A 55999-nucleotide genomic window follows, 5' to 3' on the forward strand; every position below is an offset into this window, starting at 1 on the left:
CGTGCTGACCCGTCTGTTTGAAAGCGCTTGACCCTAAATCTGCCCGCCTTGCGGGCGGTGTTCCCTGGCTATTGACCAGGGGCGAAAAAACGTAACCGCATCAGAAAACAGCTGGCCCACGAAGGGCCTGTCTCGAATACAAAAATAACGGAGACGATTATGCGCCGGTTCTCATCTGCAAAAAAAATGTGCTGTGGCTCATTCCTCAGCGCGGTCCTTGGCTTTTCCCTATTCAGCAGCTCGGCCAGCGCAGCCGAGGATTTCCCCAAGCGAAACGTGCAGTACATTATTCCCTTTGTACCGGGTGGCGAGTCCGACATCAGTGCGCGCCTGCAGCAAAAATACTTCGAAGAACTCACCGGCGAGCAACTGGTGATCCAGTACATGGCCGGCGGTGGCGGAGCGGTTGGTTGGTCGCAACTCAACAGTATGAAGCCCGATGGTCACACGATTATGGGAACCAACCTGCCGCAGTTGATTCTCAAGCCGCTCGACAAGGCTGCCGGCTTCAAGACGGCAGACATAAAGGACTTCTATTACTTCCACTATTCACCAGACGCATTAGTGGTAAATAACGACAGCCCATTCAAGACCCTCGACGATTTCGTTGCGGCCGCTAAGAAGATGCCAGGCGGAGTGACGCTTTCCGGCAGCGGAACGCAGGGCGCCAATGATGTCGCCAAGACCACCTTCGACAAGCTGGCCGGCATTGTCACAACCTATATTCCCTTTAAAGGCACCGGTGAGGCGGTTACCGCAGTGCTCGGCAACCAAGTGAGTGCATCTTGGGGCTACACCACCGTGGCAGCCAACCATCGTGAAAAACTGCGCATGCTGGCCGTTGCCTCGGAAGAGCGCCATCCAATGTTCCCGGACGTGCCGACCTTCAAGGAGCTTGGCTATGACATGTTGGGTGGCGCGTACCGGGGGATGGCGGTACCCAAGGATACACCCACCGAGACCACAGAGAAGCTCAGTGGGATCTTCGGCAAGATCAACCAGAACCCTGAATTCCGCAAACAGATGGAGGAGTTGGGGTTCGTTCTGATCGATGTGCCGCTGCCTCAGATCCCCGCTTTCCTGGCCAAGCAGACGACGGCCTATACGAATTCAGCCCGCGCGATGGGCATGCTCAAATAGTCCATCCACGCACGATACCGCGAGGTGTGTCATGGAAATTCTCACGCTCATGGCCGGGGCATTATCTCCGTTCAACCTATTGCTGGCGGTACTAGGGGTTACGGCAGGCATCGCGATCGGCGCCTTGCCGGGCCTCTCTGCAACCATGGCCGTCGCGGTGCTGGTGCCGATCACCTTCGGCATGTCGCCTGAAGCCGCGTTGATTATGCTGGGTGCCATCTACACCGGTGCTATTTACGGAGGCTCCTATTCCGCAATCCTGATCAACACGCCCGGGACACCGGCTGCGATTGCCACTACCTTCGACGGTTACCCGATGGCGCGCAGCGGCAACGGCGACCTGGCGATAACGCTGTCGACGCTGTCGTCAACCATGGGTGGAATGTTCGGCATCCTCGCGCTGGTGACGCTGGGCCCGCTGCTTGCGCAGATTGCCCTGAAGTTCGGGCCGGTGGAGTATTTTTGGCTGGCGATTTTCGGCCTGACTGTTATCTCGGCGCTGTCCGACGGCTCGATGCTGAAGAGCTTCATTGGTGCGGCAATCGGCTTACTGCTCTCCACGGTGGGCCTTGCTGTGGTCGGCGGTGACATTCGCTATACCTTCGGTTCGCAGTTTCTGCTGGGCGGGGTGGAGCAGATTTCCGCGCTGATAGGCTTGTATTGCATTCCGGTGCTGATTGACTTGGTTTCTAAGCCGGGTGCTCATCTCGACCCGCCGGAACAGGGACGCGGTCTGCGTCTTGCTGAAGGTCTGGCATTGGTCTGGCGCGGCAAGTTCAATGCAATGCGCAGCAGCATCATTGGCACCATCGTTGCCATTCTCCCGGGCGCAGGCGGTTCCATAGCCAGCTTGGTTTCGTACTCCGAAGCTCGCCGCGTTTCGAAAAATCCTCAGTCGTTCGGCAAGGGCGCGCCTGAAGGCGTGATCGCTACCGAGTCGTCTAATAACGCGACGGTAGGGGGGGGGTTCATTCCCACGCTTGTGCTCGGTATTCCAGGAACGCCGCCGGATGCAGTGATCCTCGGTGCGCTGCTAGTGCAGGGCTTCCGTACCGGACCGGAAATGTTTGGCGCGCAGGCGGGCGTCACTTACACCTTCATCGGCGGACTGGCGATTGCAACGCTATTAATGCTGCCAATCGGTCTGCTGATCGGTCGCTATGCATTCAAGTCAATCGTTGCGATCCCTAAGGCGCTACTGGTACCGGCGATCGCCTTTATGACAATCATCGGGACCTACGCGATCCGTAACAATCCCTTCGACGTCGTGCTGATGGTACTGCTCGGTGCGTTTGGCTGGTTGCTCTGCCGGTTTGGCATCAAGCCTTCGCCGATCGTGTTGGGCATTATCCTCGGTCCGATCGCGGAACAGGGGTTTGTTCAGGGCTACCTGATGGGTAATGCGACTGGCTCACTGGGAGCTGTGTTCTTTGGTCGCCCGATCTCGATCGGCATCATCGTGCTGATTCTCGCGGCCACGCTCCTCCCGCTGTGGAATGCATGGCGTCGTCAGCAATCGAAGGAGGTTCTGTCATGAGCGCGCCAAACCTTGCGACCAGCCGCGATACCACCGCTTCTGACCGTATTCTCGCGACCATCATGGCCGTTGTGGCGGTTGGCGCGATCGTATTTAGCCGTGATATCTCGGCCATGGCCAGCGTGTTCCCACGGACCATTGCAGCGCTGCTGTTGCTGCTCAGCCTGATACTGCTGGTGAAGGCTTTCACCGTCCGCTCGCACGATGCGAGGCCTGAAGGTGGCAGTGTCGGTCGCCGTCTGGCCTTGGTGGGCATCATCCTAGCTTGGGCGTTCGCGTTGAACTCGCTTGGCTTCCTGGCCTCCAGCCTGCTCGGCACGATCGCTCTGACCGTGGTAGCGCACTTTCATGAATGGAATACCAAGCGCGCCCTCATCTATGGGCTCGCGATTCTGGCCATTATTGGTTTCTTTTACGGCCTATTCGCCCTTTTGCTCGATGTGCCGCTGCCTGATGGCGTGCTCTGGCGAAACCTTTAAAGTGGAGGTTCAAATGTACGATGTGATCATTACCGAGTTCATGGACAAGCCTGCGGCGGACGAACTTGGTCGGCGCTATAACGTGCTATTTGACCCTGCGCTGGTCGATGATCGGCAGCGGTTGCTTTCCCTCGGGGCTGGCGTCAAGGCAATCATTGTTCGCAACCGCACCCAAGTGGACCGGGCGCTGCTCGAATGTTTTCCGACCTTGCAGGCGATCGGCCGCTTAGGCGTCGGGCTCGATAACATCGATGTCGCGGCTTGTCGCGAAGCGGGCATTGCGGTACTACCAGCGCAGGGCGGAAATACCGTTGCGGTTGCCGAATATGTGATTGCTGGCATTCTCATGCTGCGCCGCAAGGCCTACCAGGGCACAGCGTTGGTGCTCGCCGGGCAATGGCCGCGTCAGGCGATGATGGGCCACGAAATGTCAGGTTCTGTCTTGGGGTTGGTTGGTCTCGGCGCGATTGCCCGCGAGGTGGCGCAACGGGCGCGCCAGTTGGGCATGCAAGTGATGGCCTTTGACCCCTTTGTAGAAACTGGCGACGCGATATGGGCAGACGTCAAACGTCTGGAGAGCCTTGAGGCGCTGCTTAGCGCAGCGGACGCAGTGAGCCTGCATGTCCCGCTTAACAACGAGACCCGTAACCTGCTGGATGCCAGCCGCCTCGCAGCGATGCGCGCCGATAGCGTACTGATCAACACTGCGCGCGGCGGTATCGTCGACGAAGCGGCGCTAGCTGCCGCTCTGCGTGATGGCGCGTTGGCGGGCGCTATGCTCGACGTCTTCGCTGAGGAACCACTAGCAGCCGGTTCGCCGTTGGAGGGGGCACCGAATCTGTTATTGACGCCACATATCGCCGGGGTCACTCAGGAATCGAACACGCGTATCAGCTGGATCACCATCGACAATGTCCGTCGGGCACTGGAGGCGAATGCATGAACCAGACTATTGGAGTAGATCAGGCTGTTTCGCTCGCATTTGAGGCGTTACGTTCGGTCGGCATGCCCGAAAAGGAAGCTCGCATTACTGCTGACGCGCTCGTGATGGCCGAGCGCGACGAATTGTCCTCACATGGGTTATCACGGCTGCCGTTCTATCTTGAACAGGCGAAAACCGGCAAGGTAAATGCGCGCGCATGCGCGCAGGTCGATGTTCGCGGGGCGGTGGTACGTGTCGACGCTCGTTTCGGGCTGGCCTTTGCGGCAGTAGCAGCGGGGCTCGAGCAAGCGATTCCGCTGGCCAAGCAGCACGGCATTGTGGCCCTCGGTATCGGTCATTCCCACCATTTCGGGGTGGCCGGCTACCATGTCGAGCAGGCGGCGCGTGAAGGTCTGCTGGCGTTGGCTTTTAGTAACGCACCTTCGGCTATGGCTCCTTGGGGCGGGCACACGCCGCTGTTCGGCACCAATCCTATAGCATTCGCCTCACCACGCACCGATGAAGATCCGATGGTGATTGACCTGTCATTATCGAAAGTCGCGCGTGGAAAGGTAATGATCGCAAAAAAAGCCGGGCAACCAATTCCGGATGGCTGGGCCATCGATACTGAAGGGCGTCCGACCACTGACCCTGACGCAGCCTTGGCGGGCAGCATGATTCCTGCAGGCGATGCAAAGGGTGCGGCGCTAGCGATGATGATCGAACTACTGACTGCCGGACTGACCGGCAGCCATTTCGGTTTCCAGGCCAGTTCGTTCTTCGATGCGCAGGGTGAGGCGCCAAATGTGGCGCACCTAATGATACTTATCGACGCTGAATTTTTCGGTCCCGGCTATGTGAGACATGCGGAGCAGTTGTTTCAGGCAATGCTTGCTCAAGACGGCGTGCGATTGCCTGGCCAGCGTCGCTATGCAGCGCGTGCCAGGCATCGCAGCGAGATTAGCGTTCCAGCCGCATTGGTAAACGAGTTGAAAGACTACATCGCTTAATTGCCGGGTTGCTCCAAGGTGCTTTCACTTATATGGAGAGCCGTATGCCTTACCGAAACATAGTAGTCGCGATAGACCTGAACGAGGAATGCAGCCAGATCCTGGCGCGCGCTCGGGACTTGGCTATCGCCAATGGTGCGAAGATCGTACCGATTCACGTTGTTGAACTGATAGAGATGGCATTCGGTGGTGAGGCAGCGCTGGACCTGCCTAAGTTCAAACTGGAGCTGTTTGAACAGGCGCAGCAATACCTGGAATCCTTCGCGGCGGAATGCCCGGGCCTGCCCACAGAGCCACCACGGCTAGCTTACGGCGACGCGCGGGATGAGATTCATCGTGCTGCACGCGAGCTGCATGCTGACCTGATCATGGTGGGCAGCCATGGTCGGCACGGCATGGCCTTGCTGTTCGGCTCTACCGCCAACGGGATGTTGCATTCTGCTCCATGCGACGTGCTCGCCGTACGCCTAGGAAAGCGGGCCACTAAAGACTAAAAGGTGAGTCAGTCCGCTCCATTGCTCCTCGCCCAAAGTCCCCAAGAGGCCCTGGCAAGGGCAGGCTCTTCTTAGAATGGACGGAGTCTCTTAATCGTTTGTGACAATACCAGCTTTGATAGGCGTGCATGTAATGCGACGACCGCCCATTTCCGAGACCCAACAAACGGTTACCCGAGCGGTATTTCTGCTTTGCGAGAAACCATTATCGAGAACATCATGAAGGCCTGTCAGTAAAGGACGCGTTTCATCGAAGCGCAGTTACTTACCCAATTGACGCGCGCGTGAGCTATGCTTCTTCACCAATCTGAAACTCTTAATATCACCCGTTCCTTGAAACCTGCCTGTTGCAGACGTGCATTGCCGCCTGCGTCGTGGTGGATCAGGTCGGCGTCCTAGAAATACAAGCGCGATTTTAACAAAGGGTAGAGCGCCTGAACGTAAGTGAAGCAATGATCGATCAAAAACTGTTGGGATTAATTGCATCCAACCTCTGCACGCTCGCGAAGCAAGTTGAAGCTGCCTCTATTGACTCCACTTGCAGTCTTTCCGTGCCGCTCAATGAAATACGTGTCGGCTACTCCCACGCGAGCTTGGCTACGATGCAGCAATGGGCCGAGCGTTCTTCGACTGACGCCCAGTACATCTACCGCATCGACGCGTCGGAGCAGGTTTGCGCTCAGCTGCTCCATGCAGCATTTAGCGACGCAAAGGAAAAGCGGCTCGGCAACCGGGCCTATGCTCGGCTCCACCAAGCTTCGCGAGTTCTATATGTTGGCAGCTCGCGCTCTCTGATGACCCGACTGAAGCAGCATCTTGGCTTCGGACCTAGAGGGACATATGCAATGCAGGTCTCCCATTGGTTGCCACCGGTGGAGGGGGAGCTCCATATTCAGGCTTGGCGTTTTGCTAGCAATGTTTCCGGGGAGGTCATTCAGACAGTGGAGGATGGGCTGTGGGCTGCGAGCAGTCCAATGTTCGGACGCCAGGGAGCGCGATAGGGAGCGCCAGGTTCGTTTGAACGATGCATCGCCCACAGTACCCTTAGTTTGTAGGAGTGTGGGTCGGATTATCCAACTGAACGAAATGCTTGGCGGACCAGTTCCGGTAATACATTTCCCGCCAATCCTTACAGGTAAAACTCTCGCCGGTGTTAGATATTGACGGTCTCGGGTTGATATGAATGACCGTTGCGCCATGCTCAAGCGCGACGTGAGGAATGCGTGCCGCAGGCTGTACGACGCCCGAGGTGCCAATCGACAGGAGGCATCCACAATGGCGAGCCGCGTCGAATTCCGCTCGGATAGGCGCGTCGGGTAGCGACTCGCCGAACCAGACGACTCCGGGACGAATCTTGCCATTGCAGTGCCGACACCGGGGCGGTTCGATACGCAGTCCAACTTCATAGTTTTTTGAATGTTCCGCAAGATCATGGCCCCGGCCGCAGGCGAAGCAGCGGGGCATTTGGATATTCCGATGTAACGTCTTTGCCGCGTCTGATCCTGTTTCTGGCAGCAGTATCAGGAACTCTTCTCCACCTATTCGATAAGCTGAATCAGTTCCTCGCAAACTCTCTTTTATCAGACGCGTATCAGGCGCAGCACCTGGTCACCCTCATGATGCCCGTGAAGGTCGTTGATTTTCTTGAAGTGGTCCAGGTCGAGCAGAGCCATGCTCAGTGGGCGCGAGTAGCGCTCGCTCCGTTGCATCTCTAAAACTAGATCCGTGTCGTATCGCCCGCGATTGTAGAGCCCCGTCAGTGAGTCCTGCTCACTGCGCTTGCGATAGCGTGCCCGACTCCGCTGCAATCGGAGCGTTGCCAGTTGACGACGACGCACCTCTCGCGCCGCCGTGCGATTAAGTATCACCATGCCAATCGCCAGTGCTGTAAGCAGGAGCAGGTAAAGTAGCCCGGTTGGAGCAAGCAGTGGCGTCAAGATATGTCGCGCCCAATGGTGTGCCGTGCTCAGCCTAACCAGTTGCCAACCAGGGAAATCGGCAAGCGGCTGACCTATTACGCGATACTCTTCGTCGTACAGCTCCAGCCGTCGATTATCGGCGCCGTGTAGCGCCGCTACTGGCAGCTGGCGATTTTTCCAGCGCGCGCGGTTTGCTGCCAGTATGTTTCCCTCTGGGCTTACCACCATCATGATCGAATTGCGCAATGGATCCGAGGCTTGCGGCGCTGTCGCGAATGCCTCGAGCTGTGGCACTTCGAGGGGTGCTTTTACCACCAACACCCCAAGCGGTATCGGCGGCGTGGTCGCTCTGACAACCAGGACCCCCTGCGGCGAATTCGCGCCAGGTACAGGATGGCTGAAGTATGTGCCGACAACCTTTGACACCTTTCCCATTGCAATCTGCTGTGCAGGTTTACCGGCAATGGCTTGCTGGAAATAAGGCCGAAAGCTGAGATTCTGGCCCATAAAGCTGCGCTGCTCGCCGGCGTTACTTGACGCTACGGTCTCGCCCTCGGCATCGAGCAGATAGATAGTGGTTACGTTAAGTGTTTCACTCAGCGCGCGGAATTCTGAGATCAGTGCCTCTTGGGCCGCCGGTGTTGGCCTCTCAAGGTAAGCCGAGGCATCGGTTGCCACCACCAGGGCGGCAACGGCTCGGCGGCGGGAGGCGGACTGCTGCTCCACGTAATCGCTAAGGCGTAATAACTCCTCACGGGCCAGTGCATAATCGCTATTGACATGGGCGTGATAGCTGGCTCGGTAGTAGAGGAAAGCGCCCGCAATAATCGCCAGCACGGCCAAGCAATTAAGCAACAGGATAATGCGTCGCATGGGTATGCAAATTCCCCAGAATAGGAGCGCGGCGAGAGACCTGGAACCTTTGCCCCATCCCACTGAGCATGACGGCGATGTGGTCGATATATCGGCTACGGTGGCAGGAGCTTTAATGCTGGCCTCTGATAAAACGGGGCTCTATTACAGCTTCATAAGCCCTTCGCGATTGAACAGCTCAATCCAGGCAGTACCCCTTTATCAGCTTGCGCTTCGGTCGATGGGGTGGCTCAATTGTCATGGTGGTGCTTGTCAGCGCCTGTAAAAAGATGTGGGGCCTATCATTCATGGCACGGTACCGCAGGTGCGGCCTGAGCCTGATGTTGCCAACAACAGCATGGACGGGGTGATGTTACCGCTTGCAATTGGGCAAGAGAGCAAGACTTGCTTTCTGTTGCGGGTCGTAAGCATGTAGCCATCACGATTACGCTGGGGGTGCATGTTTCGACTCCTGCCCGCTGCATCCCGGTTAGAAAGAATTGCCCGAGAGGTTTGCCTGTTGTACGAGATTGAACAGCTAAAGCGCCGCATCCAGGCGCTGGAAGCAGAAGTTGCACGCTTGGAAGCGCAGCAACTTGAAAGTGGTCGATCAGCGATCGAGCAACAACGTCACGCTATTTTCGACAGTTCGCCAGACTTTGCAATCATCGTCACGGACCAAGCCGGCAGGTTAACTGATTGGAATATCGGCGCTGATCGTATCTTCGGCTGGTCGGGGGAGCAGATGCGAGGGCTGTCGGTAGAACGCATCTTTACGCCTGAAGATCGAGCAGAGGGCCGGCCTCAGGCTGAGATGCTCCTGTCGTTGGCAAGCGGCCGTGCGATCGACGAGCGCTGGCATCTCCGGGCCAACGGCTCACTATTTTGGGCCTCCGGAGTTCTTACCCCGCTGCGAAAAGACGGTGACGGACAACTCATTGGGTTCATGAAAATTCTCCGCGACCGAACGGAAGAGCATCTGGCCGGCCAGCGACTCGAAGCAAGTGAGGAGCATTATCGCACCCTGTTCGAAGCGATCGACGTAGGTTTTTGCGTCATTGAAGTTAAATTTGAGCAGCAAGACAGGGCGGTAGACTTCCGATACATCGAGACGAACTCTGCCTTCGAACAGCAAACTGGCCTTGTCGGGGCTGAAGGTCGGTGGATGCGGGACCTTATCCCGGAACACGAGCAACGTTGGTTCGAAATCTACGGTGAAGTAGCCTTGACCGGTAAAGCGGTGCGCTTTGAGCAGACTGCCGAAGCACTTGGCCGTTGGTACGATGTACACGCGCTTCGAATAGGCGATCCAGCCACACATCGGGTCGCGATTTTCTTTAACGATATCTCGCGACGGCGCAAAGCAGAGCTTGCGCTTGAGGAGCTCACAGCATCGCTCCGAAATGAGGTGGCCGCTCGTACTCAGGACCGTAATCAGCTGTGGGAACTCTCGGGCGTTGTGATGATTCGTGCCAAGCTTGACGGCACGGTCATAGCTGCTAATCCAGCGTGGAAAGAGTTGTTAGGTTGGGCCGAGGCGGAGCTGATCGGGACCTGTATTTTTGACTTGGTTCATCCAGACGACCTTGAGAGGACCCAGGAAAGAGCTCACTTATCGCCGGAAAAACAACCCGATACGTCCTTCGAGAACCGCTATCGCTGCAAACAGGGTGGTTACCGTTGGATCAGCTGGTCGGCTCGATTAGCCGACGATGTGATCAATGCGGTTGGCCGAGATATTACGGAAGAAAAAAAGCAAGCAGATGCGCTGGCCAAGGCCGAAGCACAGCTCCGACAAAGCCAAAAGATGGAGTCGGTTGGCCAGCTCACAGGTGGTTTGGCTCATGATTTCAACAATCTCCTCACCGGCATAGCGGGCAGCCTAGAGCTGCTACAGTTGCGAATAGTGCAAGGTCGGCTGGCTGATATTAATCGCTATATCGAAACCGCCCAGAACGCCTCCAGGCGCGCGGCAGCTTTGACTCACCGGCTGCTCGCATTCTCTCGACGTCAAACCCTTGATCCGAAACCTACCAACATAAACCGGTTAGTAGCGGACATGGAGGAAATGATCCGCCGTAGCGTAGGACCTGCGGTTGATATCGAGATAGCTGCAGCAAAAGGGCTATGGATAACGTGCGTAGATCAGAGTCAGCTTGACAATGCATTACTTAATCTCTGCATCAATGCACGTGACGCGATGCCCAGCGGTGGCCGGTTGAAGATCGAGACCGCTAACCGCCGACTGGATGACGAGGCAGCGAACGCGCTGGATATTGCGCCTGGGCAGTACGTCTCTCTCTGTGTGGCTGATAACGGAATGGGTATGCCACCGAATGTGGTTGCCAACGCATTCGAGCCGTTCTTTACCACGAAACCGCTAGGATTCGGGACCGGCCTGGGGCTCTCCATGGTCTACGGCTTTGCAAATCAGTCCGGCGGGCAAGCCCATATTTCGTCTGGCGTTGGCGACGGGACGACGGTATGCCTATATCTGCCCCGTTATGATTCGGAAGCAACGGACACGCCGGTCAGCGATGAACAAGCTGAGGCACCTGAAACCATCGCCCGAAACGGCGAGACGGTACTGGTTGTAGATGATGAAGCAACGGTGAGGATGCTGGCGGCGGAGGTGCTTGAAGACCTAGGTTTTACCGTGCTTGAGGCGTCGGATGGGGCGTCGGGCTTGAAAATACTACAGTCCAGCGCACGGATGGATCTGTTAGTGACAGACGTAGGCCTTCCGGGAGGTATGAATGGGCGTCAATTGGCTGATGCAGCCCGCGTCGAACAGCCTGAGCTAAAGGTCCTTTTCATCACGGGCTATGCGGAAAACGCTGTGATGGGTAACGGCAAGCTTGAGGCCGGCATGCACATCATGATCAAACCGTTCCTAATGCAGGATCTTGCTGTCCGCGTAAAAGAGCTTATCGATAACTGTATGGGCGGAGAGCCTTATAGCGGCTTGTCCCAGAGCGGGAGTAAGCGGCAGACCGACGGGGCTGGCCGTTGAAAGGGGCTTTGCTGGGGGACTGATATTCGGGTCATCGGTCACAGTTTAACAATCGGTACGTCGCGATAATAAGCGGTTCGAATCACCCCGCAACTGACAGCGAATACATCGATAGCGGCCTAGCAGGTTAATACTCGCGCTTCGAGCCTATCGAAAACCGAACGTTTTTATAGAGAGCAAAAATGAGTACCGAGATCAGGGAGCAAGTGCCCGAGGGAGAGTTCGACCGCAAGCTACTATTGGCTGTTTTGATCGCGGTAAAAAAAGGTGATTTCTCGGCCCGCATGCCCATGGACTGGACTGGCGTTGATGGCAAAATCGCAGACGTACTCAACGATATTATCGAGCTTAATGAAAATGCCTCCAATGGCCTTGCTAGGCTCAGCGAGGTCGTAGGCCGGGAGGGGAAATTATCGGAACGTTTATCGCTGGGGTCGGTGAATGGCGGCTGGGCGCGTCAGGTTGAGTCAATCAACACGCTGGTTGCCGATCTGGGCCGCCCGAGCACAGAGATGGCGCGCGTCATCGGTGCGGTGGCAAAGGGTGACCTGACCCAGCGAATGGTGCTGGAAGCGGACGGTATGCCAATGCAGGGCGAGTTCATGCGCACTGCTAAGGTCGTCAACACTATGGTCGAGCAGCTTGCCTCGTTCGCTTCCGAGGTGACGCGGGTGGCGCGCGAGGTGGGTACCGACGGCAAGCTCGGTGGTCAAGCCCAGGTGGCGGGCGTGGCGGGCACTTGGAAGGACCTGACCGACAATGTGAACGCAATGGCCGGCAATCTCACCGTGCAGCTACGAGACGTTTCCAAGGTCGCCACCGCGATCGGCCGGGGCGATCTCAGCCAGAAGGTCACGGTGGAAGTGAAGGGCGAGATTCTGCAGATCAAGGACGTCGTCAACACCATGGTTGAGCAGCTCAGCTCGTTCGCCTCCGAGGTAACGCGCGTAGCGCGCGAAGTAGGTACCGACGGCAAACTCGGCGGCCAGGCACAGGTCGCGGGCGTATCCGGTACCTGGAAGGACCTCACCGACAACGTTAATTCCATGGCCAGCAACCTGACCGGTCAGGTTCGCAATATTGCGCTGGTCACCACGGCGGTGGCCCATGGCGACCTTTCCAAGCAGATCACCGTCGAGGCCAAGGGCGAAATCTCCGAACTCAAGAACACCATCAACGGCATGGTGCAGCAGCTCGGCTCGTTCGCTTCCGAGGTGACGCGGGTGGCGCGCGAAGTAGGCACTGAGGGCAAGCTGGGCGGCCAGGCGCAGGTGGCGGGCGTATCCGGCACCTGGAAGGATCTCACCGACAACGTTAATTCCATGGCAAGCAACCTGACCGGTCAGGTGCGTAACATCGCCGAAGTCACCACCGCGGTCGCCAATGGCGATCTGTCGAAGAAGATCACGGTGGACGTAAAAGGTGAAATCCTGGAGTTGAAGAACACGATCAACACCATGGTAGACCAGCTCGGCTCGTTCGCTTCAGAGGTGACGCGGGTGGCGCGTGAGGTAGGCACCGAGGGCAAGTTGGGCGGCCAGGCGCAAGTAGTGGGCGTTGCCGGCACCTGGAAGGATCTCACGGAAAACGTTAACCAGATGGCCGGCAACCTGACCGGTCAGGTCCGGAATATCGCGTTGGTTACGACCGCGGTAGCCAATGGCGATCTCTCCAAGCAGATCACCGTCGAGGCCAAGGGCGAAATCTCTGAACTCAAGAACACCATCAACGGCATGGTGGAACAGCTGCGCACCTTCGCCGCCGAGGTTACCCGCGTGGCACGCGATGTGGGCACGGAAGGCAAGTTGGGCGGTCAGGCGCAGGTCGCGGGCGTGGCAGGTACGTGGAAGGATCTGACAGACAACGTGAATTTGATGGCGACCAACCTGACCGATCAGGTACGCGGTATCGCTAGGGTCGTGACAGCGGTCGCCAATGGCGACCTGAAGAAAAAGCTTTCGGTGGAGGCTAAGGGCGAAATCGCCGCCCTGGCGGATACTATCAACAGCTTGATCGATACGCTTGCCACCTTTACCGACCAGGTGACGAGCGTGGCGCGCGAGGTGGGCGTAGAGGGCAAGCTCGGCGGCCAGGCCAAGGTTCCGGGCGCCGCCGGCACCTGGAAGGACCTCACGGAAAACGTGAACCAGCTGGCCGCCAACCTCACTACCCAGGTACGCGCCATCGCCGAGGTGGCAACGGCCGTTACCAAAGGGGATCTGACCCGCTCGATCCGGGTGGCGGCAGAGGGCGAAGTGGCGATGCTCAAAGATAATATCAACGAGATGATCTTCAATCTCAAGGAAACCACCGACAAGAGCACCGAGCAGGACTGGCTGAAAACCAACCTGGCCCGCTTCACCCGCCTGCTGCAGGGTCAGCGCGACATGCTGGCGGTGTGCAAGCTGATCCTCTCGGAGCTATCGCCGTTGGTCAATTCTCATCACGGTGCCTTCTACGGTATGAAGGGCGAGGGCGAAGAGGCCCTGCTTACCCTCCAGGCAAGCTATGCCTACAGGGAGCGCAAGCACCTGTCCAGGCACTTTCGCCTGGGTGAAGGGCTGGTCGGCGAGTGCGCCCTGGAGAACGAGCGCATCCTTCTCACCAACGTTCCCAGCGATTACGTACAGATCAGCTCCGGCCTGGGCGAGGCGCCACCGCTAAATATCGTGGTGCTGCCTGTCATGTTCGAGGGGATGACTAAGGCGGTGATCGAGCTGGCGTCCTTCGAGCGCTTCAGCCCCACCCACTTGGCGTTTCTGGAGCAGCTGACCGAGAGTATTGGCATCGTGCTCAACAACATCGAGGCCAACTCCCGCACCGAAGCGCTGCTGCAGCAATCGCAAAAGATGGCCTACGAATTGCAAAGCCAGCAGGAGGAGCTGCAGCAGACCAACGAGGAGCTCGAAGAAAAGGCGCGCCTGCTGGCCGAGCAGAACGCCGAGGTGGAGCGCAAGAATGAAGAGGTCGAATTGGCCAAGCGCTCGCTGGAAGAGAAGGCCGCCCAGCTGTCGCTGACCTCCAAATATAAGTCGGAATTCCTTGCGAATATGTCGCATGAACTGCGCACGCCGCTCAACAGTCTGCTGTTGCTTGCCGAGCAACTGAAGGACAATCCGGAACAGAATCTCAGCGATAAAGAAGTGGAATACGCCGGAACAATTTTCGGCTCCGGCAATGATCTCCTGAACCTTATCAACGATATTCTTGACTTGTCTAAGATCGAGTCCGGGATGGTAGCGGCCGATATCGACGAAGTACCATTCGCCGGTGTGCGCGGTTTCGTGGAGCAAACTTTCCGCCATATTGCTGAAGACAAGAGGGTCGAGTTCGCCATCGATCTGGCGAAAGCTTTGCCATCCACGCTCTTCACCGACGAGAGGCGTCTGAAGCAGATTCTCAAGAACCTACTGTCGAACGCTTTCAAGTTCACTTCGGCGGGCAGTGTCAGCCTTGAGATCCAGCCGGCAACGGTAGGCTGGACGGTTGGTCATCCAACGCTCGATCGCGCCGCGACTGTGGTTGCTTTCGCCGTCAGTGATACGGGTATCGGCATCGCCCCGGAGAAGCAGGGAGCGATCTTCGAGGCGTTTCAGCAAGCTGACGGCACCACCAGTCGGCGCTATGGCGGCACCGGACTGGGACTGGCGATCAGCCGCGAGCTGGCGGCATTGCTGGGCGGCGAGATTACGCTGCGGAGCACGCCGGGAGTGGGCAGCGTATTCACACTTTATCTCCCGCTGCATCACATTGCACCGCCTGGCCGTGACCATGACCACTCACCGATGCGCGTGAGCGGGCCGGTCCCTGATATGGGCAAACGCGGCAATGCCGGGGCGGGTATCGGGTGGCCTGCAGTCCGAGCGTACCAGGGCGAAAAAGATGACGTGTCCGCACCCCTGGTGGCGGTCATGGTCGATGATGATCGCTTTGGGATCGCGGAAGGCGACCGGGTGATGCTGATCATCGAAGACGATCCTCATTTCGGGCGCATCCTGCGCGATTTCGCCAAAGAGCGTGGCTTCAAGGCGCTGGTGGCGTTGCAGGGACAAAACGGCCTGGCGCTGGCCCGGCAATATCGCCCGGATGCCATAACCCTGGACATTCAGTTGCCTGACATGAGTGGCTGGGCGGTCCTCGATCAGCTGAAACATGATTCGGCCACGCGTCATATCCCGGTGCACGTCATCTCGGTCGATGGGGAAGAGGAACGGGGCCGTAGCCAGGGCGCACTAGCAACCCTGGCGAAGCCGGCGGATGAAGCGGAGCTGAGCCGGGCTTTCGCCCGGATCGACGAATTCCTCTTGCGCAAGGTGAAGAATCTGCTGGTGTTGGAAGGCGACCTTGTTGAACGCGAGCGCATTATCAACGTCATCGGCAACGGCGATGTGAAGATCACGACAGCAATCAACGGCACCGAGGCTTTCGACAAGCTGAGACAGACGCACTTTGACTGTATGGTGCTGGATCCGGGGTCGGACGACGGTTTCGAAGTTATCGAGAAAATCAAGGCAGACCCTGATTTACGCAGCCTGCCGATTGTCGTCTACACGGCACGGGAGCTTACTGGCGAGGAAGCAAAACGGCTCCAGGACATCACTGGGACCCCGGTTCTCAAAGACGTGAATTCACCAGAGCGGCTGCTGGATGAGGTGACCTTGTTTCTACACCGGGTCGAGGCCGATCTGCCGGAGCCGAAGCAAAAGATCCTGGAGCAGGTGCGCAAGATCGATCCGCTGCTCCGGGGAAGAAAGGTGCTGGTCGTGGATGATGATGTCCGCAATATCTTCTCGCTCAACGCTGTGCTTGAACGGCATCATATACAGGTCGTCTCCGCTGAAAACGGCAAGGATGGCATCGCTCTTCTGAAGGAGACGCCAGATATTGACCTCGTATTGATGGACATCATGATGCCGGAAATGGACGGTTACGAGACGATGAGAGCCATCCGCAAGCTCGCCAAATTTAAATCGCTGCCGATCATTGCTCTGACCGCGAAAGCAATGATGGGGGATCGGGAAAAGTGCATCGAGGCCGGCGCCTCTGATTATGTTTCAAAGCCAGTGCAGACAGAACAATTGCTATCCTTGCTGCGGGTCTGGCTGTATTCGCGGGCCAGAACGGGCGTTGCGGCGGCCGCTGCGGCCGGCAGCGGAGGCTGCAGGAAAGCGGCTAAATGAGTGCGCCGGAGAACATTGTCGAGAACATCGAAATCCGGCTGTTGCTTGAAGGCATATTTCAGCGTTACGGCATTGATTTTTCGCCGCTACGCGCTGGGCTCGCTCAAGCGCCGGATCCGCCATTGTGTCCGAGGTGAGGAGGTGAGCAGCATGTCCGCCCTGCAGGAAAAGCTGCTACGCGACCCGCTCTGCCTGAGCCGTTTCCTAGGCGCACTATCTATCAATGTCACGGCCTTGTTCAGGGACTCTGGCTTCTATCTCGCGTTCCGCGAGAAGGTAGTACCTCAATTACGCAGCCAACCATTCATCCGCATCTGGCACGCCGGCTGTTCCACTGGCGAAGAGGTATATTCCCTCGCCATTCTGCTGTCATTTTATGTCGCAATGTCCTGATCTATTTCGACCGGACGTTGCAGACGCGTGTCCACGAGCTGCTCTACGACAGCCTAGCTACCTCCGGCATGCTCGGCCTAGGACAGCGGGAGGACATCCGTTTCACTCCGTACCAGGACTGTTATGCCGAGCTGGACAGCACCACGAAGTGGTATCGCAAGGCGAATTGACAGGCGGCTAGAAAATAGCGGCAAATGCGGACATAACAGCGGTATTTATGATGTTGGCGGTCTGCGGCCTGCTTATCGCCACGTAACCGTGCGAACGTCATGTATACCGGCCCCAGGCGGCACGTAGGCCGGATAGAGTGCGATGTGGAGATAACAGATAAAGCGAGCATTCTGGTGGTGGTCGATGACAACGCCGCAAAGCGACTGGCCATGGCTTCGATATTGGAACGACTGAATCTGAACGTGGAAACCGTCGTGTCTGGCCGGGATGCCCTGCGGGCGTTGCTGGAGCGTGTCCGAAGTGCTGTGCGCCAAGGTGGCGGTGTTTGTGGATCTTTATAAGCAGATTCAAACGATCAGGCGTCACGAGAAGAGCCTTGAAATCACCGTTGCCGAGCGCACTGAGGCACTCAAGGCGGAAATTTCCGAGCGCAAGCAGGCAGAGACAAAGGCTTCACCAGCGCGATCGAAAAGGTGGCCGACGCTATTTTTATTACCGATACAGAAGGGGCATCGAATACGTCAATCCGGCATTCGTACAGATCACCGATTTTCAAGTGGAGGAGGTCGTCGGTAAACGTCACGAATTCTCAAATCAGGCCAGGCGCGCAACCTTGGCATCGAGACGATCGCTGAGGGTATCGAAACTGTAGAACAGCTGGAGTTTCTGCGCGGGCAAGGCTGTAATTTCGCGCAAGGATATTATTGGAGCGCACCATTACCGGCGGAAAAGCTAGTGTCTCTGCTCGATGGAGCTCCTTGGGTAAATGACAGTGGAATACCTTTTGCTGACCTCGGGCCTGAACGGCATTAGCCAACGCGGCCCGGCGGCTTCCGAACCCACAGCCGCGCTGAACGCTAAGGACGAAGCATTTGGACCAAAGCTGCCTTCCGGACAGCGCCACAGCGAAGCAACCGTAGATAACCAATGAGCCAGCTTATAGGTAACTAGCAATACCGCATTACTTCCAGTTTCTAAGAAAGGTAACGAGCCCATGGCTGCGGTTAACAAGAAGCCAAGCAACAGGCGGGGACAAGGGCAATCGGCGCAAACGTCCGCACGATTGTGCAAACACGATGGCACTTTGGCGGTGCCATGCTGGAGTGCGGTAAGGTCTGATAGCTCAATTCCTTTAGCGATGGCGGCTCGATGAACACGAGCGCGCAACAGAACGATCCGGTCAATGTGCTGGTCGTCGATGATCGGGCAGAAAACCGGTTGGCACTGAGGGCAATTCTGAGTTCGCAGAACTACCGCATTCTCGAGGCTTCCTGCGAAACGGAGGCGCTGCGCCATCTGCTGCAGGCTGAATGCGCAGTGATACTGCTGGACGTGGTGATGCCGGGGGTGGACGGCTTCGAACTCGCTTTGCTGATCAAGGAACATGAGCGCATGGCGACGGTACCCATCATCTTCCTGACCGCCGAGGCAGTGGACTCCGGCTTCGTCGACAGGGCCTACGACGTAGGGGCGGCCGACTACCTCATAAAGCCGCTGATGCCCAAGATGGTGAAGGCGAAAGTCGCAGTATTCGCAGAGCTATACCGCCAACGGCAGCACATCAAGAAGCAGTCTGAGCTACTCGTGGAGGCAGAACGACGGCAGGGCGAGGCGCGCTACGGCGAGCTGCAGCTTGCCAGTACACGGCGTTATCGTAATCTTGCCGAATCCGTTCCTCATATCGTCTGGACTGCCCAGGCCGATGGCCGAATCGACTATTACAACCGGGGCTGGTTCGAATACACCGGCGCTACGGTTGATGGCGTCGCCGAAACGTGGCTTACCACCATGCACCCGGACGATCTGGCCAGCTGCGAAGCGGATTGGCAGCGCAGTCTGAAAGATAGCAAGCCATTCGAGGCCTTGTGCCGTCTGCGCCGGCACGATGGCAGCTATCGCTGGCATCTGGGGCGCGCCCTGCCTGAGCGCGGAAGTGACGGCGAGCTGCTGTCATGGCTCGGAACTTTTACTGATGTCGACGAGCAGACCCGCCTTCAGAGTACGCTGGTCGAGTTCAAGGGCATGCTCGACACAGCGCTGGATGCCGTCTTAATCTTCGACGCCGACACAGGGGCGGTCGAATACGCCAACGACGGCGCCGGCTTGTTGTTCGGCTATCCACTCGATGAGCTTATGGCCGCTCATGCGGCAACCATGATTCCGCGTTTCGCCAGCGACAATCTGCAGGCTATGCTCGATGCGCATGCCGACCGCAAGGCCGCCATGGAAACAAGCTGTCTGCGCAAAGATGGGGAAAATATACAAATGGAGCTATCCCTACAACTTGTCGTCGGCCACAGAAACCGCGTTATCGCCATCGCTCGTGATATCACAGACCGCAAGCAGGCCGAGGCCATGCGGGAGTTTCTTTATCAGAAAGCGCTGAGTGCCGTGGAGATCCGCGACGAGTTTCTTTCCATTGCCTCCCATGAGTTGCGCACCCCGCTAACATCGCTGAGTCTGCAGGCGGAGCTTCTTGAGCGACAACTCAGCAGGGAGGGAACGGCCGAGGGAAGCCGAAAATGCGAACTTACAGGCCTGCTGAGACGACAGATCGGCAAGCTGGCCCGGTTATTCGACGAATTGCTCGACGTTTCTCGGCTCAGCAGTGGCCAGTTCCGAATCTGCCCCGAACCGCTCGACATGGCGACGATCGCCGATGAAATCATCAACAGGTACGCGGATGATGCCGAAAAAGCAGGAAGTTGTGTAACGCTGGATATTGCAGGGCCGGTTGGTGGACACTGGGATGCCGTTCGAATCGAGCAAGTTCTGACTAATCTGTTGACCAACGCGATAAAATTCGGTGCGGGCAAGCCGATTGAGGTTTCGGTCCGAAAAAAAGAGGACACGGCTTACCTGACAGTACGTGATTATGGTGTCGGGGTCCCGCTGGAAGCTCAGGAAAGAATTTTCGATCGCTTTGGGCGGGCCAAGTCGGCGTCCTCCTATGCCGGGCTCGGCTTGGGGCTTTACATCACAAAGCAAATCGTGGAGGCGCATGGTGGCACTATTAGTCTTACCAGCGAAGGTCACAAGGGAACGGTGTTCACCGTTTCTTTACCATTGAGCCCGCCAACCGTTGGGCTACCGGAGAATACTAGCGATAACGAAATGCCTAATCTTGATATTGCGTAAGTACGTTGCTGCTCTAGACTTGTGTGCTCGATCATCGATCGCCAGCGGGGTAATCTTCGTAACGCTGCAAGACGAGCACAGAATGATGAATTCATTCGTCCTTAACGTCCAAGTCGGCGGCGACCACAACTCGCGCAAAATGTCCGTTACCTGCGGCTTCGAGAATATTCTAGGCCCGTGTTCTTGGGTCGTCCCGCATGTGCACCATGATGATCGTCCACAAGGCATTTTGGCAGCTCGATCACCGCGCCGATTCAGACGATGCCACACGGTCTTCCCCGACGAAGCCTGTAAAGGGCTAACACCACAGAGGGCGGCCAAGGCTGCCTCGTTTCTTAGGCGCTCCGGGTTGTCAGCTGCAATTGCGAGCAGTAGGGCTGCCGTTTGAGGACCGATGCCGAACTGTCGACTTAGCCGAGTAGCATGTTCCCGCGTCAAGTGCTCCAGGGCCTTGTCCAGTTCGCTGATCTCCTCTGTCAAGGCCAGCCAACGTTTGCCCAGCAGGCGCAAAGCGATTGTCAAGGCGGCCAGCAAGGGGGTGCTACCTAGCGAACGCAAGCGGGCACAACTCTTTGCACGGTCGCCAGGCTTGCTCGTCCAAAAGGCCTGCCTGATCTCCTGTGGCGCACTGACCAATAGGGCCGGAGCTGGTTGGCTTGAGTTTTAGCCTTCACCGCGCTGCGCCTGAAGACAGGAATCTCACGCATGGCTTCAGCGGCGCCTAATGGGCCTTGGGAATCGGGTTTGAGTTGTCAGCAAGCTCTGTGCGTGCTGCGTTCTCGGCATCAGTAGGATCGGATTTACCTTGCAGCCTGCGTTTGGAGCGATCGGGCGGATTCATCTCGATCAGGAACAGCTCTTTGCTGGTCTGTTTGCGCTTGCCGGCGTCGACGAAGGTCATTTGCTTTATCGAAGAGCTCGGCGGGTGGCGTCCCGGCAGGTTTTTTACTGATAAGGAAGCCTTATTCGCTTCCTTAGCTTGTGTCCTGGCGCTCGGAGCCGGGCTCGCACGCTGCGCCCCGCGCCCACGCCTCATGCCGAGTCGCGGCCATTCGGCTTTGATCCCTGATGCCTCTGGCCCTTGCGGGCCTGCGCGCTCCGCTTGCCGATCTGTGGCATGGGTGGAGTGGGGGCGGTCTTGCTGTTCCCTTCACCGTATCACGGCGTTCTCGCCGTCAAGGGCTGCGCGTGCGTGCACGCTGGCGTCCTGGCGACCGTCGTTGACCCTTGTCAGCTGCGCTGCGCCGTGCTGGCGCCGGTTCCGGGCAATTCCGCCCGAGCAACCGGAGCACGACCATGTCGCAACTTTCCTTTTCCTCGTTCGATTCCATGTTGTTGGTGCGTGACGCGCAGGGACGCTACCTGCCCACGTCTGTGGACCAGATCCTGAGCGTGGCGCGCCAGGCGATTGATCAGAATACCAGCGGGACGCTGTTCACCACGCCGGAACTGGCCAAGGACTACCTGCGCACCAAGCTGGTCGGTTTCGAGCATGAGGTGTTTGCGGCACTGTTCCTCGACAGCCAGCATCGGCTGCTTGAGTACGTAGAGTTGTTCCGCGGCACCATCGACCAGGCCTCGGTGTATCCGCGCGAAGTGGTGAAGGAGGCATTGCGAGTCAACGCCGCGGTGGTGATCTTCTCGCACAACCATCCGAGCGGGAATCCAGAGCCAAGCCAGGGGGACAAGGTGCTGACCCAGCGCCTCAAGGAGGCCCTGGCGCTGATGGAGGTACGCACGCTGGATTACATCATCGTCGGCGGCGAGGCAACCGTTTCGTTCGCAGAGCAGGGGTTGCTCTAGCCGCAGGGGGCTTCGGCCCCCTTTTTTGCTGCGGCGCCCAATAAGGCCGGCACAGCATCACTTGTCGCCATCGCGGAGGCGTTGGCGAAGTCGTTTCACATAGGCTGTCCGCCAGCTCGTCCGGCCCTAAGTCCAACGCGAAGTTCGCCAATGAAGCCAGCCCGCCATCGCTGAGCCGGAATCGTCAGGCAGATGACCAAAGCCACTTCACGGCTTAAATAAAATTGGAGATCTAGCGTTTTGCCGCTTTCTAAGTCGAGATGTCGGCGAGAAGCATTTGCTCTGTGGGCTTCGCCAATTCGTGCGTGAATATGCCGCTGATCCCTTCCATTGGTGCTCCAATGCGTTCAGGTTTCCTCGCATTCACCAAGATTCGTTTGCCTCTTGACTCAGCCGTAGTGAGGCGGTGGCCGGCCAAGGCGTGCTGGGATGGACTTGCAGGCGGAGCTATGAGAGCTTCAGTTTGCCGGAATTACGTATCAGATGCCGTACATATGGGCCTGAGGAGATGCAGTCTCATGAACCGGCTCTCTGTGGCAATCAGCTGCGCTTAGCTCCGGAAATCTGCGGAACGCGGCCGTGTGAAGCTGCATGCTGTTTCAGTTGTTGGTGGCGACCTTGCTACCAGGCGCGCTCAGAATCCGCTACGCCCAGGATGGAGGCCGCCCTCCGGCGGACGGCCGGCAATTGGCCCTGCCTAGCCTTGTACAGCGCTGGATCCGAGCGCCCGGCGGTACAGCACGACCATTTCGTCGAGCAGTGCCTCGGAGGCATAGACCATCATCCTCAGCCTCAGGTCTTCGGGATAGAACCCGTCAGGTCCCGCTATCTGTCCCAGCAGATTCCTAACGATGTGGATACGCATCTCGGCTTCCCCGAGCAAGGGCTGTCGTACAGACGCGAGTGATGATGTAAACAACGGCGACGTTGGGCGTCTAGGGAAAGGGAGAAGCTTGGATTCGAAATCAGACATGGCACACCTCCGAGAAGGCGGCATGAAACGAAGCTGATGAATCAAGGTGGAGCGCGGGCGTAAAAAGGGGATAGCGCATTCTGCTTATGCTCCTCGAACTGGTTAAGGAGCCGTCACCCGCCGTTGCTACGCGGTTATGGGTGGCGGACCGCACGGGGGTAGCAAACCGGCGTCCGAGGGAACCGGCCAGGCCGAAGCCTGCCCCGCACGGCCCACCATAGAATGCGGCGGCCAGACACAGTGAAGTGTCGACCACACAGCTATGGCGCTGCCGCGCCCTCGAACGGTTTCAGGTTGCTACACCCGGCCGCGGGATTTACCGCGACGCGAGCACTCTAGCGCGCAGGTTACGGGAAGGCAAACATGCATGGGCTACCGCGTGAATTGTTGCCGCTACGCGAGCTTCCAGATCTCACAGCTGCACGGCCCGCAGCTGAGCGAAGGGATGTCCAAAAACGACATTGGCTGAACACTGCCAGCGATACCGTCGGTTTTTGACCTGCACAATCCGCTTCCGGCGTCGATGGGGCCAGTCTGAATGAGCCAGTACGGAATTAGGATCATGCTAGAAAGCTGCAGGCGAAGGAGTGGTCAAATGCTCTGCTCCCGGTCAAGACTGTAGGGTGCAACCAGATGGCTTAGGGTCGTTTCCCGCTCTTTCCCTGTCGCGGATGGCGGCTGCGCTTCACTAGCCTAACCCGTACTAGCCCTTGCTTGCTGACGATTGATAGCAAAGCGCTACACTATGGCATTTGAAGCAGCGCCATTTGCGCGAACGGAACTATGGTAAGCAGGTCGGCCTGTATCAGCGGGATGCTCTGACCTCGATGGTCACCTTAGATGAAGCGCTTCATGGGCAACCCTACGATGAAATCCTCGGAAATCATAGCAAGGGTTCGATTAGGCGTTTTTACACACTCTGGGCCAGAAGCGGCCACTACACTAGAGGGCTTTCGACCCAAAGCAGCTGTGTGGGGGAAGGCAAGAATGACCCTGTTCTACAGGCGGTGCTTGATCGCTTCCGGTGGAAATGGAAACAGTCGAAATGTGCCATCTATGGCGAAATGAATGATGGATAGCCGATGCCAGATCAGCGGCACTCGCCTTGGTTACATGCCGTAAATGTTCAGTAACGTGATCCCCATCGTCATTCGCAACTATTCATTGCTACTGTCTATAAAGCTCGTCCTTGCGTGATAATCCTCTCATGCCATTTATTCAGAAGGTGTCATGTTCAAGGCTCCATTGATAAGCCTGCTTAGGCGGTTACACACCCTCAATGCCAGCCAGCGCAAACGTGCACTGATCTGGTCGGCCGGGACTTCTCTTGCGGTTGCAGTGGCTGCGCTCATTTTTCATCCACCTGAAATTGTCGACCTCTCAGAAGAGGGCGGACACAAGCTGCCCAGACTGTTGGCCCGATGGGAAAATGGCGATGTGATTGTTCTCCTTCGGCATCTTGAACGGTGCGACAAAGAAGATTATCCCTGCCTGGAGGGTACGAAAGGTGTGACCTCTAGGTCCGTGGCGGTTGGAAATATTCTAGCCGGCAGTTTCGCCCAGCTTGGCCTCGGTAAAACCGACATTTACAACAGCCCCCTCACGCGGACGGCCCAGACAGAAGCAATTGTGTTTGACGACGTGGGGGTAGATGAAGACTGGTTGTATAAGTGTCGAGAGACGATGGTGCATGACGCTCTTCAGAATAAAATGCCTAATAAAAACTTGATCCTCGTTACCCATAGCAGTTGTATTTCCGCTTTCGAGCAGGAGCTGGGTTACGACAGTGACACGCCTGCGTATGGGACTTCATTGTTCTTTAGCGAAAGTTCTAAACGGGGCTCTTTAGATGTTCTAGGTTTTCTTGATGCTGAAGACTGGAGCGTTGCACTGAGCTCGCAAGGGCAGAGCGTTGGCCAAGAAAGTCCCTCGAATTTGAAAAGCAGACAAGCGGCGAAGGAAAGGGCGCATCCACGTCGGCGCGGGGAAGATAATATATAACCTGCGTTCCAGTTAAACCTCGTCTGTCGCAGCAGTCAGACTGAATTGCGCAGGAGCTGGCTACCCCTGAAGCGGACGTAGCTGCGCCTTTCGAGTTGATTGACGTTACCATTTAGGAAACGGCATTCACAAACGGAAAAACTATCTTGCTAGACGGCGTGGTGCATCGCCATTACTCTTCCGCTCCCCTATCCGCATGGAATCCTTCGTGGACCCAAGCCCCGCAACACACGGTCTATGCCTATTCCCTGAACTGGCCTCAGCGACCAAATGATCGAACCTATTCTCACACTCCTTCTCGGCGTCCTGGTCATCCTGGCGATAATCGCCGCGAACGGCTACTTTGTTGCGCAAGAATTCGCATACATGGCGGTCGATCGCACGAGGCTCGCAGCTTTGGCCGCTGCCGGTGACGCGTCGGCAACGCGTGCATTGGCCGTTACGAAACGCACGAGCTTCATGCTGTCGGGTGCTCAGCTCGGCATCACCGTTACAGGCCTCCTTGTTGGTTATGTCGCAGAGCCGCTCGTCGGCGAATCGTTAGGCATTCTGCTTGGCGGAACAGGCATTCCGGCTGATGCCAGGGTCGCCGTCGGGACAGGAGTAGCTCTGGCTGCGGCCACCATCATTCAAATGATCATGGGTGAGCTTTATCCCAAGAACCTCGCCATTGCGAACCCTGAGCCGCTGTCGCTCGGACTTGCCCGCTCAACGCTCTTTTATATGTCGGCCTTCGGCTGGCTAATCAGTTTCTTCGACAGGTCTGCCAACTTGCTTCTGAAGTTACTGCGCATCGAGCCAATTCATGATCTGGACGTGAGTGCCTCCGCTACAGATTTACCGCACATAATCGCTGACTCACGCGATAGCGGAGATCTGCCTCGCGAACTCTCGCTCATGATGGATCGCATACTCGACTTCCCGCACCGCAACGTTGAGCACGCTATGGTCCCGCGATCACAAGTTGATTGGGTTGAGCCAGACACGACGCTAGAGGAGCTGCGAGGGCTCATGGCGCAAGCTCACACCCGATACCCGGTGATCGATGACGATGATGCCCCAGTGGGCGTTGTGCATCTGGCCGATGTTCTCGCGCGTCTCTCCGCCGGGCAAGGTAACGAGACCGTTGCGTCGTTGATGAGACCTGCCAAGGTATTGCCGACACTGATGCTCTTGCCAGACGCGCTTGACCAGCTGGTTCAGACAACCAACCAGTTGGCCTGCGTCATTGATGAGTACGGCGGTTTCGCTGGGGTGCTTACCATTGAAGATCTTGCCATGGAAATCGTCGGTGAGATTACCGATGAGCATGATGCCGAGGGCGGCGATGCTATCGTGTCCGAAGGCGACGACACCTGGACGATGGAAGGCGACGTTCACCTCGACGAGGTCAGACGGGTTATAGGTCACGACCTTCCACGCGTAGATGTCGAAACTGTAGCCGGCATGCTGATCGCCGAGCTTGGCGCATTGCCCGAGGAAAATGACACAGTCTCCGTTGATCTGCCTATCGATCCAGCCGAGCTGGTTTCTGACGAGCCCGTAAGGTATCGACTCCTAGTTGATGTGCTACGCATTGAGCGGCATGTTCCGACTGAGGTTCGCGTGCGGCTGGTCAAAGTACCTATGGCGGAGGAAGGCCAATGAATGATCCGCTGGTAGTCACCATAGCGACAGTCGCGCTCATCGCTCTGAGTGCCTTATTCGTCGTCATCGAGTTTGCTTTGCTGGGCGCTCGCCGGCATCGCCTTGAAGAGCTGGCCGTCAACAGCTCGTCCGCTCGGGCCGCGCTGCGCGGCATGAATGATTTGACCTTGATGCTTGCCGGTGCTCAGTTGGGTATCACCCTCTGCACTTTTGCTCTTGGTGCGGTAACGAAACCTGCGGTCGACTATTGGCTCGGCCCAGTGCTTACCGCGTGGGGCTTACCCGACTGGGCGGCTGGTGGCACAGCCTTTGGTCTCGCGCTCTTCCTGGTGACGTTCCTCCACTTGGTTGTCGGTGAGATGGCACCCAAGTCCTGGGCCATTGCGCACCCGGAAAAGTCCGCTCTTGCAATTGGCATAGTCTCGCGCGCCTATATTTTGCCCCTGCGTCCCCTGCTGAGCTGGGTTAATCGAGTCGCTAACCGTCTCGTGAAGGCTTCAGGTGTTGAACCCGTCGAAAGCGCCGCTGTTGGCGGTCGAGATATCGAGACTATTCGGCAGCTCGTCGAGCATTCGGCGGAGGTCGGCACGCTGAAGCCGCAGATGCAGCAGCAGATTTCAGGCCTGATTGACCTCGGCACGCTTCCGGTCAAAGATTTGTTGATCGAGGGCGAGGTGCTGGTACACGTAACTCGGGATGCGACGGTGGCGGATGTTCGCGCTGCGGCTATCGAATCTGGCCATCTTCGCATTCTCGTGTTGGGAAATGACGGAGTCCAGCCGTCGGTTGTTCACGTGCGCGATACTTTGCTTGAGCCGACAACTCGGCCTGCTCATGAACTTGCGCGGGTTGCTTTCGTGCTTGACGCAAAAACCCCCGTCTATGAAGCACTTGCTCGCATGCGTAAGTCGAGCGTTCAGCTGGCTTTGATCATGAGCGCGGGTCGCTTGCTTGGCGTTGTAACGCTTGCTGACATCCTCAAACGAGTACTCCCGGTGGCCTCTAATTCTTAGCAAGTGCCGTTGAAGTACTGATTGGACAATCAGTGCTTCGACCGTAGCTATTCATGGTCAGACCTCGGTCTGTTCCGCCATCTCAAGAGCATCGTCTACCTCGATTCTCAGATACCTGACGGTGCTTTCCAGCTTCGTGTGGCCCAGTAGCAGTTGTACGGCCCTGAGGTTCTTCGCCTTGGGATAGATCAGCGGCGCCTTGGATCGCCGCAGCGTGTGGGTGCCGTATAGGGCGGATCGAGACCAATCGCTGTTACCCAGGCTTTGACGATGCGAGCGTATTGCCTGGCGGTGAGCGTGTAACCGGCTTGGAACAGGCAATCCTCACCATGCAGATGGACCCGATGATCGAGCGTCTGCACGTCTTCGTGTCCAATGAGCTGACAGAGCAGTTCCATGATCATCTCGGTACGCATTCCGCCTCGGCCAAGGGGGCCAGACGCGGTCAGATCAGTCGAACAAAATGGTCTAGCACTGGGAGGGAAGGTTAAGAGACTGGAAGGTAGCTTAATCATGGCACAGCTCGCAGCGCGGGCCGAAACGCACCTGGCGGCTCATAGCGTTGACTTGGAAGTCTACCTGATCGAGGAGGGAGCCAATCAACGATGCTTCTTAAGCGCTCTTCAGCAGGCGGCCGAACGAGGGGTCACTGTCCGAATGCTCGTTGACGGCCTCGGGAGTAAGCGGTTTATCGAAGCCTGCCAGCAGGGGTTGGATTTCTCAGGGATCCAACTACGGGTCTTTAACCCGCTTGCAAGCGTTTCGCCCATAAAGCGGCTTCACCGTGACCATCGCAAAAAATTGATAGTCGATGGCCAAGAAATATTTATCGGCGGTGCCGGCATAACGGATTCGTTCTGGAATCCAGACCGTAACAGCTTCGAATGGCGTGAGGCGATGGTTTGGGCACAAGGCCCGGTTGTTGCCGATGCATTGGATCTGTTCGAGCGCCTCCGGAAAGGGAACATGGATACTCGCATCGAAGAGCCTCCTTTTGAAGCCGGGCCTCCCGAAGGTGCTAAAGGTTCTGGATTGCTGTCGTTTGTGGCAAGCAGCCATAAAGGCCTAGTGAGACGAACCAACCAGTGGATAGCCAACTAAACGTGTTTGGTTCATTACACCTTATTTTCTTCCCCGTATCGAAGCATGCCGGTTGCTTACCAGCGCTGCCGAGCGCGGGGTTGATGTCAGGTTGTATCTTCCTGGAGCAAACACCGACCATGCATCGGTCCGCCTGGCTGGGCGTAGCCATTACGAGGCCTTCCTCAATGCTGGGGTTAAGATCTTCGAAGGAAACGAGCGTTTCTCCCACACGAAGGCGCTACTCATTGACACCCGGGTCAGCATAGGCTCGTGTAATTTTGATTTCTGGGGAATCGGCTGGAACCGAGAGGCCAATCTTGAGATCCAGGATCCCAAGCTGCTCGACCAGGCTGAACTTTCTTTGGAAATTATCAGCGCTCTAGTTTGGAAATCACTGCGAGGAGCTGGCAGCAGCGTTCGACAACTCAGCGGTACATGACCTCGTTCGCCGGCATTCTAAGTCGCGCCATCGAACGAATTATTGCCGACTAAGCAGGAGCCTTGGTTTGGGCTTCTAAAGAAGGGCGGACGTGGCGACCACAAGCCCACCAGCAGTGAAGCAGAATGCTATAAGCGCAAAAAGACCATCCCTAGCAATCAGGGCTAAGCCAAAAGCGGTCAGTGCAATGCCAGCGATGTTTGCGGAGAGGGGGACAAGCTCCATGGGTGGCATCACTACGGCGATAAATAGGCAACTGCCTGCGATGAAATAGCGAGCGATACCTTCGACGAAGACCGACAGTCTTGGTTTTAGCAAGCGGTCTAGCCATTTCGCATACCGGCCCAGGCGCTGCATGACCTTGGCCAGTTTGGTCTTATCTACGCTGCGCCTTAAATATAATTTTGGGTAACCAGAAGTGCTCCCGGCCCAACAAGAGCTGTAGCGCCACCAGAAAAACCATTACGCCCACGAGTGTCGGCACACCGGGGATGTCGCCCACGAGCGGCAAAAGGATTATCAAGCCCGAGACAAGCAGGAAGCTCCCGAATGAGCGACCACCCAGTGTTTTTAGTATTGCTTTCAACGATACCTGGCCCTGATCTGCCGGCGTTTCTTCTATTTTCGCCAGCACTTGTTCCAGGTTCATGCTTGTTTCTCTTTTGTTAATCTACCCATCCCATTGGGTTGTTTGTAGCGAAGCAATGGAGCCGTATCACGTAGGGCGGTCAGCCCGCTGATTCCGGTCGCGTCAGCGCTACGCGCGTCACCCTACGTTCTTCCACGTCGGATACTTTGAGACTCCACCCACTCCAAGACACTTCGTCACCTGTCCTGGGTAGCCGGTCCAGTAGACTCATGACCAGACCTCCTAAGGTTTGATAGTCGTCAGTGGCTTGTGCAGGAAAGCCGATCCGTTGACGAACGACACTCAGCGGAAGGCCGCCATTAACTTCGTAGCCGGTTCTTGTTTCCTCGATATCTGGACCTTCAACCTCGCTAGCATCGGGCAGCTCTCCAGCGATGGATTCAAGGATATCCGTCAACGTTAATAAGCCTTCGAAATTCCCGAATTCGTTCACGACGAAGGCAACGTGCGTGGACGCCTGGCGCATCTGATCTAAGGCATTCAGAACAGTGCAGCTATCTGGAAGGTTAATCGGGGCGCGGATGTATGGCTCGATATCCAATTCACCGCCGCGGAGCATCTCGCGCAGGAGTTCCTTTTTTTGTACGTAGCCTAAAGGCTGATCGATTGATGTGCTCTGGGCCACAACCAGCCGTGAATAAGGCGAGTCTAGCAGTGCCTGATGAATTTGCTCGATCGGAGCTTCCAGTGCCAGATGGTCTACCTCCATCCTATCGGTCATGGCCATCTTAATAGATTGTTCAGCTAGCTGAAGGACGCCGCTAATCATCAACCGCTCGCGGCGGCCGAAGAGATCGTTCGTGTCTCCGCCTTCGACCAAATCAACAACCTCCTCGCCGACCTCTTCCGCCTCAACGGCGCGGCCGCCCAAAAGCCGCATGACGGCAAAGGCCGTGCGGTCTCGCATGGTTAAATGTTGGCCATGGAGGAACCTTTTACGCTTCCTTCGAGCCGTCTGGTTGAAGACTTCGATAAGAATTGAGAAGCCAATCGCCGCGTATAGGTAGCCTTTGGGTATATGGAAGCCTAGTCCCTCGGCAGTGAGACTGAAGCCGATCATCATCAAAAAACCCAGGCAAAGCATGATGACGGTGGGATGCGCATTAACGAAAGCGGTCAGCGGTTTACTGGCCACCATCATCAATCCGATGGAAATGATCACCCCGATCATCATTACCGAAAGGTGGTCAACCATTCCCACGGCTGTTATCACCGCATCCAGAGAGAAAACGGCATCCAGAACCACGATTTGTGCCACAACCGGCCAGAACGCCGAGTAGGTTTTACTGCCCTGCTGGACGTGCCCCGCCTTTCGAGGCGCTCATGCAGCTCCATAGTGGCCTTGAACAGCAGAAACAGTCCTCCGAACAACATGATTAAGTCGCGGCCAGAGAGGGTTCTACCAAACACCTCGAAAAGCGGCGTGGTTAGGGTTACTAGCCAGGAAACGCTCGCCAATAGACCTAACCGCATGATCAAGGCAAGAGACAGGCCGATGAGCCGTGCGCGGTCACGCTGTTCGGGAGGGAGCTTATCGGCAAGGATTGCAATGAATACAAGATTATCAATGCCAAGAACAAGCTCAAGAATGATCAAGGTGAGCAGGCCAAGCCAGGCGGTGGCATCAGCAACCCATTCCACGTGAATCCTCCAATCGGGTGAACGTTGAATTAGAGCTTAGAGTACAAGAATCGAGCACAAGTCATGGGTGGGTTCACCGCAGTTCGATAGAGGTAGCGCTGCCTGGGCGGGGCTGTCCCGACTGGAAAATATTTGAACATCACTGCATCGTTAGCGGTCAAAACTCGCGACTGAACAAATTAGGAGAGCGTCTCATGTTTAAATTTCTCGCTAGTACCGCTGGCATCATTTTCCTGATTGGCCTGCTCGTAGTCGTTGGGTTTTTCATGTTGATATTCTGATGGAACACCGACTATGGCCATTTTTTGAAGAAGTATTTGGGCTATCTCGGAGCGCAAAAATTCAATCACGCAGCCAGATTCAGCTGTGAATGTTCGATCCGCTATTGAGCTGACTGCACATTGCCCTCAGCTCGGTACACGGTGACCGCTCTCTTCAACTGACCCAAGCCATAGAGCTTCCTGCTTACCTGGTGAAGCTGCTATCGACCATAGCTGTTGACTATTGCATGAGTCCGATCCACAGAGAACTTAGAAAGTACCTTTCAAGTTGGCTGTGACTGCCTCTGTGGGACACACTGAATTGGAAAGCGTAACGACAATAGTCCGAACGCACGCTTACCCTGGCGTCGCCCGCCCTCGGCGCGTACCAGTTAATGGCGGAACTGGCTCGCCGAAAGCATTGCTCAATAACTATTTTCAATCATCACGCTTTATTGGCGCCTCGTTTTATTCCAAAACCGTACGCCGTTAATCTTTAATTCTATGGGTGCCAGAATGGCAAAATACGGCACGGAGAACTAAGCTGCTGGGAGTTAACCAGGTGGAAGCAACGAACCAGGCTGCTTAAAAAAGACGTAGCAGTAAAACGCTTTGAAATATATCGAGGCCACAAAAAGGCAGACGAACAGATCGAGCGTAAGCGGAACTGCCAGGATTCCGGAGCCCGTGATGCTTTCCATTATTGAGCTTCGCCATATTATTGAAGCCTCCTTCCTTCCCCTTGAATGTAAATGTGAAGTCGGTGCCGAAGATAACTTATCTATTGCTATTATGGACAAGGGCAGAATACGACATATCGCCAGCATAAAATCATCGCACTTGGTCGATGCTAGATCTATAAGCCATTTGATAACTTCTGTTAAAAAAGAGTTATCCCTTCCTGAAGCAAGTACCATGCATGTTACCCAACGGGTCGAAGCGTAGCGTTGGCAAGCGTGACGTTGACTGGCGTTGCCGGGCCTTTCTAGCACCGTTGGGTTCGGGTAAGCCACAGAGAACGGTATTTATAAAGTCTAACCTTATAGGTTTCGGCTAGCCGGCTCCAGAACAGTAGAATAGTAGGCGTTTTGAATCAAGCGCATGGCATATCGATCCACAATCGAATAGTTATCGAACCCGGGTTGTTCGCGCTGTTGCGATTTATGGGGGTCGTGCCGGCAGAGGCCGCCGTGCAAGCATTGATCCGATTGCTCAGCTTGGTGGCACTTCCGTTAGGCAGTAGCACCCTTAGGCGTCCGGCGCGTCGATCAAATAGCCCATCCCACGAGCCGTTTGTATGAGCTTAGGCTCGAACTCATCATCGATTTTTGCTCTCAGCCGTCGTACCGCCACCTCAATCACATTGGTATCGCTGTCGAAATTCATGTCCCATACTTGGGAGGCGATAAGTGACTTTGAGAGCACTTCCCCGCGACGCCTAAGCAATAGCTCAAGAAGTGCGAACTCCTTTGCGGTTAGGTCTATGCGTTTCCCCGAACGCGTAACCCGACGTCTTAGCAAGTCCATCTCAAGATCGAGGAGCTTGAGTATTGTTTGGTTCGGGGCATGGTTGCCGCGTCGAAGCAACGTACGGATCCTGGCTAGCAATTCGGAGAATGCAAACGGTTTGATGAGATAATCATCAGCGCCCAGCTCCAATCCCTTTACTCGATCCTGGACCCCGTCTCTGGCGGTGAGAAAGAGCACGGGGACCTCATTACCGGCAGCGCGGACTTTCTGTAAAACCTGCCACCCATCCAAGCCAGGCATCATCACATCTAAGATGAGCAGGTCGTATGCCGCATTAAGCGCATGCTGAGCGGCATCGGTCCCGTTCTCAACTCGATCGACAGTGAAGCCTGCCTCTGAGAGCCCCTGCTGTAGATAGGTGCCCGTTTTCGGCTCGTCTTCAGCAACAAGAAGCTTCATTAAAGTACTCCCGCCAGCATTTTGAACAGTGTGCCGATTGTCAGGGCGTGCAGCCAGTACCTTACAGAAACGTAATGCTCGCATCATCTGTCTGACAGCTTGCAACGTTAACGTTTACATCAGCAGTTGCTCCCACACTCTGCTTTCGGCCTTTCCATGCTCCTTTGGCCTATCGGCGCCTACTAGATGGCGCCTTTTTTTTGCCAGCTGGAAACAAGACCTATTTGCCAGAACGAAAAGGCGCCATACACGCAACCTGCGCTTTTGCTTGTGCTCACTGCTTGTCTGCATACTGACGAAACCGTAATGTCTAAATCAGGGTTCAGACAGGAACGCTCGGTTAGCTTAGACACAAGCCCAAGCCTCTGTTTATGGAGCTGCGCTGGGTCTTCCGTGACTTCGAACGAGGTAACAAGTAATGAAATTTTTCAGATCCCTTTCTGTACTGCTCGCCATCGCAGCAAGCTCTTCCTATGCAATGGCAGAAGGTGGTGGTGATCGTACCTTTGCTCGTATGGAGCAGGCTCGCCAACTAGCGATCGCTGGTTATCAGGCTGACCAGAAGGACCAAGCTCAAGAGGTAGCCTCAAAGGAAACTTCAGCGAAGCACGCTCACGCTAATTGCTGAAGCGAAACCTTACGCAAATGTGACCATGCAGCTCTCTGAGCTGTGGCAGCTTCCACGAATGTTGTAGCTGCCACGGTGTGGGTGCTTGCAATATTAGTTGGAAGAACCGGCGAAACCGTTGTTAGCTACTTCGAACCTTGGCTCGTTAAAAACGTGACCTGGTATCCTCGCACCGAGCCGAGGAACCTTATATGGCTAGTTAAATTAACATCCTGTTCAATGGCTGAGATTGATAACTATCGAACCTTCTATCTTCTTTCGGTTAATCGAGGCCTTCTACATCACCCGCACAGCCTGAAAAACGCGCTGAAAGGGTGGGGGAGCGTCAAAGAACCCTAAAGAACCGCTCGTTTATGACGGGATGTAACTTTCAGATCACATCCTTTTAAACGGTTCTTATCAAGCCTGCAACTTTAAATAAAGCCAGTTAAAGTGACCGGAAACATGCTCGCAGGCGATTTCTTGGGCGATTTCTGGCGCGCTTTAAGCTTACAAAAATGTAATCACACGTCTTTCTTAGGCATGCCATATTTACGATAAAGGCGAGTCGCTTGATAAGGCAGACCGTGCGCGAGCTTCTAAGATCAATTAACGCTGGCAACATCAACCCTTAGGGCTGGTTTCGGCTGGGCTCCTTAGCTTGATTGGAACGTACACATGCAACGTAAAACCTCTAGGCGAACCTTTGTTAAAGGCTTGACTGCTGCAGGCCTCCTTGGCGGTCTTGGCTTGTGGAGAGCTCCGGTCTGGGCAGTGAGTAGCCCCGGCCAGCCCAGCGTACTAACCGGCACGGAGTTCGATCTACTGATTGGGGAGACGCCGGTCAACATCACCGGCGCGGCCCGGACGGCGATGACTATCAATGGGACTATCCCAGGGCCGCTTCTACGTTGGCGTGAAGGGGATACCGTCACGCTACGAGTCAGGAATAAGCTGAGCGAAGATACATCGATTCATTGGCACGGCATGATCTTGCCGGCCAACATGGATGGCGTGCCTGGATTGAGCTTCCACGGCATCTCTCCCGATGGCATGTATGTATATAAGTTTCAGGTTAAACAGAACGGTACCTATTGGTACCACAGTCATTCAGGCCTACAAGAGCAGCTTGGTGTCTATGGCCCGTTGGTCATCGATGCGAAGGATCCCGAACCGTTCAGCTATGACCGCGACTATGTGGTGATGTTGACTGATTGGTCCGATGAGGATCCCGCTCGAATCCTTTCTAAGCTCAAGAAGCAGTCCGATTATTACAACTTCCACAAGCGCACTGTCGGAGACTTCATTAACGACGTGAGCGAAGACGGCTGGGCCGCTACGATTGCGAATCGGAAAATGTGGGCTCAGATGAAAATGAGTCCCACCGACCTCGCCGACGTAAGCGGCTACACCTATACCTATCTAATGAACGGCCAAGCTCCCGACGGGAACTGGACCGGTATCTTTAAGCCCGGCGAGAAGCTTCGTCTGCGGTTCATCAACGGCTCGGCCATGAGCTATTTCGATGTCCGCATTCCAGGGCTGAAGATGACTGTAGTCGCAGCCGATGGCCAATACGTCAACCCAGTTAGCGTCGACGAATTCCGCATTGCCGTGGCAGAAACCTACGATGTGATTGTCGAGCCTGCAACCGAGGAGGCTTACACGATCTTCGCTCAATCGATGGACCGCACAGGGTACGCCCGTGGCACGCTAGCGGTTGCCGAAGGGCTGAGCGCTCCTGTTCTAGAAACCGATCCTCGACCACTAATCACCATGGACGACATGGGGATGGATCACGGCAGCATGGGCGGTATGGCGGGCATGGACCACGGCGACGGCATGCAGGGCGACATGGGCGCGATGGACCATAGCAACATGTCCGGCATGAACCACGGTGACATGCAAGGGATGGGCGACATGGGCGATATGGCCGGAATGGATCACAGCAAAATGGCTGGGATGTCCGGAATGGACCACTCTGGAATGGCTGGGATGAGCGCAGATATGCAATCGCACCCGCCCTCAGAGTCCAATAACCCACTGGTGGACATGCAGACCATGAGCCCAACTCATAGGCTGAACGATCCCGGTATCGGCTTACGAGACAACGGCCGCCGAGTCCTGACCTATGGCGACTTGAGAAGCACTTTCCCCGATCCGGACGGCCGTGAGCCCAGTCGGACGATCGAACTCCATCTCACCGGCCACATGGAGAAGTTCTCCTGGTCATTTGACGGCATAGAGTTCTCTGATTCGGAGCCCCTGCGGCTCAAATATGGCGAGCGGGTACGCATCACTTTGGTCAACGACACCATGATGACCCATCCGATTCATCTGCATGGTATGTGGAGCGATCTTGAAGATGAGAATGGAGAGTTCATGGTTCGCAAGCACACGATCGACATGCCTCCAGGTTCGAAGCGCAGCTACCGCGTGACAGCCGATGCACTCGGGCGTTGGGCTTATCACTGTCACCTACTGCTTCACATGGAAATGGGCATGTTTCGTGAAGTCCGAGTGGACGAGTAAGAGGAACTTTATATGGGAAATTTTATGAAGCGTAAAACTCTTATCGGCAGCGCGTTAATGTTCAGTCTGCTGGGCGTAATGAATATGTCAGCTGCGTTTGCAGAGCAAAAGCATGATCAGCACAAGCAATCATCGGCTTCATCGCAAAATCCAGGCAACAAGCCGGCATCTCAGACACCAGACACCTCTAACTCAGAAATGAACCACGGCGACATGGACCATCGCTCGATGGGCCATGGTGAAATGGACCACGGCAAGATGGATCATGACCCGAAGGCTACTGGTACTGAGGTGGATTCGCACCATGACCACTAGATCTTCTCGCTTTGCTCTGATTGCGCTCGGAGTTTCGTTGAGCGCAGCGGCTGGAGGGACAGCCAACGCCGCCGAGATGATGGATCACTCGATGCATCAAACCCCTCCTATTCCGGCAGCTCAAGCCCCTGCATCTTCTGCCAAGCCCGCGGCAATGAATCATGGCTCCGGTGGGCAAATGGACCATTCTGCAATGGGTCATGGTGCGATGGACCATAGCAAGATGAACCATGGCGAAATGAAGCATGACGATACGCTCGAAATGCCTGGCATGGTTCATCCCTCGTTCATTCCAGTATTGACCGATGCGGATAGAGAAGCGGCTCTCCCTGGTCTTCAGGGTCATACGGTCCATGACAAGTATCTGGCCTGGTTCCTTTTGCTAGATCAACTTGAGTACCAGGACGCAGATGAAGGTAGCGCCCTCAGTTGGGAAGCTACCGCCTGGGTTGGTGGCGATATCAATCGGTTCTGGTTTCGCTCGGAAGGTGAGCGAACGAATGGCGTTACTGAAGACGCGGAAATCCAGGCGCTCTTCGGACGTGCCATCAGCCCCTGGTGGGATGTGGTAGCAGGTGTTCGCCAGGACTTTAAGCCCGAGTCGCCGCAGACGTGGGCGGCTTTAGGCGTCCAGGGGATGGCTCTGTATGGGTTTGAGGCGGAAGCCACCGCCTTCGTCGGTGAAGGTGGGCAGACAGCAGCACGCTTTGAAGGGGAGTACGACATTCTCCTCACTAACCGGCTGATCCTCCAACCGACTGCCGAGTTCAATTTCTATGGCAAGGACGACCCTGCGCGCGGAGTAGGCGCTGGTCTCGCAAACACGGAGGTGGGGCTCCGCCTACGATACGAAATCGTTCGTGAGTTCGCACCGTACATTGGCGTCACGTGGGGCCGGGCATACGGTAATACCGCTGATATGGCGAGAGATGAAGGCGAAGACGTAGATGAGGCGCGGTTCGTTGCTGGCATCAGGCTTTGGTTTTAAGGACCTTCGATGAAAAGAATAATTATTAGCTTCGCTGCCTTCTGCGCACTAGGCCTGTTGGTAGTGGCCGGAGTTGTTTTCTCAGGACTGATTAGCGTTGCCGCGGATGATCCCCATACCGGAGCCGTTCACGCTTTCCTGGAAACTGCTCGCAATCGCTCGATTGAGGTTCGCTCCGAAGACATAGCCGTGCCATCCCTCGACGATGAAGACCAAATCCGCGCCGGGGCGGGGAACTACGACTCGATGTGTGTGGGTTGTCATTTGGCGCCAGGCATGGCTGAGACCGAGCTAAGCAACGGCCTTTATCCTGCTCCACCCAACTTGGCTGAAGCAGGGATATACGATGACCCAGCAAAGACGTTTTGGGTCATCAAGCATGGCATCAAGGCAACTGGGATGCCTGCGTGGGGTAAAAGCATGGCTGACCCGTACATCTGGGGAATGGTGGCTTTTCTGCAGAAGCTTCCCGACCTAGATGAGGGAGCATATCGAGCGCTCGTTGCGTCTAGCGGTGGTCACCAGCATGGTGGTGGGGAGACCCAACATGGTGAGATGGCCTTGGACGACCACCATCAGGGCGACAGTGGCGGCTCGGATCACCACGGCTCGAGCCGCCCAGGTGGAGCAACCGGCCAATCAGGTTCCGGGCATCATGGTGGTAAAGAAAGCGATGACCATCATGCGTCACACCAGCCCCAGACGGCAGAGCATAGCACTGACAATGACCGTGCCGATGCGGAAGGCAAATCCCCTTCAAAACACCATGCGCACGCAGACGGGAAGCAACACGAGCACTAACATCCGGTACGTGTGTGCCTACGCGGTTCTGACCAGGCTCTTATAAAGGTGCCTCAGCATAAGCAGAGGGGTCGGCCCTAGGCCATCCTAGTCGACGCAACGGTACCGGAGGGCTTTGCTTCGGCTTCTTCCCTCCCGGCGTTAGCCTGCAAGGCTGGTAACTGACGTAACACAGCGGCTTTTCCGGCCGGTTCCAATGGAGGCTCCAAGTCGTGGCGACAGGGAGCATCCATATCACACCCAGCGCTTTGACGCATGTCTACGCACCGTGTTTAGAGGCTAGCGGGAAGGCGAGCATCACCGGTAGGTAATCGATACACTCCCGGGAAAAGACCAATCCAGCTAGCTAAATGCCCTTACCGACCATCTTCCCGTTAACGATTTCTCCGTAGAGGTTTATCCCATCATTGGCATGGTACTTGTCGCGGGTTTTCTCGACCGAGCCGTCGATCAGGCGCGGGTCCTGTGGTCGCTCGTGGCTGTTCATAAATGCAGCCACGTTCCAGGCGTCCTCGTCTGATAGGGTGCCGCCTTTGCCCAGTGGCATGTTTTCCTTGATGAACGCCGCGGCCGTGTTTATCCGATGCATGCCTGCACCCCAGTTGAACGAGTCCGCCCCCCAGAGCGGTGGGAATACGTAAGTGTCACCAGACTTCTGCCCCTCACCATTTGAACCATGACAGACGGCGCACTGTGCGTCGTAAACCTGCTCACCCTTCGCCAGGTCATATCCGCCCTCGGGTTGCGGAACTTCAGGATAGGCCCGGCCTGGCAGCTCTTGTCCGGTGGGTGCTCCGGTCGCAAGCCAGTAGGAATAGGCTGAGAGCGCGGCGATCACCGGGCCATCGGCCTCGGGGGCCTTGCCGTTCATACTGAACTGGAAGCAGCCCTGGAGGCGCTCGGCATAGCTGTTCACCTTGTCGTTCTTCTTTCGGTACGCCGGATACATGGTATAGGCGGCCCAGAGCGGTGCGGAGTTGGCTTTCCGGCCTTGTTCGAGGTGGCAGTTCGCACAGGCCAGGCCGTTGCCCACATAGTCGGGCGCATGCGTCTTGGTATCGACGAATATGGCCCGCCCTTGCTGTACCAACTGCCCGTAGGCATTGTCAGGCAGTTCGCTTTCCTTGGGCGGCTGAAAGTACCGGCTGCTGGCGGGATCCCCGGCCCCGGTTAGGATCTGCGACTGATCTTCCATCGCGATCTCGTCCGCCAAGACAGGGAAGGCAAATGCAATCAACAGCAGTGCGCTTGTCTGGGGCTTCATTTTGCTGCTCCTGTGTCGGTCAGACCTGCGAAATACACCGATACGGCCTTGACCTCGTCCTCTGTCAGGCTACGTGCAATGTGCCCCATCAAATCGTTTGGATCATTTTTGCGGGTGCCCTGACGCCAGGCAGTCAGCTGCGAGGCCAGATATTGCGCGGATTGCCCGGCCAGTGGTGGAAAGGCGTCGCCGACTCCTGTTCCGCTGGGACCGTGGCAGGCGACACACTCTGGAATATTGCGATCCCACGCACCGCGCAGGGCAAGTGTCTGGCCAGGTCCGTCGGCCAAAGCGGTACGGTCGACTCGATCGGGCTGCGGATGCGGCTTGCCGGCCAGCATGGTTGTGACCGCATCGGCTTCGTCGGCGCTCAAGGCCGCGGCAATGGGCTGCATGATTGGGTTGGCGCGTGCACCGGACGCGAAATCAGCCAGCTGCTTACGCATGTACTCGGCTGACAGGCCCGCAAGGCGGGGGAAGCCCGCAGAGGCCATCCCTTCACCCTCGGCTCCGTGACAGGTAGCACACGCCATGGCGGCGGGGTTGGCCCCGCCTTTGCTGTAGACCGCAGTCGCATCCGCAGCTTGCGCGGACACGGAAACCGCAAGGAAGAGCCCAGCCAAGGGCAAGAGGGGGACGTTCATGTAGCCTCCATCATTATTATTTTAAGCAGCATCGGTGCTGGCGGACCTTTGCCGATCTAGCGCTTTGACAACGGCCCCATGATGCCATTCAACGCATCGGGCCGAGGCGCGCCCTGATGTTGCTGCAGCCGTCCGTCATCGTCCAGGTAATAAATCGCTGGCGTAGCCGAGGCGCCCATTTCACCCATCAGGGTGAGGTTCGCCTCTAGCTGCTCATTCACCGTTGGCGATATGCGCTCGATCGGTTTGAGCTTGCTCGCCTTGCCCGCTGCTTCGTGTGCATTGAGGGCCTCTTCGGGATCCTTTGCCGCCAGCAATGCGGCGGCTTTACCGGCACTATCCGGACGCAGCATGCCAACCATGACGTGACGAAGCTGAACGTCGCCGGCTTCAATCCAGGGCCGCGCCTGTTTCCAGAACATGTTGCAGAACGGGCAGTTCGGGTCGGAAAACATGTAGATGGTTCGCGGTGCGTCTGCCGCGCCGTCAGCAATCCAGGTGCTGCTTTCCAGTCGCTGCCACATCTCGTTGCTCATCGGCTCGTACACTAGTTTTTCAAGTGGGGCCTTGGTCAGGTCTTCCCCGTTAGCATCCAGCAGGCTGCCGATCAAGACATGATCGCCGTCCGGTGTCAGGTACAGCGCGATGCCCTGTCCGTTATAACGCGCCGCATAGCCCGTCAATCCGCCCGGTGCGTCGAAGCTGCCGACTACTTTGGCCCCACGCGCTTCAATGGCCTGAACCGCAGGAGGTAGAGCCTCTGCCAGCACCAGGGGCGCCGGTAGCAAGGCCAGCGTAGAAATGAAAAAGGAAAGTGATCGTACGGATTTCATGGCTGGTTTTTTACCTCAAGTTGCTCAAGAGCGCGCGCCAGACTGGCATGAGAAAGCTCACCGAGATGACTGCCAACCTGGCGTCCCTCGGCGTCATAGAAAAGCGTGGTGGGCAGTGCTGCAGAACCTACGTGCTGGCCGAGGCGACCGCCGGTGTCGAGCAGGACGTTTTCCAAGCTGAGCCCTTCGGCTTCAAGGAAGTCGGCGATCAATCGCTCGCCCTCACCCTGGTTGACGAACAGGAAATTCACCTCCGTGTTGTCTTGCTGCGCCTTCGCAAGGACCGGCATTTCCCGCCTGCAGGGAGGGCACCAGGTGGCCCACAGGTTGACCACAAGCGGCTTGCCGACGTAATCCTGCAAGGCGGTCGGCTCGCCATGGGAGTCCCGCAACCCCATCTCGGGCAGTCGCGTGCCCTGCTCGAAGGCATGCAATGCGAATATCCCAAATCCCCAACTGAGCATACCTACCATCACCGCAGCGCCAAGTGGTCTGCGTAGCCCGCCATCGCGCCAAGCGAGCCAAGTGCCCAGCAGTACGGCCACCAGCAGGCCCGGCCAGGCAATAAAGCCGCCGTCACGTATGTCGATCACGCGCCAGGGCTCTTCTCTGAAATGCTCGACATACATCAGTACGAAGGCCAGCCGGGCGACCACTAGCGCCACCAGCAGTAGCCTGAACAGCTGCTGCTCCGGATTCCGCTCGCTGCGCCGCCCGACCCACCAGCCGGTGAGCATCGCCAGAAACAGGCTCACCACCATCAGCACATGCGGAACGGCGAGTGCCAAGGGCCCCACGTTGATCGTAAGCATCAGCCTCGCTCCATTGTTTCGTTCCATCTGCTTAGAAATTGGATCGCGTCGACCTCGCCGGTGATGCGCTGCGGGCGCCGCTCGATCCCATCCGGGCCGATAAAGAGCAGCGTCGGCGGCCCCATGACCTGATAGCGGCTCAGCAACTCACGGCTGGCGGAATTGGTTTGCGTCACATCCGGGCGAAGAATCCGCACGCCGGTAAGCGCGGCTTGCACCTGCGCGTCGCCAAACACTTCCTTTTCCATGACCTTGCAGGACACGCACCAGTCCGCGTAATAGTCCACCAATACCCACTGGCCGGCGGCTTTGGCGGCAGCCAGTTCACGATCGAGAACAGCCGGCTCGCTGAAACCGACAAATCCGTGTGCAGGCTCTATACCTTGAACGGACGCAACGCCGCCTGTGAACACACCGAGCGGTCGCATGACATCCTGCGCGCCGCCTGCCGCCCCCAGCAGCAGCGCTACGCCCCATACCCCGGCTAGCGCCGCGACTGACCGGCTGAACGCCTGATGCCGCACCAATTGACGCGACAGTTGCAGCAATCCACTGGCGCCCACCACCAGCAGCGCACCCCACAGCCCCACCCACAAGGAGTCAGACAACAGCGGACGGAGTACATAAAGGGCCGCGACCAGAAACAGGAAACCGAACGAAACCTTGACGCGGTCCATCCATGGCCCAGGCTTGGGCAGGAAGCGATTGCCCGCTGTCACCAGCAACACCAGCGGCGTACCGATCCCTAATCCCAGCGCAAACAGTACGAGGCCACCGTTCACGGCGTTACCGCTTTGCGCGATGTACAGCAGCGCCGCGGCCAGTGGTGCGGTCATGCAAGGTCCTACAAGCAGCCCGGACAGAACGCCCAACGCACTGGCCCCCGCGAGGCTGCCCCCCTTACGCTTGCGTCCGGCCTGTTCCAGCCGATCGCGCAGGCCCGCCGGCAGTTGCAGCTCGAAGAATCCGAACATGGGCAAGGACAGCAGCACGAAAAGCCCAGCGAAGCTCGCGATCAGCCAAGGCTGCATCAGCCATCCCTGCAGATTCGCGCCAAGCAGCGCCGCCACCACACCAAGGGCGGCATAGACCAACGCCATGCTGACGACATAGGATCCAGCCAACGCCATGCCGCGGCGAGGACCGGCCTGGCTGCCCACCACAATGCCCGCCAGAATTGGCAACATCGGCAGCGAACAGGGTGCAAAGGCAAGCAGCAGGCCCAGTCCGAAGAAGATCAGCAGGCTCCAGCCGAGCGACTGCTGCTGCAAACCACTCACCAAGGCTTGATCGTCAGCCTGAACAGGCGCGGGCGGAGGAGAGCTGCTACCTGTCAGTTCTACCGTGCGAGTTTGCGGTGGATAGCACAGCCCGGCATCGGCACAGCCTTGCCAGCCGAGTTCGAGCGTCGAAACATCTCCATCTGGGATCTCAACTTCCAGACTGTCGCGATAGATTCGCGAGTCACCAAAATACTCGTCATGGTAAGGCTCGCCCGGCGGTAACACGGGCTCGCTCGCCGATGGCAGCCCTACGAATCTCAGCCGCTCCTTGTACAGGTAATAGCCGGGGGCAATGTCCCATCGAAGCACGGTGCCGCCAGCGTCGGGCCTTTCGATATGCAGCGTGAATGCCTGGTCCACAGGCAGGAAGTCCTCCTGCTTTGGATCAAGCGTGAACGGCGAAGCGTTCGCCAGTTGCATGACCCAGAGGCAACAGGCCAAAAAGATAATGATCGCTCGCATGCACCACATCCGATTACCCGATTCGGAGGCGAGCTTGGCGGTTCGGGATTAAGAGGCGATTAACAAGGCGTGTCCGGACACAATTAGTAAGGCGGTGAAGCGTTTAGGCATGATCAGCTCGGCGTACCATCTGCTAACGCGCCGTTAATCCAGGCGGATCATACTGACCGCTGTATATCTAGCGATCCCACCCATGTACGTACTGCTGACAGAAGACAACGCACTCATCGCCAGTGGCATCGTCGCTGGGCTCGAAGCCCAGGGCTTCAGCGTGGCCCATGCCGCTACGGCCGGACGGGCCGACTCGCTGCTGCGCACCGCCAGGTTTGACCTGATGATTCTCGATCTGGGCTTGCCAGACGAAGACGGGCTGCGCTTTCTCCAGCGCCTGCGCCGTCGGGGCCTCGAGCTGCCAGTACTCATTCTGACCGCCCGGGATGCAGTGGCCGAGCGTGTCTCCGGGCTTCAGGCAGGCGCTGACGACTACCTCGTCAAACCCTTCGACCTGCGTGAACTCGCCGCCCGCCTGCATGCCCTGCTGCGCCGTGCTGCCGGCCGGGCAACGCAAGTTATCGAGCACGGTCCGCTGAGCTACAACCCAGCCGCCTGCACGGCGTTCATGGCAGGCGAACCCGTCGACCTGTCGCGCCGCGAACAGGCACTGCTGCAGGCGCTGCTACAAAACCCCAGCCACGTGCTATCGGCCGAGCAGCTCAAGGACGCGATTTACGGTCTTGCTGATGACGTCGAAAGCAACGCCCTGAATGTCCACATCCACCATCTGAGGCGCAAGCTCGGTAATGGCATCGTCGAAACCGTCAGAGGGCTTGGTTATCGCCTGGGGCCTGCCGGCCATGCGCCAGACCCCACCGGGGCACCCGACCAATGAGCTTGCGCCTTCGCCTGACCCTCACTCTTGGCTCCGCCTTCGTGTTGCTCTGGGCGCTCGCCGCTGCATGGATGCTCTTTGACGTTCGCAATCAATTGATGCAGTCCTTCGATCAGCGCCTTGCCGCGTCGGCCCGAATGGTGGCGGGTCTGCTCGTGCAATTGCCACAGCCGCAACTGAGCGAAGGCGGCATTAGGCGTCTGAGCGCAGAGCAGCTGGGTATCGAGAACGGGCTGGCGTGCCAGGTCAGCTCCTTACGGGGTGAGATCCTCGCGCGTAGCCATGCAGCGCCCGATCGCGCTCTCGATGCCCAGCGCACAGGCTTTCATAACCAACTGATTGGCGATACCGCCTGGCGTAGCTTTACTTTCATCCAAAACGGCATGCGCATCACCACCGCCGATCGCCTCGACGAGCGCACCACGCTGCAGCGTTCTGTCCTTCTGGCTGCGGCGCTGCCGGTTTTCGTCGCGTTGCTAGGCAGCCTGATCGTGTTGTGGATCGGAATTGGCAACGGGCTTGCGCCCCTCAGACGAATCCGCACGGCCCTGGCGCAACGCAGCGCCGATTCAGTGGAGCCGTTGCACATCGATCGGTTGCCGCGAGAACTGACGCCCCTGGTCGAAACACAGAACCAGCTGTTTGCCCGAATCGCGCAAATGCTCGAACGTGAACGTCGGCTGACCGATGACGCCGCCCATGAACTGCGCAGCCCATTGACCGCCATCAAGACCCACCTGCAGGTGGCGGCCATGACCGAGGGCGACACCGCGAAACGGGCATTGGCCCAGGCCGAGATCGGCACGGATCGTCTGCACCGGATCCTGGAGCAGTTACTCATGCTGGCACGGGTGGAAGGTCGCGTGTCCTTTGATGACGGCCTCCGTTGCGCGGCCATCGAAGTCGCGCGGCTGGCGATCGCTGACGCCAGTCAGCAGCCTGGGCCGCGCATCGAACTGTGCGGGGCGCAAGACGTTTCGCTCTGTCCTCTGGCGATACCGCCGGCTTTGGCAGTCGCAGCATTGCGCAACCTGCTCGACAACGCCCGCCGCCATACCCGTGATGGCACTGTCATTCACTTGACGCTCACACAGCTGGACGAAAGCAGGGTTCGCTTCAGCGTGCAGGACCACGGACCGGGCGTCGCACCGGAACTGGTCGAGCGCCTGACAGAACGCTTCTGGCGGAGTGACGACGGTGAAGGCAGTGGGCTGGGCCTGTCCATCGTCAAGGCGATCGCTGAGCGCTGTGGCTGCGATCTGCGTTTCGTGCAAGCGGATGGCCTCGTCGTCGAGTTGGTTGTCAGCCTGCAACTCACCGATCAATCTGAAGATGAAAAGTCGATAGCCTGAACGTCCGGCCATCCACACCGTCCGAATAGTTAACTGAACAATCCTGTTAACTATCATCGGAGGTGACGATGCTTGTTTTCGAGCCTGTTTATACGGACGGCCTGGCGCAAGTTTCCTATCTGGTTGGCGACAGCAAAGCGGCCGTGGCTGCGGTCGTTGACCCCCGTCGCGATATCGACGTCTACCTGCAAATGGCGAAAGCGCGGGGCCTGCGAATCGCCTATGCCATCGAAACACATATCCATGCGGACTTCGTTTCAGGTGCCCAAGCATTAGCGAAGCGCACCGGGGCGCAGATCATCGGTGACCGTTCGGATAGCTATCAGTTCGACCTTCGTCAGGCCAGCGATGGAGAGACGATAGAGCTCGGGCAGGTGAGGCTGCAGGTCATGCATTCGCCGGGACATACGCCTGAGCACATTTCCCTGCAGCTGTTTGACGCCCAGCAGGGAAACCAGCCATTCGCGCTATTTACTGGCGACACCCTATTCAATCTGGACGTAGGGCGGCCCGACCTGCTCGGCGAAGGCAGCGAACGAAAGCTGGCTGGCGAGCTATACCGCACCTTGTTCGATCATTACCTGCCGCTTGGCGACCGGACGGAAATTTACCCCTGCCACGGCGCCGGCTCGGCCTGCGGCAAGTCTATCGGCGACCGACGCCACTCCACGATCGGCAACGAGCGTCTCTTCAACCCAGCCTTGCGCGAGCAGCGAAGCGAAGAGGAATTCATCGATTGGCTGCTGGCCGCCATGCCGGAGCCACCCCGTCACTATGCGCGCCTGAAAAAACTGAACGTGCGTCCCGCCGTACAGATGGAAGGACCTTCGATTCCGCCACCCCTCGCGCCGTCCGACTTCGAGGCACTTGCCGCGCAAGACGTGCAGGTCATAGACCTCCGCTCGATCCTCGCGTTTGGTGGCGGGCATGTGCCCGGGGCGATCAACATTGCGTTGCGTAACGAATTCGTGAACTGGGCTGGCTGGATGCTCGATGACACTCGCCCGATCCTGCTGGTAGGCGAGTCGGCTGACGATGTTCATGAGGCTGTCACCCAGCTCTACCGGATAGGCCTGGACGATATTAAGGGCTATTTGCGTAATGGCATGACGGACTGGCAGAACGCGGCGCTACCCCTAGAGTCCATTGGTGAATGGTCAGTCCATGAGCTCGATCGCAAACGAAACGATTCCGATGTGATGTTGCTTGATGTGCGCAGTCCTGCTGAATACGAGGCAGGCCATATCCCCGATGCCCATCATGCGTTCGTCGCTCATATATACACAGCCCTTGGCAACCTGGACCGGGATAAAACTATCGCAACGTATTGCGGTTCTGGATACCGAGCATCGATCGCAGCGAGCATCTTGAAAAAGAACGGTTTTAAAAAAGTAGTCAATGTGCCTGGCTCATGGGCTGCTTGGAGAGCAGCAGACTTGCCTGTGGCATAACAAACCAAGCAAAAAAAGAGGATGAAAAGCATGCAGCCATAAAATTTTCCGCTGAAAACAACCTATCAGCGTTTGCCCGCTTGCGGAAAATATTTAGTTCAGCAGAACAAGAAAGCTTTATGTATCGCAACCATGGCGGTAGTTTCGGGCTGTACCGGTTTCGGCACGGTCAGCTCGTCAACTGAACCCGCTGAAAGAGCAGAATCTACCAAAACCAATGTTTTGGAGGCGGGAGCAGCGATGCTCCAAACGGATTCGCCTCTGGATCCCATGAACGTCTATTTGGTCGGCTTTCATCCCATGAAAGATGACCCATCTCACCAAATGGAAGCGCACCATTTTTGTAATCAAGTCAATGAAGATCTTGCTCAATGCGCATTGTTTGATGGCAATACTCGAGACGCTAACCTCAACGGTATCGAGTACATCATCTCCGAGCGCCTGTTTGAGCAGTTGCCGGCCGCCGAAAAGCAGTACTGGCATCCGCACAATGGCGAAATTTTGTCCGGACAGTTGGTTGCGCCCGGTTTGCCGGAGCAGGCTGATCACGCGCTGATGAAGAGCAAGATGAATAGCCTACGGCAAAACATGGCATACCTGGGACGCTACCCAAGGCAAACCAGGTGAGTCGCTGCCATTAGGAGAGCCGAAGTTGGCGTGGTCGTTAAATCGGATTGGTGAGGCCAAAGAGGGATTGGTGGAAAGCCGAGACAAACGTATGGATATCAATACTGAGGAACGTCGTAAGGCCAGACAGGATCTTGTACCACTGGCCAAGCCCCAGGACGGTGTTGATGCGCTCAAGGGCCAATTTGAAGGACCAACCCGGCCCATCCCCGGTGTTGTTGATAAACAAGCCGCAAGTCAGTCTCCGGCGCAATCGGAACCGGTTTCCAGATAGAGGGGGCGCGCAGTTTGAGTTCGCAGCTTACAAGTGACAACACGGGATCATGAGGAGCGATTGCTCAAACCAAATAATAGGTGATGACTATGGCTGCTTCCGAATCGAGGCCCACCTTAGACCCGCGTCGCTCAATGCTGGCAACGATACTGCTCGGTGTTGGTGTTATGGCTGCGATAGACGAGATTGTGTTCCACCAAATATTGGCTTGGCACCACTTTTACGACCTATCTACTCCAGCACTTGGCTTGGTTTCCGACGGTCTACTGCATTCGGCAGAGTTAATTTTTTTCGTGCTAGGTTTTTTCATGTTTTCCGATCTGCGTGCCCGTCATTCACTCGCGCGAACCCATGCTTGGGCAGGTTTTTTTTTGGGGCTGGATATCTTCCAGCTCTTTGACGGAATCGTTGATCATAAGCTGCTAGGCCTGCATCAAGTCCGCTACGTCGATAACCTTTTACCGTATGACTTGGCATGGAACGGTTTTGGGGTTCTTTTGCTTGTGATCGGTTTCGTACTTCTCCGCAGAGCACGGCACCATATCACTGCGCAACTCAGCAAATAGGTGACTGATGGATCACGGAGTGCATAACGGCAGCATGGGTGACTCCGCCGCGCTCGTTGTGCTGTTGGTGGTTCTACCGTCTGTCTTACTCATCATTTATTTGGTCGTTGCGGGCCAGGAGCTCAGAAGAACAACGTGGAGCGGCTGGCGAACCGCCAGCTTCGCTGTCGGAATTCTGCTGATCATTGCCGCGTTATCACCCCCCCCTCTCTGATTGGGCTCACCGCGATCTTAGCGGTCATATGGTCCAGCATTTGCTTCTCGGTATGTTCGGTCCGCTCGCGCTAGTTCTCGGTGCCCCTGGTACGCTTTTGCTTCGAAATATTCCCGTTACTATCGCGCGCCGTATTGTGGCGTTTCTCGCAACGCGTCCAATCCGTTTCTTGATACACCCTATAACGGCAGCCTTACTCGACATAGGTGGTATGTATGTTCTCTACCTAACGCCCCTGTATGTCTTAAGCATGACGGACCCGCTCGTTTATGTTCTCTTGCACTTGCATTTTGTGATCTCAGGTTATCTTTTCACGTGGTCAATCGCCGGCCCCGACCCCGCTCCGCACCGAGCCGGTATGACTATGAGGCTAACGGTGGTATTTCTTGCGACAGCAGCGCACGCAAATCTAGGTAAGCTTATGTACGGCTACGGCTATCCACGCGGCACCATGGCGGATCTAAGCGAACTCCAAGCGGCTGCACAATGGATGTATTACGGCGGTGATCTTGCTGAGCTGTTGCTGATAATCGCGTTCTTTGCGATGTGGTTTCGCCGTCGGAACATTCTTCCAGTGGCGTTCGCCGATCGAAGGCAGGGCTTGTACTAAAGAGCAGTAGCAGCAAGCAGATCCGATATAGCGGTAAGAAACGATCGGGTACAAATCAGAGATTCGACGTGAGTCTCCTCTCCCGGGCGTGGGGGCACCATTTCCTCAATGCCGGCTCTGATTCTGCTATGTGGCGGTCGGCTCTATCATTCTGCATCTCAGCTATTACCGGCAGAGCAGGACGACGAGTTTCCACCCGCTAGGGGAAAAAAACTAGCAACTATCGCTCCGTGCCTCACTGGCCCAGACTTTGGATTACCAGGGCAGTGGCAGCAATGATTGCAATCAGACCGAAACCTTTCTGCAGCAGTGGTCCGGGCAATCGGGCGGAGATCAGAAGACCCATTAACATGCCAGCAACCGCACCCACCGAAAAGGGTATGGCCACCGCCCAGTCGATGTTCCCCGCTAAGGCCGAAGACGACACGCCGCTGACCGATACGAGGCCTATGACGGCCAAAGACGTTGCCGTGATCGAGCGCATAGGGAGATCACTGAAGCGGCTCAGTGCGGGAACCAGAACAAAGCCACCGCCTACGCCCAGTAATCCCGAGAGGAAACCCGCCAAGGTGCCGGATGCTGCGACGATTGCCGCGCAGCGGTAGGTCCAATGAAAGCGGCCGGTCTGCGGATTCAGCCGACATGGAACCGCTTTTGGGGCCGAATCATCGGTCGGCGGACGTCTGAATGCTTTGAACGCGACCCAGAACATCACCAGTGCAAACAGTAGGGCGAGCATATCGTGCGCTACCCGCCCGGCCACCCATACCCCGGCAGGGGCGAGCAGCACACCGGAGCAGGCCATCAGCGCCGCGGCCTTGTAACGGACAATACCGTCCCGTAGTCCGACCATCGCGCCGACCCATGCGGCAAGGCCGACCGCCATCAGGCCGATTGGCGCAGCCTGGGGCAGGTCGAGGCCAACCACGAATATGAGCAGCGGTACGGTGAGGATACCGCCACCGGCACCGGTCAGCGCCAAGACGACTCCGACCGATAGTCCGAGCCCCATTTCAATAATCATCGGCACCGTTCTCTTTCGCACGCCTTGGCTTCGCGAATTAGAGTGCAACCGATCACTGCGGCTTGCCCGAAAAGCGCGTCTGCAGCTCGTACAGCGTCATGCCCGCCAGCATCGCGATGACAAAGATCAGTGGCTCGCTCCGGCCGCTCAAGAGCGACGCTACTGCCGGCCCCGGACAATAACCGGCCAGCCCCCAACCCGCTCCGAATACCAGGCTACCCAGCACGAGACGGCGATCTATCCGAGTAGCGGTAGGCATCCGCATGACATCTCCCAGCACCGCCCGGGATCGTTTTGACGCGAAGAAGAACCCGATACTGGCGACTATGATCGCACCGCCCATGACGAACGCGAGCGAGAGGTCCCACGCCCCGGCCAGATCGAGAAACGCGATCACCTTGGATGGGTCGGCCATCCCTGACAGGAGCAGGCCCAGGCCGAAAACCAGCCCCGCTACAAATGCGCTCAGCAATTTCATGGCAACTCCTCAGCCCAGCAAGTGACGGATGACGAACACGGTCAGAAAGCCGCTGGCCATGAACGCGGCCGTCGCGACCAGCGAGCGCGGCGACCGTCGCGACAATCCACATACGCCATGCCCGCTCGTGCAACCGGAGCCGTACCGTGTGCCGACGCCGACCAACAATCCGGCAGCAATCAGAGTCAAGGTGCTCGCACTAATCTCAATGTCTGGTTGCTCGAAAGCCGCCTGAAACAGCACCGGTGCGATGACCAGTCCGGCGATGAATGAAACACGCCAGAACACATCACCTTTGGCTGGCCGCAGCAACCCGCCAATCACACCGCTAATGCCCGCGATTCTCCCGTTCAGCAGGATAAACAGGGTCGCAGCGAGGCCGATAAGCGCGCCTCCGGCGAGCGAGGACCACGGTGTGAAATTTGCCCAGTCGATCGTCATTTCGATGGATCCTCGATTTCGGGATGCTGGCAGTAAAGCCTGTAAAGCACCTGCATGACTTCCATCGCCTGATGGCTGGCGATGCTGTAGTGAACTTGCTTGCCCACGCGTCGCGTGCTGACCAAGCCATTGTGACGCAGGACCGTGAGCTGTTGAGACAAGGTCGGTTGCTCAACGCCCGTCGCACTAGCGAGATCACCCACGCAGTACTCACCCTGGGTCAGCTGGCACAGCAACAATAGACGGTCAGGGTTCCCTAGCGCCTTCAATAAACCACAGGCATCCGTGGCGCTGCGACGAAGCGTTTCGATATCGAGATCTGCCATGAAGGTCTTTTTCTTCAGTGTGTCATATAGATTTGACAATATACTTTATCTATATATATTTCAATATTACGTATAGGCAGAGACAGCGGATGCCCGGCCGGAACTCCGCGACCAATACAGCCCCTAAAAATGTGCAGCATCGCTTTGGCTCTTCACCCCGCAGCGCCACCCCGTCGGCGCGAATCAGGAGATCGAAATGTCATCGATACAGCAAAACAGTACGAACCATGACCAGGCGGACCGGGTCCGCCGCTCAACGTCCCAACCTGTTAACCAGGAAATCGATCGCCAAACCGACGAGAACATTCGTCGATTCAGCGGGATGGGGCGAAGCGCGATACTTCAGCGCATCGATGTCCTTGACCGTGAGTGGGACGTCGAACGTGTACTTGAGGTCAATGCCTCCTCACTTGCGCTGTCAGGCCTGCTGCTTGGACTTACGGTGAATAGAAAGTGGTTCCTGTTGCCTGGCGTCGTGCTGCCGTTTCTTCTGCAACACGGCCTGCAGGGATGGTGCCCACCGCTGGCAATTCTGCGCCGCCTGGGTGTTCGCACGCGTGGCGAGATCGATCAGGAAAAATTTTCGTTGCTCGATACGCTGGAACAGGCACCGCTGCAAACCCACCACTAGCCGAGGCCATCATGATCTTTCGCCAATTGTTCGAGCCCGTGTCCTCCACCTATACCTACTTGCTCGGGTGCGAGGACACAGGGCAGGCCGTCCTCATCGATCCGGTCATTTCAGCAACGGACCGCGACCTGACCGAGCTGGCCGCACTGGGCTTGAATCTGGCGTTCACGTTGGACACTCATATACATGCCGATCACATTACCGCCGCGTTGGAGCTGAAGAAGAAAACAGGCTGCCGTATCGCTGCTCCAGCCATTGATCGGCTGCCATGTACGGACGTTGGAATCGAGGAAGGGGCCCCCTTCATGGTCGGCAGCCTGCACTTCAAACCATTGCATACACCTGGACACACCGATGGGCACTTTGCCTATCTGCTCGGGGATCGCCTGTTCAGCGGTGATGCCTTGCTCATCGACGGCTGCGGCAGGACAGACTTCCAAAACGGCAGCGCTGATGATCTGTTTCACAGCGTAAGGACCAAGCTTTTCGCGTTGCCGGATGACACCCTTGTCTATCCCGGCCATGACTATCAAAGCCGTCGGGTCACGAACATCGCGCAGGAAAAGCAACGCAACCCTCGGCTAGGCGAAGCGATATCCCTGGAGCGATTCAAGGAAATCATGGCGGGGTTGAACCTGCCGTATCCCAAGTTCATTGATCACGCAGTCCCTGGGAATCGCCAGTGCGGCGTGTGCCCACCTAACCTGACGGACGAGTTTCGTCGCTATTGCGAACAGGTCGAGCACAGCCCGCAAGGTTGACCCAACGACAGTGTTGGGTCGACCCACAACGAACTGAAGTTCACTGCACTCAATCTCGCGTTGCTTTTCGGCTACCACGTGCTCTGGCCGCAAGGTTTTAGTGGTCGCTTTGACTGGCCTTCGGCACTAATTGCCGTGGCGGCAGCGGTGGCCTTGCTCCGCTTCAAGCGCGGCGTCATCCAGGTGCTGACGGCCTATGGGTTAGCCGGAATGGTGATACACCTGCTGCAAGAAAACTGAGAGGTGGAAAATGAGCAGAATCTCGATATGCGAACTGGCGGAGCGGCAGCCAGCAGGTCGGGCGTGCACTCTGCTGGATGTGCGCCGTACGAGAAACCTGACCTTATCAGAGCAGTTCGATACCGAAACGACGGACGCATAAGGCAAGCAAGCCGAAACAGCTCGCGGTGGCAACGATGTAGATCATCAGAGTTGGCCAAAAGCCGAACCGGGGCAGAAGCATTGGAAATGCGAGTAGCGCTGGAAGGGTGGGTAACACATACCAGAAGGTGTACCAGGCATGATTTGCGATCTTCTCTGCTGGCTGGTTTTCAACGTTTAGCCAGATCAGCGTCAGTACAGTTATCAGAGGCAACGCCGCAATCAGGCCACCAAACTTGTCACTACGCTTCGCGACCTCCGACACCACGACGACCACGATCGCTGTCAGAAAGTATTTGCTGATAACCCAAGCCATCTTGCATCTCCCAGAACGCTATTATTGGCGCCTTTTGCTTTGAATCGCCCTCAAAGGTATTTGGTGATTTGCTTGAAGTCCTCTAGCGGTGCGCGCTCGCCTGTAGAGAGGGCTTCGACCGTGTGTTCTAGGCAATGGTCTATGTGGTCTTGGATCAGCGTGCGCTTGGCCTGGCAGACCGCTTTTTCCACCGCATGAAGCTGCTGGGCGAGGTCCACACAGGGGCGGCCGGCTTCGATCATGCTGACAATGCTGCGTAGATGTCCTTCGGCACGCTTCAACCTTTTGATGATATCGCTATGACTTTGGTGCTGATGGGTGTGTTGGTGATCGCTCATGCCTTGAGTCTCATGCGTCGATGACTTACGCTCCGATCCTATCCCTCCCGGGGGGATAGGGCAAACCTGCCGTCGCACCAGGAAAGCCTGCCGATCTGTCATCGAAGAGACGTCACATGCGCACTAAACCCGTCAGCGTTCATATGATGTTTGCTTTTGCCCTCGTCATGCTGATGGCTTGGGCCGGACACACCTCTGCACTGTTCATGGGAGCGAGCCAATCCGCCTGGAGCGGCAAGGACAGCGTTCAGTCGCACATTCATGGTCATGGCGTTTCCGCCTGTGCGGCATGTGCGGATCACTACCATTCCTTGCTGGCCGCTGACCATGTGCACGAAACACCGTACCTGAACACGCTGCTCAGTATCAGTGCGCTGCCAGAGCGTGCGCAGCCAATAGAAGCCCCTCGCTACTCCATCCCTCCCAATCCAATCTTCTTGATCGAACGGCCACCACGCCGAATATTCATGCTCTGACATAGGCCGCCGTGCGGCCCAAGACCACTGCAATTTAGGACTCAACCATGCATTCGCTATCTATGGGCGCAATGGGCGCATCTGCTGTGCGTCCGAATCGCTCGTTACTACTGTTGCTGTTGCTCTCGGCATCGCTGTTTCTCGGCATGCCCGACGCACTGGCCCACGCTGTCGCCCAGGGCGACAAGGGCTTTATCCAGGAAAGCTCCGGGGTAATGTTGCTGCCGTTCATCTACATGGGCGCGAAGCACATGATTACCGGCTACGATCACCTACTGTTTCTGTTCGGGGTGATCTTCTTTCTCTACCGCCTGAAGGACGTGGGGCTCTACGTTACCCTGTTCGCCGTGGGCCATACCGTTACGCTGCTGCTTGGCGTATTGGCGGAAATCAGCATCAGCTCCTATGTGATCGACGCCATCATCGGTTTCTCGGTGGTGTACAAGGCGCTGGATAACCTGGGCGCGTTCCAGCGCTGGTTTGGCCATCAGCCGAACACCAAAGCGGCCACGCTGATTTTCGGCTTGCTGCATGGCTTCGGGCTGGCGACGAAGATTCAGGAGTACGAGATCGCGGCAGACGGCCTGATCCCCAACCTAATTGCCTTCAACGTCGGC

The 55999-nt window shown here is 57.0% G+C and carries 57 protein-coding genes and 4 pseudogenes (1 of these 61 cut by a window edge); 39 read left to right on the top strand and 22 right to left on the bottom strand.

The window, feature by feature from the left end; genetic code table 11:
• The first annotated feature begins 159 nt into the window (after nt 1–159).
• The 7 genes from H3028_RS19770 (at nt 160) to H3028_RS19800 (ending at nt 6583) form a co-directional block, all read left to right on the top strand.
• Nucleotides 160–1140 carry a tripartite tricarboxylate transporter substrate binding protein gene (locus tag H3028_RS19770; RefSeq protein ID WP_181298928.1) on the top strand — a complete coding sequence of 327 codons (981 nt, stop codon included), beginning with the start codon at nt 160–162 and terminating at the stop codon, nt 1138–1140.
• A 31-nt stretch (nt 1141–1171) separates the two neighbouring features.
• Complete coding sequence (locus H3028_RS19775; RefSeq protein ID WP_181298929.1) at nt 1172–2677, top strand: tripartite tricarboxylate transporter permease; 1506 nt, start codon at nt 1172–1174, stop codon at nt 2675–2677.
• The gene (locus H3028_RS19780; RefSeq protein ID WP_181298930.1) at nt 2674–3156 is read left to right on the top strand and encodes a tripartite tricarboxylate transporter TctB family protein; all 483 of its coding nucleotides are present in this window, start codon (nt 2674–2676) and stop codon (nt 3154–3156) included. Before H3028_RS19775 ends, H3028_RS19780 begins: the two co-directional genes overlap by 4 nt.
• A 13-nt stretch (nt 3157–3169) precedes the next feature.
• Complete coding sequence (locus H3028_RS19785; RefSeq protein ID WP_181298931.1) at nt 3170–4099, top strand: hydroxyacid dehydrogenase; 930 nt, start codon at nt 3170–3172, stop codon at nt 4097–4099.
• Entirely contained in the window at nt 4096–5088 is a 993-nt protein-coding gene (locus H3028_RS19790) for an Ldh family oxidoreductase (RefSeq protein WP_181298932.1), read from the top strand. The genes H3028_RS19785 and H3028_RS19790 overlap by 4 nt, the downstream gene beginning before the upstream one ends.
• Nucleotides 5089–5132: 44 nt before the next feature.
• On the top strand, nt 5133–5582 hold the full coding sequence (locus tag H3028_RS19795) for a universal stress protein (RefSeq protein ID WP_181298933.1): 450 nt from the start codon (nt 5133–5135) through the stop codon (nt 5580–5582).
• 452 nt (nt 5583–6034) lie between these two features.
• Nucleotides 6035–6583 (top strand): GIY-YIG nuclease family protein, encoded by a 549-nt coding sequence (locus tag H3028_RS19800; RefSeq protein ID WP_181298934.1) that lies wholly within the window; start codon nt 6035–6037, stop codon nt 6581–6583.
• Between the two features lie 43 nt (nt 6584–6626).
• Here the strand turns inward: H3028_RS19800 and H3028_RS19805 are convergent, their stop codons facing one another.
• The gene (locus tag H3028_RS19805; RefSeq protein WP_375154436.1) at nt 6627–7151 is read right to left on the bottom strand and encodes a Sir2 family NAD-dependent protein deacetylase; all 525 of its coding nucleotides are present in this window, start codon (nt 7149–7151) and stop codon (nt 6627–6629) included.
• 11 nt (nt 7152–7162) lie between these two features.
• A complete protein-coding gene (locus tag H3028_RS19815) occupies nt 7163–8374 on the bottom strand; it encodes a sensor domain-containing diguanylate cyclase (RefSeq protein ID WP_181298935.1) in 1212 nt (403 codons plus the stop codon).
• A 499-nt stretch (nt 8375–8873) separates the two neighbouring features.
• Between H3028_RS19815 and H3028_RS19820 the strand changes: the two genes are divergently transcribed.
• The 7 genes from H3028_RS19820 to H3028_RS19845 all read left to right on the top strand — a co-directional run bounded on the left by H3028_RS19820 (nt 8874) and on the right by H3028_RS19845 (nt 20248).
• Nucleotides 8874–11366 (top strand): PAS domain S-box protein, encoded by a 2493-nt coding sequence (locus tag H3028_RS19820; RefSeq protein ID WP_309109570.1) that lies wholly within the window; start codon nt 8874–8876, stop codon nt 11364–11366.
• Between the two features lie 182 nt (nt 11367–11548).
• Nucleotides 11549–16546 carry a HAMP domain-containing protein gene (locus H3028_RS19825; protein WP_181298936.1) on the top strand — a complete coding sequence of 1666 codons (4998 nt, stop codon included), beginning with the start codon at nt 11549–11551 and terminating at the stop codon, nt 16544–16546.
• A 150-nt stretch (nt 16547–16696) separates the two neighbouring features.
• Entirely contained in the window at nt 16697–16939 is a 243-nt protein-coding gene (locus H3028_RS21475) for a CheR family methyltransferase (protein WP_309109571.1), read from the top strand.
• 17 nt (nt 16940–16956) lie between these two features.
• Complete coding sequence (locus H3028_RS21480) at nt 16957–17109, top strand: hypothetical protein (protein WP_309109572.1); 153 nt, start codon at nt 16957–16959, stop codon at nt 17107–17109.
• Nucleotides 17110–17401: 292 nt separating this feature from the next.
• Nucleotides 17402–17686: a hypothetical protein gene (locus H3028_RS19835; RefSeq protein ID WP_181298937.1), complete on the top strand. Its 285-nt coding sequence runs from the start codon at nt 17402–17404 to the stop codon at nt 17684–17686.
• A gap of 9 nt (nt 17687–17695) precedes the next feature.
• Complete coding sequence (locus tag H3028_RS19840) at nt 17696–17923, top strand: EAL domain-containing protein (RefSeq protein WP_181298970.1); 228 nt, start codon at nt 17696–17698, stop codon at nt 17921–17923.
• A gap of 336 nt (nt 17924–18259) precedes the next feature.
• Nucleotides 18260–20248 (top strand): ATP-binding protein, encoded by a 1989-nt coding sequence (locus H3028_RS19845; protein WP_181298938.1) that lies wholly within the window; start codon nt 18260–18262, stop codon nt 20246–20248.
• Here H3028_RS19845 and H3028_RS21670 read toward each other — a convergent pair.
• On the bottom strand, nt 20198–20884 hold the full coding sequence (locus H3028_RS21670; protein ID WP_375154437.1) for a transposase: 687 nt from the start codon (nt 20882–20884) through the stop codon (nt 20198–20200). The genes H3028_RS19845 and H3028_RS21670 overlap by 51 nt on opposite strands.
• 85 nt (nt 20885–20969) lie before the next feature.
• The gene (locus H3028_RS21095; RefSeq protein WP_219920296.1) at nt 20970–21149 is read right to left on the bottom strand and encodes a hypothetical protein; all 180 of its coding nucleotides are present in this window, start codon (nt 21147–21149) and stop codon (nt 20970–20972) included.
• A 395-nt stretch (nt 21150–21544) separates the two neighbouring features.
• Between H3028_RS21095 and radC the strand changes: the two genes are divergently transcribed.
• The gene (gene radC / locus H3028_RS19860) at nt 21545–22051 is read left to right on the top strand and encodes a DNA repair protein RadC (RefSeq protein WP_181298940.1); all 507 of its coding nucleotides are present in this window, start codon (nt 21545–21547) and stop codon (nt 22049–22051) included.
• Nucleotides 22052–22748: 697 nt separating this feature from the next.
• Here the strand turns inward: radC and H3028_RS21375 are convergent.
• On the bottom strand, nt 22749–22916 hold the full coding sequence (locus tag H3028_RS21375) for a hypothetical protein (protein WP_258237858.1): 168 nt from the start codon (nt 22914–22916) through the stop codon (nt 22749–22751).
• 1338 nt (nt 22917–24254) lie between these two features.
• Between H3028_RS21375 and H3028_RS19870 the strand changes: the two genes are divergently transcribed.
• The 3 genes from H3028_RS19870 to H3028_RS19880 all read left to right on the top strand — a co-directional run bounded on the left by H3028_RS19870 (nt 24255) and on the right by H3028_RS19880 (nt 27685).
• Nucleotides 24255–25025, top strand: coding sequence for a histidine phosphatase family protein (locus H3028_RS19870; protein WP_181298942.1), 771 nt, complete (start codon nt 24255–24257; stop codon nt 25023–25025).
• Nucleotides 25026–25295: 270 nt separating this feature from the next.
• Nucleotides 25296–26672 carry a hemolysin family protein gene (locus tag H3028_RS19875; protein WP_181298943.1) on the top strand — a complete coding sequence of 459 codons (1377 nt, stop codon included), beginning with the start codon at nt 25296–25298 and terminating at the stop codon, nt 26670–26672.
• Nucleotides 26669–27685 carry a CNNM domain-containing protein gene (locus H3028_RS19880; RefSeq protein WP_181298944.1) on the top strand — a complete coding sequence of 339 codons (1017 nt, stop codon included), beginning with the start codon at nt 26669–26671 and terminating at the stop codon, nt 27683–27685. The genes H3028_RS19875 and H3028_RS19880 overlap by 4 nt, the downstream gene beginning before the upstream one ends.
• A 57-nt stretch (nt 27686–27742) precedes the next feature.
• Here H3028_RS19880 and H3028_RS19885 read toward each other — a convergent pair.
• Nucleotides 27743–28032 (bottom strand): annotated as a pseudogene (locus H3028_RS19885) (tyrosine-type recombinase/integrase); the annotation flags it as partial.
• A 166-nt stretch (nt 28033–28198) separates the two neighbouring features.
• Between H3028_RS19885 and H3028_RS19890 the strand changes: the two are divergent.
• The gene (locus tag H3028_RS19890; protein ID WP_181298945.1) at nt 28199–28786 is read left to right on the top strand and encodes a phospholipase D-like domain-containing protein; all 588 of its coding nucleotides are present in this window, start codon (nt 28199–28201) and stop codon (nt 28784–28786) included.
• A gap of 52 nt (nt 28787–28838) precedes the next feature.
• The gene (locus H3028_RS19895; RefSeq protein WP_375154438.1) at nt 28839–29207 is read left to right on the top strand and encodes a phospholipase D-like domain-containing protein; all 369 of its coding nucleotides are present in this window, start codon (nt 28839–28841) and stop codon (nt 29205–29207) included.
• Nucleotides 29208–29282: 75 nt separating this feature from the next.
• Here H3028_RS19895 and H3028_RS21675 read toward each other — a convergent pair whose 3' ends face one another.
• The 4 genes and pseudogenes from H3028_RS21675 to H3028_RS19910 form a co-directional block, all read right to left on the bottom strand.
• Nucleotides 29283–29564, bottom strand: coding sequence for an exopolysaccharide biosynthesis protein (locus H3028_RS21675; RefSeq protein ID WP_375154439.1), 282 nt, complete (start codon nt 29562–29564; stop codon nt 29283–29285).
• 19 nt (nt 29565–29583) lie between these two features.
• Nucleotides 29584–29856: an exopolysaccharide biosynthesis protein gene (locus tag H3028_RS21105; protein WP_219920297.1), complete on the bottom strand. Its 273-nt coding sequence runs from the start codon at nt 29854–29856 to the stop codon at nt 29584–29586.
• Nucleotides 29857–29935: 79 nt separating this feature from the next.
• A pseudogene (locus H3028_RS19905) lies at nt 29936–31497 on the bottom strand (transporter associated domain-containing protein).
• A 179-nt stretch (nt 31498–31676) separates the two neighbouring features.
• Entirely contained in the window at nt 31677–31847 is a 171-nt protein-coding gene (locus tag H3028_RS19910) for a hypothetical protein (protein WP_181298946.1), read from the bottom strand.
• Between the two features lie 600 nt (nt 31848–32447).
• On the opposite strand from H3028_RS19910, the gene H3028_RS19915 reads away from it, so the two are divergent.
• Nucleotides 32448–32702 (top strand): DUF1652 domain-containing protein, encoded by a 255-nt coding sequence (locus tag H3028_RS19915; protein WP_181298947.1) that lies wholly within the window; start codon nt 32448–32450, stop codon nt 32700–32702.
• 303 nt (nt 32703–33005) lie between these two features.
• Here the strand turns inward: H3028_RS19915 and H3028_RS19920 are convergent, their stop codons facing one another.
• On the bottom strand, nt 33006–33686 hold the full coding sequence (locus H3028_RS19920) for a heavy metal response regulator transcription factor (RefSeq protein ID WP_181298948.1): 681 nt from the start codon (nt 33684–33686) through the stop codon (nt 33006–33008).
• Between the two features lie 418 nt (nt 33687–34104).
• On the opposite strand from H3028_RS19920, the gene H3028_RS19925 reads away from it, so the two are divergent.
• The 5 genes from H3028_RS19925 to H3028_RS19945 all read left to right on the top strand — a co-directional run bounded on the left by H3028_RS19925 (nt 34105) and on the right by H3028_RS19945 (nt 38929).
• Nucleotides 34105–34314, top strand: coding sequence for a co-regulatory protein PtrA N-terminal domain-containing protein (locus H3028_RS19925; protein ID WP_181298949.1), 210 nt, complete (start codon nt 34105–34107; stop codon nt 34312–34314).
• A gap of 657 nt (nt 34315–34971) precedes the next feature.
• Nucleotides 34972–36825: a copper resistance system multicopper oxidase gene (locus tag H3028_RS19930; protein WP_181298950.1), complete on the top strand. Its 1854-nt coding sequence runs from the start codon at nt 34972–34974 to the stop codon at nt 36823–36825.
• Between the two features lie 24 nt (nt 36826–36849).
• Nucleotides 36850–37140, top strand: coding sequence for a hypothetical protein (locus H3028_RS19935; protein WP_181298951.1), 291 nt, complete (start codon nt 36850–36852; stop codon nt 37138–37140).
• Nucleotides 37130–38128, top strand: a complete 999-nt coding sequence (locus tag H3028_RS19940; protein WP_181298952.1) for a copper resistance protein B — start codon at nt 37130–37132, stop codon at nt 38126–38128. Before H3028_RS19935 ends, H3028_RS19940 begins: the two co-directional genes overlap by 11 nt.
• Before the next feature lie 9 nt (nt 38129–38137).
• Nucleotides 38138–38929, top strand: a complete 792-nt coding sequence (locus H3028_RS19945; RefSeq protein WP_181298953.1) for a cytochrome c — start codon at nt 38138–38140, stop codon at nt 38927–38929.
• 346 nt (nt 38930–39275) lie between these two features.
• Here H3028_RS19945 and H3028_RS19950 read toward each other — a convergent pair whose 3' ends face one another.
• From H3028_RS19950 to dsbD, 5 genes are read right to left on the bottom strand one after another with little or no spacing between them, the layout of a single operon-like run.
• Nucleotides 39276–40193 carry a c-type cytochrome gene (locus H3028_RS19950; RefSeq protein ID WP_181298954.1) on the bottom strand — a complete coding sequence of 306 codons (918 nt, stop codon included), beginning with the start codon at nt 40191–40193 and terminating at the stop codon, nt 39276–39278.
• Nucleotides 40190–40837, bottom strand: a complete 648-nt coding sequence (locus H3028_RS19955; RefSeq protein WP_181298955.1) for a c-type cytochrome — start codon at nt 40835–40837, stop codon at nt 40190–40192. The genes H3028_RS19950 and H3028_RS19955 overlap by 4 nt, the downstream gene beginning before the upstream one ends.
• A 56-nt stretch (nt 40838–40893) precedes the next feature.
• Nucleotides 40894–41670, bottom strand: coding sequence for a thiol:disulfide interchange protein DsbG (gene dsbG / locus H3028_RS19960; protein WP_181298956.1), 777 nt, complete (start codon nt 41668–41670; stop codon nt 40894–40896).
• Nucleotides 41667–42482, bottom strand: a complete 816-nt coding sequence (locus H3028_RS19965; protein ID WP_181298957.1) for a TlpA disulfide reductase family protein — start codon at nt 42480–42482, stop codon at nt 41667–41669. The genes dsbG and H3028_RS19965 overlap by 4 nt, the downstream gene beginning before the upstream one ends.
• Nucleotides 42482–44227: a protein-disulfide reductase DsbD gene (dsbD, locus tag H3028_RS19970; RefSeq protein WP_168422376.1), complete on the bottom strand. Its 1746-nt coding sequence runs from the start codon at nt 44225–44227 to the stop codon at nt 42482–42484. The genes H3028_RS19965 and dsbD overlap by 1 nt, the downstream gene beginning before the upstream one ends.
• 193 nt (nt 44228–44420) lie before the next feature.
• On the opposite strand from dsbD, the gene H3028_RS19975 reads away from it, so the two are divergent.
• The 8 genes and pseudogenes from H3028_RS19975 to H3028_RS20000 all read left to right on the top strand — a co-directional run bounded on the left by H3028_RS19975 (nt 44421) and on the right by H3028_RS20000 (nt 50210).
• Nucleotides 44421–45116, top strand: coding sequence for a response regulator transcription factor (locus H3028_RS19975; protein ID WP_168422375.1), 696 nt, complete (start codon nt 44421–44423; stop codon nt 45114–45116).
• Nucleotides 45113–46468, top strand: a complete 1356-nt coding sequence (locus tag H3028_RS19980) for a sensor histidine kinase (protein ID WP_181298958.1) — start codon at nt 45113–45115, stop codon at nt 46466–46468. Before H3028_RS19975 ends, H3028_RS19980 begins: the two co-directional genes overlap by 4 nt.
• 68 nt (nt 46469–46536) lie before the next feature.
• Nucleotides 46537–47919 (top strand): rhodanese-like domain-containing protein, encoded by a 1383-nt coding sequence (locus H3028_RS19985; RefSeq protein WP_181298959.1) that lies wholly within the window; start codon nt 46537–46539, stop codon nt 47917–47919.
• A 132-nt stretch (nt 47920–48051) separates the two neighbouring features.
• Nucleotides 48052–48546: a DUF1264 domain-containing protein gene (locus tag H3028_RS21110; protein WP_219920299.1), complete on the top strand. Its 495-nt coding sequence runs from the start codon at nt 48052–48054 to the stop codon at nt 48544–48546.
• A gap of 4 nt (nt 48547–48550) precedes the next feature.
• Nucleotides 48551–48622, top strand: a pseudogene (locus H3028_RS21680) (hypothetical protein); the annotation flags it as partial.
• A 15-nt stretch (nt 48623–48637) separates the two neighbouring features.
• Nucleotides 48638–48820, top strand: a complete 183-nt coding sequence (locus tag H3028_RS21380; protein WP_258237859.1) for a hypothetical protein — start codon at nt 48638–48640, stop codon at nt 48818–48820.
• Between the two features lie 89 nt (nt 48821–48909).
• Nucleotides 48910–49386: a DUF2243 domain-containing protein gene (locus H3028_RS19995; RefSeq protein WP_219920301.1), complete on the top strand. Its 477-nt coding sequence runs from the start codon at nt 48910–48912 to the stop codon at nt 49384–49386.
• A 242-nt stretch (nt 49387–49628) separates the two neighbouring features.
• A complete protein-coding gene (locus tag H3028_RS20000; RefSeq protein WP_258237860.1) occupies nt 49629–50210 on the top strand; it encodes a cytochrome c oxidase assembly protein in 582 nt (193 codons plus the stop codon).
• 235 nt (nt 50211–50445) lie between these two features.
• Here H3028_RS20000 and H3028_RS20005 read toward each other — a convergent pair whose 3' ends face one another.
• The 4 genes from H3028_RS20005 to H3028_RS20020 are packed head-to-tail and all read right to left on the bottom strand — an operon-like array spanning nt 50446 to nt 52479.
• On the bottom strand, nt 50446–51234 hold the full coding sequence (locus H3028_RS20005; protein WP_181298960.1) for a sulfite exporter TauE/SafE family protein: 789 nt from the start codon (nt 51232–51234) through the stop codon (nt 50446–50448).
• A 52-nt stretch (nt 51235–51286) separates the two neighbouring features.
• Nucleotides 51287–51712, bottom strand: coding sequence for a YeeE/YedE family protein (locus H3028_RS20010; protein ID WP_181298961.1), 426 nt, complete (start codon nt 51710–51712; stop codon nt 51287–51289).
• Nucleotides 51713–51721: 9 nt separating this feature from the next.
• Nucleotides 51722–52153 carry a YeeE/YedE family protein gene (locus H3028_RS20015; RefSeq protein WP_042923465.1) on the bottom strand — a complete coding sequence of 144 codons (432 nt, stop codon included), beginning with the start codon at nt 52151–52153 and terminating at the stop codon, nt 51722–51724.
• On the bottom strand, nt 52150–52479 hold the full coding sequence (locus tag H3028_RS20020; RefSeq protein ID WP_168422371.1) for a helix-turn-helix transcriptional regulator: 330 nt from the start codon (nt 52477–52479) through the stop codon (nt 52150–52152). The genes H3028_RS20015 and H3028_RS20020 overlap by 4 nt, the downstream gene beginning before the upstream one ends.
• 196 nt (nt 52480–52675) lie before the next feature.
• Here H3028_RS20020 and H3028_RS20025 point away from each other — a divergent pair, with 196 nt between their 5' ends.
• The 3 genes and pseudogenes from H3028_RS20025 to H3028_RS21385 form a co-directional block, all read left to right on the top strand.
• Entirely contained in the window at nt 52676–53110 is a 435-nt protein-coding gene (locus H3028_RS20025; protein ID WP_181298962.1) for a hypothetical protein, read from the top strand.
• Nucleotides 53111–53121: 11 nt separating this feature from the next.
• The gene (locus H3028_RS20030; RefSeq protein WP_181298963.1) at nt 53122–53871 is read left to right on the top strand and encodes an MBL fold metallo-hydrolase; all 750 of its coding nucleotides are present in this window, start codon (nt 53122–53124) and stop codon (nt 53869–53871) included.
• A gap of 12 nt (nt 53872–53883) precedes the next feature.
• Nucleotides 53884–54111: pseudogene (locus tag H3028_RS21385) on the top strand (chromate transporter); the annotation flags it as partial.
• A gap of 106 nt (nt 54112–54217) precedes the next feature.
• On the opposite strand, the gene H3028_RS20035 reads toward H3028_RS21385, so the two are convergent.
• Both H3028_RS20035 and H3028_RS20040 read right to left on the bottom strand, forming a co-directional pair.
• Entirely contained in the window at nt 54218–54568 is a 351-nt protein-coding gene (locus H3028_RS20035; protein WP_181298964.1) for a DUF3147 family protein, read from the bottom strand.
• 50 nt (nt 54569–54618) lie between these two features.
• Complete coding sequence (locus H3028_RS20040) at nt 54619–54906, bottom strand: metal-sensing transcriptional repressor (RefSeq protein ID WP_181298965.1); 288 nt, start codon at nt 54904–54906, stop codon at nt 54619–54621.
• 116 nt (nt 54907–55022) lie between these two features.
• Here H3028_RS20040 and H3028_RS20045 point away from each other — a divergent pair, with 116 nt between their 5' ends.
• Together H3028_RS20045 and H3028_RS20050 are read left to right on the top strand one after the other, a co-directional pair.
• Nucleotides 55023–55382 carry a hypothetical protein gene (locus H3028_RS20045; RefSeq protein WP_181298966.1) on the top strand — a complete coding sequence of 120 codons (360 nt, stop codon included), beginning with the start codon at nt 55023–55025 and terminating at the stop codon, nt 55380–55382.
• Between the two features lie 47 nt (nt 55383–55429).
• Nucleotides 55430–55999, top strand: the 5' portion of a protein-coding gene (locus H3028_RS20050; protein ID WP_181298967.1) for a HupE/UreJ family protein. 165 nt of this gene lie beyond the right edge of the window; 570 of the gene's 735 nt are visible here — the first part of the coding sequence; its start codon is at nt 55430–55432; the stop codon falls past the right edge of the window.

It is taken from the genome of Pseudomonas sp. Q2-TVG4-2 (assembly GCF_013620795.1).
In the GTDB taxonomy this organism is placed as follows: domain Bacteria; phylum Pseudomonadota; class Gammaproteobacteria; order Pseudomonadales; family Pseudomonadaceae; genus Stutzerimonas.

Excerpts from the sequence above, each read along its gene's own strand:
- H3028_RS19770 (WP_181298928.1), top strand. The coding sequence starts at position 160 with ATGCGCCGGTTCTCATCTGCAAAAAAAATGTGCTGTGGCTCATTCCTC.
- H3028_RS19775 (WP_181298929.1), top strand. The coding sequence starts at position 1,172 with ATGGAAATTCTCACGCTCATGGCCGGGGCATTATCTCCGTTCAACCTA.
- H3028_RS19780 (WP_181298930.1), top strand. The coding sequence starts at position 2,674 with ATGAGCGCGCCAAACCTTGCGACCAGCCGCGATACCACCGCTTCTGAC.
- H3028_RS19785 (WP_181298931.1), top strand. The coding sequence starts at position 3,170 with ATGTACGATGTGATCATTACCGAGTTCATGGACAAGCCTGCGGCGGAC.
- H3028_RS19790 (WP_181298932.1), top strand. The coding sequence starts at position 4,096 with ATGAACCAGACTATTGGAGTAGATCAGGCTGTTTCGCTCGCATTTGAG.
- H3028_RS19795 (WP_181298933.1), top strand. The coding sequence starts at position 5,133 with ATGCCTTACCGAAACATAGTAGTCGCGATAGACCTGAACGAGGAATGC.
- H3028_RS19800 (WP_181298934.1), top strand. The coding sequence starts at position 6,035 with ATGATCGATCAAAAACTGTTGGGATTAATTGCATCCAACCTCTGCACG.
- H3028_RS19815 (WP_181298935.1), bottom strand. The coding sequence starts at position 8,374 with ATGCGACGCATTATCCTGTTGCTTAATTGCTTGGCCGTGCTGGCGATT.
- H3028_RS19825 (WP_181298936.1), top strand. The coding sequence starts at position 11,549 with ATGAGTACCGAGATCAGGGAGCAAGTGCCCGAGGGAGAGTTCGACCGC.
- H3028_RS21475 (WP_309109571.1), top strand. The coding sequence starts at position 16,697 with ATGTCCGCCCTGCAGGAAAAGCTGCTACGCGACCCGCTCTGCCTGAGC.
- H3028_RS19845 (WP_181298938.1), top strand. The coding sequence starts at position 18,260 with ATGAACACGAGCGCGCAACAGAACGATCCGGTCAATGTGCTGGTCGTC.
- H3028_RS21095 (WP_219920296.1), bottom strand. The coding sequence starts at position 21,149 with ATGACCTTCGTCGACGCCGGCAAGCGCAAACAGACCAGCAAAGAGCTG.
- radC (WP_181298940.1), top strand. The coding sequence starts at position 21,545 with ATGTCGCAACTTTCCTTTTCCTCGTTCGATTCCATGTTGTTGGTGCGT.
- H3028_RS21375 (WP_258237858.1), bottom strand. The coding sequence starts at position 22,916 with ATGCGTATCCACATCGTTAGGAATCTGCTGGGACAGATAGCGGGACCT.
- H3028_RS19870 (WP_181298942.1), top strand. The coding sequence starts at position 24,255 with ATGTTCAAGGCTCCATTGATAAGCCTGCTTAGGCGGTTACACACCCTC.
- H3028_RS19875 (WP_181298943.1), top strand. The coding sequence starts at position 25,296 with ATGATCGAACCTATTCTCACACTCCTTCTCGGCGTCCTGGTCATCCTG.
- H3028_RS19880 (WP_181298944.1), top strand. The coding sequence starts at position 26,669 with ATGAATGATCCGCTGGTAGTCACCATAGCGACAGTCGCGCTCATCGCT.
- H3028_RS19890 (WP_181298945.1), top strand. The coding sequence starts at position 28,199 with ATGGCACAGCTCGCAGCGCGGGCCGAAACGCACCTGGCGGCTCATAGC.
- H3028_RS21675 (WP_375154439.1), bottom strand. The coding sequence starts at position 29,564 with ATGCAGCGCCTGGGCCGGTATGCGAAATGGCTAGACCGCTTGCTAAAA.
- H3028_RS21105 (WP_219920297.1), bottom strand. The coding sequence starts at position 29,856 with ATGAACCTGGAACAAGTGCTGGCGAAAATAGAAGAAACGCCGGCAGAT.
- H3028_RS19915 (WP_181298947.1), top strand. The coding sequence starts at position 32,448 with ATGCTTTCCATTATTGAGCTTCGCCATATTATTGAAGCCTCCTTCCTT.
- H3028_RS19920 (WP_181298948.1), bottom strand. The coding sequence starts at position 33,686 with ATGAAGCTTCTTGTTGCTGAAGACGAGCCGAAAACGGGCACCTATCTA.
- H3028_RS19925 (WP_181298949.1), top strand. The coding sequence starts at position 34,105 with ATGAAATTTTTCAGATCCCTTTCTGTACTGCTCGCCATCGCAGCAAGC.
- H3028_RS19930 (WP_181298950.1), top strand. The coding sequence starts at position 34,972 with ATGCAACGTAAAACCTCTAGGCGAACCTTTGTTAAAGGCTTGACTGCT.
- H3028_RS19935 (WP_181298951.1), top strand. The coding sequence starts at position 36,850 with ATGAAGCGTAAAACTCTTATCGGCAGCGCGTTAATGTTCAGTCTGCTG.
- H3028_RS19940 (WP_181298952.1), top strand. The coding sequence starts at position 37,130 with ATGACCACTAGATCTTCTCGCTTTGCTCTGATTGCGCTCGGAGTTTCG.
- H3028_RS19945 (WP_181298953.1), top strand. The coding sequence starts at position 38,138 with ATGAAAAGAATAATTATTAGCTTCGCTGCCTTCTGCGCACTAGGCCTG.
- H3028_RS19950 (WP_181298954.1), bottom strand. The coding sequence starts at position 40,193 with ATGAAGCCCCAGACAAGCGCACTGCTGTTGATTGCATTTGCCTTCCCT.
- H3028_RS19955 (WP_181298955.1), bottom strand. The coding sequence starts at position 40,837 with ATGAACGTCCCCCTCTTGCCCTTGGCTGGGCTCTTCCTTGCGGTTTCC.
- dsbG (WP_181298956.1), bottom strand. The coding sequence starts at position 41,670 with ATGAAATCCGTACGATCACTTTCCTTTTTCATTTCTACGCTGGCCTTG.
- H3028_RS19965 (WP_181298957.1), bottom strand. The coding sequence starts at position 42,482 with ATGCTTACGATCAACGTGGGGCCCTTGGCACTCGCCGTTCCGCATGTG.
- dsbD (WP_168422376.1), bottom strand. The coding sequence starts at position 44,227 with ATGCGAGCGATCATTATCTTTTTGGCCTGTTGCCTCTGGGTCATGCAA.
- H3028_RS19975 (WP_168422375.1), top strand. The coding sequence starts at position 44,421 with ATGTACGTACTGCTGACAGAAGACAACGCACTCATCGCCAGTGGCATC.
- H3028_RS19980 (WP_181298958.1), top strand. The coding sequence starts at position 45,113 with ATGAGCTTGCGCCTTCGCCTGACCCTCACTCTTGGCTCCGCCTTCGTG.
- H3028_RS19985 (WP_181298959.1), top strand. The coding sequence starts at position 46,537 with ATGCTTGTTTTCGAGCCTGTTTATACGGACGGCCTGGCGCAAGTTTCC.
- H3028_RS21110 (WP_219920299.1), top strand. The coding sequence starts at position 48,052 with ATGGCGGTAGTTTCGGGCTGTACCGGTTTCGGCACGGTCAGCTCGTCA.
- H3028_RS21380 (WP_258237859.1), top strand. The coding sequence starts at position 48,638 with ATGGATATCAATACTGAGGAACGTCGTAAGGCCAGACAGGATCTTGTA.
- H3028_RS19995 (WP_219920301.1), top strand. The coding sequence starts at position 48,910 with ATGGCTGCTTCCGAATCGAGGCCCACCTTAGACCCGCGTCGCTCAATG.
- H3028_RS20000 (WP_258237860.1), top strand. The coding sequence starts at position 49,629 with ATGGTCCAGCATTTGCTTCTCGGTATGTTCGGTCCGCTCGCGCTAGTT.
- H3028_RS20005 (WP_181298960.1), bottom strand. The coding sequence starts at position 51,234 with ATGATTATTGAAATGGGGCTCGGACTATCGGTCGGAGTCGTCTTGGCG.
- H3028_RS20010 (WP_181298961.1), bottom strand. The coding sequence starts at position 51,712 with ATGAAATTGCTGAGCGCATTTGTAGCGGGGCTGGTTTTCGGCCTGGGC.
- H3028_RS20015 (WP_042923465.1), bottom strand. The coding sequence starts at position 52,153 with ATGACGATCGACTGGGCAAATTTCACACCGTGGTCCTCGCTCGCCGGA.
- H3028_RS20020 (WP_168422371.1), bottom strand. The coding sequence starts at position 52,479 with ATGGCAGATCTCGATATCGAAACGCTTCGTCGCAGCGCCACGGATGCC.
- H3028_RS20025 (WP_181298962.1), top strand. The coding sequence starts at position 52,676 with ATGTCATCGATACAGCAAAACAGTACGAACCATGACCAGGCGGACCGG.
- H3028_RS20030 (WP_181298963.1), top strand. The coding sequence starts at position 53,122 with ATGATCTTTCGCCAATTGTTCGAGCCCGTGTCCTCCACCTATACCTAC.
- H3028_RS20035 (WP_181298964.1), bottom strand. The coding sequence starts at position 54,568 with ATGGCTTGGGTTATCAGCAAATACTTTCTGACAGCGATCGTGGTCGTC.
- H3028_RS20040 (WP_181298965.1), bottom strand. The coding sequence starts at position 54,906 with ATGAGCGATCACCAACACACCCATCAGCACCAAAGTCATAGCGATATC.
- H3028_RS20045 (WP_181298966.1), top strand. The coding sequence starts at position 55,023 with ATGCGCACTAAACCCGTCAGCGTTCATATGATGTTTGCTTTTGCCCTC.